Here is a 57,535-nt window from a genome sequence, read left to right as displayed (position 1 = left end):
GCTGGAGGAGATCGCCGAGGCCCCGGAGCGCACGGTGGCCCAGCTCGGTGAGCTGAGCACCGAGCACCGGCGCGAGGTGCTCACCGCCCACCAGGGCCCGCGGATCACCTTCGACGACCGTCCCGTGCACCAGCTGTTCGCCGAGCAGGCGGCGCGCACCCCGGAGGCCGTCGCCGTGGTCGGCGAGGACGGCCGGCTCACCTTCGCCGAGCTGGACACGGCCGCCAACCGGCTGGCGCACCACCTGGCCGAGCGGGGCGTCCGCTCCCAGACCCCGGTGGCGGTCCTCCTGGAGCGCGGCACCGACATGATCACGGCGCTGCTGGCGGTGCTCAAGGCCGGCGGCACCTACGTCCCCGTCGACGCGGCGGCGCCCGCCGAGCGGCTGTCGCTGCTCCTGGAGGACACCGCGACACCCGTGGTGGTGACCCACGGCCGGCTGCGCGAGCGGATCCCGCGGGACCGGGCCGTCGTCGTCGCCCTGGACGAGGAGCGCGAGCGGATCGCGGCCCGCCCCGGCACCGCGCCCGGGATCGTGGTCTCCCCCGACGCGGCGGCGTACATCATCCACACCTCCGGTTCGACCGGGCGTCCCAAGGGTGTGGTGGTCGAACACCGCAGTCTGGCCAACCTGTTCGACAGCCATCGGCGCACGGTGTTCGGCCCGGTCCGGGCCACCGCGGACGGCCGGCCGCTGCGGGTGGCGCACCTGGCCCCGGCGTCCTTCGACGCCTCGTGGAACCCGGTGCTGTGGATGGTCGACGGCAACGAGCTGCACATCGTCGACGACCGCACCCGCCGGGACGCCCAGGCCCTGGCCGACCACGTGGCCGACCAGGGCATCGAGTTCCTGCAGACCACGCCGTCGTACCTCCAGCAGCTGGCCGACACCGGGCTGCTGGAGCGTCCCGGGCTGCGGCTGCGCGGCCTGGCGCTGGGCGGCGAACCGGTGGGCCAGGAGCTGTGGGAGCGGCTGCGGGCCCTCCCGGAGCTGATGAGCTTCAACTTCTACGGCCCCACCGAGTGCACGGTGGACACCGTGATGACGCGGCTGGCCGACAGCGACCGCCCGGTGATCGGCCGCCCGGTGCAGAACACCCGGGCCTACGTCCTGGACGAGGCGCTGCGCGTCCTGCCGGTCGGCGCCCCCGGCGAGCTGTGCCTCTCCGGTGCCGGGCTGGCCCGGGAATACCTCGGCCAGCCCGAGCAGACCGCGCGTTCCTTCGTGGCCGCCCCGTTCGGCTCCGGTGAACGCCTCTACCGCACCGGGGACCGGGTGCGCCGGCTGCCCGACGGGACGCTGGAGTACCTGGGCCGCCTGGACCACCAGATCAAGCTGCGCGGCTACCGCATCGAGCCGGGCGAGATCGAGCACGCGCTGACCGGCCACCCGGACATCGCGGAGGCGGTGGTCATGGTGCGGGGCGACGCGGAGGCCCGGCGGCTGGTCGGCTACGTCCGGGTGGCCGAGCCGGACTCCTTCGACGCCACGGCGCTGACCGGCTACCTCGCGAACCGGCTGCCGGACTACATGGTGCCGCCCGCGCTGGTGCCGCTGGCGGAGTTCCCGCTGAACCCCAACGGCAAGGTGGACCGCGAGGCCCTGCCCGTGGAGGGGGCCCCGCGGGCCGCCGACGGCGGGTTCGTGGAGCCGCGGACCGACACCGAGAAGGCGCTCGCCAAGATCTGGGCCGATGTGCTGGAGGTGGACCGGGTCGGCGCCCACGACAACTTCTTCAACCTCGGCGGGCACTCGATCCTCAGCCTCAAGACCCTCTCCCAGATCAAGCGCGCCTTCGGCGTCCGGCCCTCGTTCCGGGAACTGCTCGGCACCCCCACCCTCTCCGGCTTCGCCGAGCTCATCGAAGAGGCGCTGGTACGGGAGCTGGAGCGGGCCGCGGCCGAGGAGACCGCGGCGGACGGCGCCGCCGGCGCGGAACGGAAGGCGTGAGGACATGTCCCCATCACTCGAGGACAGGATCGCCGCACTGCCGGCGCACCTGCGCGAGCAACTGCTGCGCCGCATGGCCGGAGCGTCCGCTCCGGGCGGGGACGGCGGCCCCGCCGAGGACGAGACGGCCACCGAACCGGCCATCGCCACCGTGCCCCGCACCGGGCCGCTGCCGATGTCCTTCTCCCAGCAACGCCTGTGGTTCCTGCACGAGTTGGAGCCCGAGGCGGTCGGCTACAACTCCTGCTTCGGACTGCGGCTGACCGGTGAGCTGGACGCCGGGGCCCTGCGGCGCGCCATCACCGGCGTGATGCGGCGGCACGAGTCCCTGCGCACCACCTTCGACACGGTCGACGGAACGCCGGTGCAGATTCCGCACGACACGTGCGACGTCCCCTTCGAACGCGTCGACCTGAGCGGCTTCGAGGCCCCCGAGCGGTCCGCGGAGCTGGACCGTGCGGTGGCGCGGGACGTGGCCCGGCCGTTCGACCTGCGCACCGGCCCGCTGCTGCGGGTGCTGCTGGTGCGCCTGGCGGAGCGCGAGCACATCCTCGTCCTGACGCTGCACCACATCAATCACGACGGCTGGTCGATGAGCGTCTTCACCCGCGAGTTCGGTGAGCTGTACCGGGCGGAGCGGGAGGGCCGCGAGGCCGCCCTGGCGCCGGTGCCGCTGCAGTACGCCGACTTCGCGGTGTGGCAGCGCGCGCAGCTGTCGCGGGACGCGCTGGCCCGGTCGCTGGAGTACTGGAAGGAGCGGCTGGCCGGCCTGACGCCGCTGGAGCTGCCGACCGACCGCCCCCGGCCGCCGGTGCGCACCTCGGCGGGCGACGTGGAGTCCTTCGACGTGGCGGCCGGCGTGGCGGACGCGCTGCGCGCGGTGTCACAGCGGTGCGGGGCCACCCTGTTCATGACGCTGACCACGGCGGTCCAGGCGCTGCTGGCCCGCTGGACCGGGCAGTCCGACGTCGCCGTCGCCACGCCGGTGGCCGGGCGCAAGCACCCCGGCCTGGAGGAGGTGGTCGGCTTCTTCCTGAACACCCTGGTGCTGCGCGCCCAGGTCGAGCCCGGCCTTACGTTCGCCGAGCTGCTGACGCGGGGCAGCGAGTCCGTCCTCGACGCCTTCGAGCACGAGGACGTGCCCTTCGAGCAGGTCGTGGACGCGGTGCAGCCCCAGCGGGACGCCGGGCGGATGCCCTTGGCGCAGGTCCTGGTCGTCCTGCAGAACGCCCCGGAGGCGCGGCTGGAGCTGAGCGGGCTGAACGTCGAACAGCACCGGCTCCCCCAGGCCAGCACGGGCTTCGACCTCGTCCTCGGCTTCGAGGAGCGGGCCGACGGATCGCTGGGCGTGGACGTGGAGTACAGCGGCGACCTGTTCGAAGCGGCCACGGTGCGGCGGCTGTGCGGACACCTCGTGACCCTGCTCGGCTCGATCGCGGCCACCCCCGACCGGCCCGTCGCGGAGCTGGCGCTGCTGACCGATGACGAGCACCGGCGGCTGACCACCGAGTGGTCGCGCACCCCCGCGCCCGACATCGACGACGTGTGCGTGCACGAACTGGTCGCCCGGCGCGCGGCCGAGCACCCCGGCGCGGTCGCCGTGGAGTGCGGCGGCCAGGCGCTGACGTACGGCGAACTCGACGCCAGGGCGGGCGAGTTGGCGGAGCGGCTGACGGGCCTGGGGGTCACCCCCGGTTCCGTGGTGGGTGTCTGTCTCGACCGTGGCCCGGACCTGGTGGTGGCCACCCTCGCCGCGCTCAAGGCGGGCGCCGCGTTCCTCCCGCTGAACGTGACCTCCCCGCCCGCCCGGCGTGCGCTGATGCTCGAGGAGACCGAGGCGCCGGTGGTGCTGACCCAGCGCTCCCTGCTGGGCGAGTTCGCGGACGCGGCGAGCCGTACGGTCGCCGTGGACGAGCCGTGGCCCGGCAGCGGGACCGGGGACGCCACCGGTGCGCCACGGGTGACGCCGGAGGCGCTGGCGTACGTCATCTACACCTCCGGGTCCACCGGCGTCCCCAAGGGCGTGCTGCTCGGACATCGCGGACTGGTCAACATGGTCACCGCGTGCGCCCGCCGGTTCCGGCTCGGCGTGGGCAGCCGGGTCCTCCAGCTGTCCTCGCTCAGCTTCGACGGCGCCGTATGGGAGACCTTCGTCGCCCTCACCTCCGGCGCCACCCTGTGCCTGCCCGAGAGCGGTGCCGACGCCATCGGCCCCGGGCTGGTCGCGGGCCTGGCCAAGGGCGGCCCGGTGCTGATGAGCCTGCCGCCCGCGGCCCTCGCGGCGCTGGAACCGGCCGACCTCGCCGCCGGCTCGACCGTGCTGGCGGTCGGCGACCGCTGCCCGGTCGAACTGGCCCGCGCCTGGTCGGCCCGGCACCGCTTCGTCAACGGCTACGGGCCCACCGAAGCGACCATCGGCGCCACCTTCTTCGAAGGCGAGATCCCCGCGGACGCGGTCCGGCTGCCCATCGGCAAGCCGATCGCGGGCGTGGAGGTGTACGTCCTGGACGAGGCGCTGCGGCCGGCGCCCGTCGGCGTGACCGGTGAGCTGTACATCGGCGGACGCGGCGTGGCCCAGGGCTACCTCGGCCGCCCCGACCTGACCGATCAGCGCTTCGTACCCCACCCCTTCACCGACGATCCCGCGGCCAGGCTGTACCGCACCGGCGACGTGGGCGCCTGGCTCCCCGGCGGGGACATCGACTTCCGGGGGCGCACCGACGACCAGGTCAAGATCCGGGGATTCAGGATCGAGCTGGGCGAGATCGAGACCGCGCTGGCGCGGGTGCCCGGTGTGGACCAGGCATGTGTCCTGGCGCTGGACCACGGGCGGCGCAAGCAGCTGGTCGGCTATGTGGTGCCCGCCGCGGGCACCGAGGCCGAACCCGGCCGCCTGCGCGACGAACTTGCCGCCGTGCTGCCGGGTTTCATGGTCCCCTCCGCCTTCGCCGTACTGGACCGGCTGCCGCTGACCACACACGGCAAGGTGGACCGGTCCGCCCTCGCCACGGTGCCGGTGACCGCGCGCCAGGAGCATGTGGCGCCGCGCACCGAGACGGAGAAGTCCCTGGCCGGGATCTTCCGCACGGTCCTGGGCGTGGAGCGCGTCGGCATGTACGACGGCTTCTTCGACCTCGGCGGCGACTCCATCCTGTCCACCCAGGTGGTCTCCCGCGCCCGGCGCGCCGGAATGGACCTGACCGTCAAGGAACTGTTCCAGCACAAGACGGTGGCCCAGCTCGCTGCGGTGGTGCGCCCCCTGGACGGCGCCGGGGCGGGCGAGGACGAGCGGCAGGAGACGGGGCCGGTGCCGCTGACCCCGGTGCAGCACTGGTTCTTCGGCACCCACACCGTCAATCCACACCACTTCAACCAGTCCGTCATGCTCGCGCTTTCGCCGGACACCGACGCCACCGCCCTGCGCGCCGCCCTGGAGGCCATCGTCGGCCACCACGACGCGCTGCGGCTGCGCTTCACCCGTGGCGACGGCGGATGGGCGCAGGAGGTCACCGCGTCCGCGGAGGGCCGCTGGCACTTCGCCCGGCTCGACCTGTTCGACCTCCCGGACGGGCAGGCGCGGGACCGCGTCGACGAGGCGGTGCTGGCCTGCCAGACGAGCCTGGACATCACCGACGGGCCGCTGCTGCGCGCCCTGCTGATCGACCCGGGCAAGGGCCGTCCGCCGCAGCTGTTCCTCACGGCGCATCACCTCGCCGTGGACGGTGTCTCCTGGCGCGTCCTGCTCGACGACCTGCGGATCGCCTACGGGCAGCTGGCGGCCGGGAAGCCGGCCGACCTCGGCCCGCGCAGCACCTCCTTCGCGCAGTGGGCGCGGCGGCTGAACGAGTTCACCGCGACGGGCGGCTTCGACGGCGAGGCCGACCACTGGCGGGCCGCCACCGCGCACACCGCCCCGGTTCCCGAGCCGGGCCCGGCGGGGAACGTGCGCACGGTGCGGGGGCAGTTGAGCACCGAGGACACCGACGCCTTGCTGCGCCGCGTTCCGGGTGTGTACCGCGCCCGTATCAACGATGTGCTGCTGGCCGCGCTCGGCCGCGCGCTGACCGCGTGGACCGGCCAGGAGCGCACCCTGATCGACCTGGAGGGCCACGGCCGGGAGGACCTCTTCGAGGGCGTCGACCTGTCCCGTACGGTCGGGTGGTTCACCGCCGCCCACCCGGTGGCGCTGGCCGTCCCGGGCGACGCGCCGATGCCCTCGGCGGTCCGCACGGTCAAGCGGCAGCTGCGCGCCGTACCCCGCAACGGCATCGGCTACGGCGCCCTGCGTCATCTCGGCGCCGACCGGCCCGGCGGCGCGCCGATGGAGCCGGTGCGGCCGCTGGTCGGCTTCAACTACCTGGGGCAGTGGGGGTCCGGCTTCACCGGCAACGAGCTGGTGACGGGCTACCTGCCGCACGGCGGACGGGAACACGAGCCCGCGGAGCGACGGGTGTACCCGCTGGACGTCGTGGGCTCCGTGGAGAACGGGCGGCTGGAGTTCGGCTGCGCCTACTCCCCCGGCCAGTACCCCGAGGAATCCATCACCGCCCTGCTGACCGGGATGCTGGACGGCTTGCGTGAGCTGGTGCGCGAGACCACCTGAGCGCCGCCCTTCCGCCCCGCCTTCGACACCGTTTCAGGAGAGACATGACGCACCGAGCCCAGCCCGCCGCCCCCGCCCGCGAGGCCCGTCGGCGCCGCTACCTGATGTGCCGGCCCACGCACTTCGATGTCACCTACCGCATCAACCCGTGGATGGACCCGGCCAAGCCCGTGGACACCGACCTCGCCATCGCCCAGTGGGAGAAGCTGCGGACGCTCTATCTGGAGCTGGGCCACCGGGTGGAGCTGATCGACCCGCTCCCGGGCTACCCCGACATGGTCTACGCGGCCAACGGCGCCACGGTGATCGACGGCAAGGTCCTGGGCGCCCGCTTCCGCAACACCGAACGGGCCGCCGAGGGACCGGCCTACCTCGCGTGGTTCCGGGACAACGGCTTCGCGGAACTGCTCGACCCCGCGCACGTCAACGAGGGCGAAGGCGACTTCCTGGTCACGGGGAGCCGGGTGCTGGCCGGGACCGGCTTCCGCAGCACGCCCCAGTCGCACGCCGAGGCCGAGGAGTTCTTCGGCCGCCCCGTCGTCAGCCTGGAGCTGATCGACGAGCGCTACTACCACCTGGACACCGCCCTGGCGGTGCTCTCCGACGACGAGGTGATGTACAACCCGGAGGCTTTCTCGCCCGGTAGCCGCGCCGTGCTGGAGCAACTGTTCCCCGGCGCGGTGCTCGCCTCCCCGGAGGACGCGGCGGTGTTCGGGCTCAACGCGGTCAGCGACGGGCGCCACGTGGTGCTGCCCGAGGCGGCCACCGGCTTGGCGCGCCAGTTGCGTGAGCGCGGCTTCGAGCCGATCGGCATGGACTTGAGCGAACTCCTCAAGGGGGGCGGCAGCGTCAAGTGCTGCACCCTCGAGGTCCGCGAGCCCACCGCCTGACCCTCCCCTCCTCTCCTTCACTTCCCGCCCGACCGGAGACCCTTCATGACCCAGCTCAACGCCGCACCCGACGCGGTGACGGCCCTCGCCGACGACCGGGTGGTAACAGCCCCCGTGAGCCCCGAGCCCTTCCTGCTGCGCATCGAGTCCACCGACCCGGGGCTGCGTCTGGACCAGTGGATCGGCGCCCATCACGCGGCCCTCACCGACGCGCTCCGGCGCCACGGCGCCCTGCTCTTCCGCGGCTTCGCGGTCGACAGCCCCGAGGCGTTCGGGAGCGCGGCCCGCGCGTACTCGCCCCATCTGCTGGACTATCTGGAACGGGCCGCGCCGCGCACCGAGATCGTCGACAAGGTCTTCACCTCCACCGAACTGGCCGCCGACCGGTGGATCGCCTTTCACCACGAGATGTCCTACTCCCACAACTGGCCCAGCACGCTGTACTTCTACGGCGACCGCCCCTCCGCGCACGGCGGCGCCACCCCGGTGGCCAGCGAGCGAGCGGTCTTCCCGAAGATCCCCGCCGAGATCCGCGAGCGCTTCCAGCGCCACGGCGTCGCGTACGTGCGCAACTACAACCCCGGACTGGACATCCCCTGGCAGGACGTCTTCCAGACCACGGACCGGGCGGAGGTGGAGGCGTACTGCCGTGCCTCGCACACCGAGTTCACCTGGGTCGGCGAGGACGGGCTGCGCACCCGCTCGGTGCGCCAGGCCGTGGCCCGGCATCCGCACACGGGCGAGACCGTGTGGTTCAACCACGCCCACCTGTGGCACATCTCCACCCTCCCCGACGAGGTGGCGGACTATCTGCTGGACGAATACGGCCCGGAGGGCGTGCCCCGCAACGCGTTCTACGGGGACGGCAGCCCCATCGAGGACGAAGCGGTGGAGCTGATCGGCAACCTCTACCAGGAGGCCGCGGTGTCGCTGCCGTGGCAGCGCGGGGACGTCCTCGTGGTCGACAACTTCCTGGCCACCCACGCCCGCGAGCCGTTCGGCGGCGACCGCCGCATCCTCGTGGCCATGTCCGACCTGTATGTGAACGAAGACCTCTGAGCCGTTCCCGGCGGCCCGTCGGCGGCCGCCGGACAGGGGCCCGTGGTGGCGTTTGCCCCGGCATCCCGTAGGGCACCTGGGGTCGGACGATTCCGTCCGACCCCGCGGCCCGGGAGGTGCCCCGTGAACCAGCACGAACAGCGTCATCCGGTGGAGCAGCATCCACAGCCGGAGTTCCCCCAGCAGGACCAGGCGCACCCCGGTGAGACCGAACCGATGGAGCCCAGGCCCGACCACGGGGAGGACAGCTACGAGGGCCACGGGCTGCTGGAGAACCGGCGCACGGTGATCACCGGGGGTGACTCGGGGATCGGGCGCGCGGTCGCCCTCGCGTTCGCCCGGGAGGGCGCGGATGTGCTCTTCAGCCATCTGCCCGAGGAGGAGAAGGACGCCGAGGAGACCGTGCGTCTCGTGGAGTCCGCCGGGCGCCGGGCGGTGCCGGTCTCCTGTGACATCCGCGAGGAAAGCGCGTGTCAAGGGCTGGTGGACCGGGCGGTCGAGGCCTTCGGCGGGATCGACGTCCTGGTCAACAACGCCGCGTACCAGATGGCCCGGCCCAAGGGGCTGGAGGAGATCCCCACCGAACAGTTCGACCGGGTGATGCGCACCAACCTCTACGCCATGTTCTGGCTGTGCAAGATGGCCCTTCCGCACATCCCGGAAGGCGGCAGCATCATCAACACCACCTCGGTCCAGGCGTACAAGCCCAGCTCCCACCTGCTGGACTACGCCACCACCAAGGGCGCGATCGTCACCTTCACCCAGGGGCTGGCCGGCAACCTCGCCGAGCGCGGTATCCGCGTCAACGCCGTCGCCCCGGGCCCCGTGTGGACCCCGCTGATCCCCGCCACGCTGCCGGACACCTCGGAGTTCGGCGCCCAGAGCCCCCTGAACCGCCCGGCGCAGCCCGCCGAGATGGCCCCCGCCTATGTGTTCCTGGCGTCGCAGCAGGCCGGCTACATCACGGCGGAGATCGTCAATGCCACCGGGGGCACTCCGCTGCCCTAGGGGGTGTTTCGAAAGTCCCGCCTGCCCCGCGACGCCTGGCACGCACGCTCGCTGCGTTGTCGGGATCGTCCGAGTAGGCCCGCCCCCAGACTCCGTCCGGGAGGTGCCCCCGCGAGGACGACCCTCCGCCTTGCGATCGCACGCACCAGACGCCGCGGGGCCCGCCCTCCGGGCGGACGGCGCTACTTTCGAAACACGCCCTAGTCCCGGGGCCCGCCTTCCGCCAAACGGGCGTCCCGGCGTGGTGCGGGATGCCGGGACGATGCGCAGTGTGTAGATCTTGGTACCGGGGCGCCGCGCTCCCCCGCGCGCCATGACGAGAGGAAGACTTGTGTCACTCAAAGTGTCCGACTACATCCTCCAGCGCCTGCGTGAGTGGGACGTCGAACATGTCTTCGCCTACGCGGGTGACGGCATCAACGGCCTGCTAGCCGCCTGGGAGCGGGCCGGCAACAAGCCCCAGTTCGTCCAGGCCCGGCACGAGGAAATGGCCGCCTTCGAGGCCGTCGGCTACGCCAAGTTCTCCGGACGCGTGGGGGTGTGCGCGGCGACGTCGGGCCCCGGCGCCATCCACCTGCTCAACGGCCTGTACGACGCCAAGCTCGACCACGTGCCGGTGGTGGCGATCGTCGGCCAGACCAACCGCAGCGCCATGGGCGGCTCCTACCAGCAGGAAGTCGACCTGCTGAACCTCTACAAGGACGTGGCCGCCGAATTCTGCGAGATGGTCACCGTCCCCGAGCAGCTCCCCAACGTCCTGGACCGCGCGATGCGCACGGCCCGCGCCAAGCGCACGGTGACCGCCGTCGTCATCCCGGCCGATGTGCAGGAGCTCGACTACTCCCCGCCGACCCACGCGTTCAAGATGGTGCCCTCCAGCCTGGGCATGGCCTCCTACGCGCCCATCCCGGCCGCCGCCGACCTGGACCGCGCCGCCGAGGTGCTCAACGCCGGGGAGAAGGTGGCGATCCTCATCGGCCAGGGCGCCCGCGGCGCCCGCGCCGAAGTCGAGGAGCTCGCCGATGTGCTCGGCGCCGGGGTGGCCAAGGCCCTCCTGGGCAAGGACGCCCTCCCCGACGACCTGCCGTATGTCACCGGTGCCATCGGCCTGCTGGGCACCCGGCCCTCCTATGAACTGATGCAGGAGTGCGACACCCTGCTCGTCATCGGCTCCAGCTTCCCCTACACCCAGTTCATGCCGGATCTCGACCAGGCCCGCGCCGTGCAGATCGACATCGACCCCTTCATGGTCGGCCTGCGGTACCCCTTCGAGGTCAACCTCGTCGGGGACTCCCGGGAGACGGTCAAGGCCCTGCTCCCGAAGCTGAAGCGCAAGAAGCACGGCTCGTGGCGCAAGAAGATCGAGAAGAACACCGCCCGCTGGTGGAAGGTCATGGAACGGCGCGCCGCCGTGGACGCCGACCCCATCAACCCCGAGTACGTCGTCCACGCGCTCGACGCCCTGCTCCCCCACGATGTGATCCTGGCCGCCGACTCCGGCTCGGCCGCCAACTGGTACGCACGCCACCTGCGCATCCGTGGGGACATGCGCGGCTCGCTGTCCGGCACGCTCGCCACCATGGGCCCCGGCGTCCCGTACGTCATCGGCGCCAAGTTCGCGCACCCCGGCCGGCCGACTCTGGCCATCGTGGGCGACGGCGCCATGCAGATGAACGGCATGGCCGAGCTGATCACCGCCGCCAAGTACTGGCCCGAGTGGCAGGACCCCCGGCTGATCGTCGCCGTGCTCAACAACCAGGACCTCAACCAGGTCACCTGGGAGATGCGCGCGATGTCCGGCGCTCCGCAGTTCCTGCCCTCCCAGGCGCTGCCCGACGTGCCGTACGCGGACTTCGCCCGCTCCATCGGCCTGGACGGGGTGCGGGTGGAGACTCCGGAGGGGGTGGAATCCGCCTGGCACAAGGCGCTGGGCGCCGACCGCCCCTTCGTCATCGACTTCCGCACCGATCCCGCCGTGCCCCCGATTCCCCCGCACGCCAGCCTCGACCAGATCGAGGCCGCGGCCTCGGCCATCGCCAAGGGCGACAGCGACCGCGCGGACATGGTCCGGCAGGGCGTCAAGGCCAAGATCCAGGAGTTCCTGCCGGGCAAGAGCCACCGTCAGGAGCGGAAGGACTGACCGGGGTCCTCGTCGGCGCCGAGACGCACCGCCGCCTCCAGCAGTTGGGCGTGGACGAACGCCTGGGGCAGGTTGCCGCGGAGCTGGCGCTGACGGACGTCGTACTCCTCGGCGAACAGCCCCGGCGGGCCGCAGGCGGCCCGGGTGCGTTCGAACCAGCGGAAGGCGCTGACGGGGTCGCACTGGCGGTGGGCGGCGAGCGCCATCATGAAGCCGCACAGCAGGAAGGCTCCCTCGGCCTCCTCCAGGGGCTGGTCGTCGTGGCGGAAACGGTAGAGATAGCCGTCCCTGGCCAGCCGCTCCTCGATGAACCGGCGGGTGCGCGGCCCGCTGGGGTCGTCCGCGGGGAGGCAGCCGCGGGCCAGCGGCAGCAGCAGGGCGGCCTCCGGCCCGTCGTCGCCCTCGGCCCGGGCCCAGTGGCCCGCGGGGCCCAGACAGCGGCGGCGGGTCTCGCGCAGGATCGCGTCGGCCAGGCCGTCCCAGTCCCGCGCGGCCCGGCCGCGCACGTCGCGCGCCACGGCGCGCAGTCCGGCCACCGCGCACAGCCGTGAGTGGGTCCACCAGCGCTCCTCCAGCTCCCACAGACCCGCGTCGGGACGCATCCAGTCGCGCTCGACGGCGGCGACGGCCACGTCCAGGGCGCGGCGGGCGTCCGTATCGAACCGGTCGAGCCGGGCCGCGGCGGCGTACAGCTGCAGCATCTCGCCGAAGGCGTCCAGCTGGAACTGCCGGCCGGCGCGGTTGCCCACCCGGTCGGTGCCGCCCGGGTAGCCCGGCAGCGGCAGGGAGCGTTCACCGGCCACCACGTCGCCGGTGACGGTGTACGCGGGACGCAGATCGCCGCCGTCGGCCAGCAGCCGCTCGGTCACGAAGCCCACGCCCGCGTCCAGGAGCGGGTGCGGGCCGTGCGCCGCCACGGCCAGCCCGGCGTAGCACTGGTCCCGGATCCATGCGTACCGGTAGTCGTAGTTGCGCTCGGTGTTGGCCCGCTCCGGGAGCGAGGTGGTGGCGGCGGCCACCATGGCGCCGGAGGCGCTGGTCAGCCCGTTGAGGAGGGCGTAGGCGTGGCGGGCGTCGCGCGGGGCGGCCAGCGCGGAGCAGTCCGGTACGGCGCGGGCCCAGTGGCGTGCGGTGGCCTCCCACAGCCGCTCCGGGTCCGGCTCCTCCGTCATCGCCCGGGTGCCGATTTCCAGGACGAGGTCGCGCGTCCGGCCGGAGGCCACCGTGAAGCGTGCCTCCAGCGACCCCCGCGGTCCGGGGGTGGCATCGGCCGCTCCGGTGAGGCGCAGACGCAGTCCACCGCCGTGGGCCGACCAGATTCCGCGCTCCTGCCGCAGGCCGGTCATCGTGTGCGCGCCGAAGCCGGGCCGGACCTCGAGCCTCAGCCGCATGCGGGCGTCGCCGCGCACCGCCCGGACGCGGCGCAGCAGGACCAGCCGGTCCGGGGCGGCGGGCACGGCCAGCGCCTCCCGGCATTCGAGCACGGCGTCGCCGGTGACCCAGCGGCCGACGTGGATGAGGGTGCCGTCGTCGTAGGAGCCGCCCCAGACGTTCCAGTGGTCCTCGGGGCCCAGAAGGAACTCCCCCGGGCCGCCGACCAGGGTGGAGAACACCGCGTCGCTGTGCCAGCGGGGTGCGCACAGCCACACCATCTCGCCGCGCGGCCCCACCAGGGCGCCGCGTTCGCCGTCGCCGAGGAAGGCGTACGCCTGGAGGGTCCACGGCGACGACGCGGGGGTGTCATTCATCCGCTTCCCTCGCCTTCCCGTGCGCGGCTTCCTCCCGTGCGGCGGCGGTGGCCGTCCGCCCACCGGCCCACGCGAGCAGGGCGGCGGCCGCGATCAGCAGGACCAGCCCGATGAGCATGCCGTACAGGGGCGGTCCCGGCCGGGCGATGCCGGAGGAGATCAGCAGGGCCGTGGCGGCGGCGGGCGGGTGCTGGGCCTCGATCAGTTCGAGCAGGAGGAGGGTCAGGCCGACGGCGAGGGCCTGGGCGCCGATCTGCGCCCAGGTGTCGTATTTCTGTTCGACCACCGACGGGTGCCGCCAGAGCCCGAAGACGGCCAGGCACGCGAGGCCGCAGGCGATGGCCACCAGGTGTCCCAGCGAGGAGTTGCGCAGCCGGGCCGCCTCGCTCTCGGGGTGGACGAGCAGGACGTACGCCGTCGGGCCGAGCGTGGCGGTCAGCGTCACCCAGCCGACGCCCCGACCGATCGCGCCCACGACGGCCAGCAGGGCCGCGGAGGTCAGGAAGAGGCGTCTGCCCGCCGCCCACCGCGTCTCGATCCGGGCCGGAACCGTGAGGGTACGGGGCATGCGGGCCATCGGCGCACCTCCTGCTCATCGCCTGCCGCCTCCGGGTACCCGGCCCCGCCGCGACAACCGGTGGACGCCGCGGCGCCCGCCCGGAGAAGCCGGCCCGGCCGTGGTGATTGGTCCCGCCCCTGGTGGCTACCCGGCGCTGAACGCCTCGGAAGGAGGTTCGTCATCATGACCACGCATGGTTCCCGCATCGAAGAGCATCCCGACCTGATGGAGCTCAGGGCCCGCTACGAGCGGGCGGCGACGACTCCGCAGGCCCGTGCGGTCGAGGGGCTGACCCTGCTGGCCGGACTGTACCTGGCCGTCTCCCCGTGGGTGCTGGGCTTCTTCGACACCGGGACGGGGCTGACCATCAACAACCTCATCACCGGGCTGGCGGTCGCGATCCTGGCGCTCGGCTTCGGCTCGGCCTACGAGCGCACCCACGGTCTGGGCTGGGTCGTGGCGGCGATCGGCGTCTGGACGATCATCACGCCCTGGGTGGTCTACGGGCCGTCGGCCACCACCACGGGCACGATGATCAGCAATGTGGTCACCGGCGCGGTGATCTTCGTCCTGGGGCTGGCCACCTCGGCTTTCGGGATGAGGGGCGACGCCCGAGCGCAGCAGCGGTGACCGGCACCGACCCGGACGGGAGGCCGGGACCCCACGGGCACCGAACCGTCGTCGTCACCGGCGCCAGCGCCGGCGTCGGCCGCGCGGCGGCGCACGCCTTCGCCGGGCGGGGCGCCCCACCACGGACTGCTGGCCGCCGCCGGCACGGCCGCCGGGGCCGCCGTGTGCGCCCTGACCGCACGGCGCGCGAGACGCGCCTCGGCGTGGCCGGGACATGGGTGACGAGCCGGTTTCGTGAGGTGGGGGCCGATGACCGCCCCTGACAACAACACGGACAGGCAGTCCGAAGGACCGCGGGGTCGACGGCCAGCGGCGGTCCGCCTCCCAGCAGCGCCGCCTCTTCGGCGGGCCGCTGGTGCCGGGCAGCCTGGTGCGGCCGGGGCTCGTGCCCGTCGTCCCGGATGTGCCCGGGCCGCGTTTCCAGGTGCTGCACACCGAGGACGCCGCGACGGCCTACCGGGCCGCGGCCGTCCGGGACGTACGCGGCGCGTTCAACATCGCGGCCGAACCGCCGGTGGACGCCGCGGCCCTCGCGGAGATCCTGGGCGCGTGGGTCTTCCGCCTGCCCCGGCCCTTGCTGCGCGGCGCGGTCGCGAGCGCCTGGAAGCTGCATCTGGCACCGGCCTCCCCGGAGCTTTTGGACGCGGTGCTGCGGAGTGATCCCCCTGATGGACACCGCAGGCGCCCGGCGGTGCCGATCGGTCGTTCACGTCCGATGGGGGTGTGGTTTCACCAGGCCGCTCTGGTAGGCGATGACGACGAGTTGCGCGCGGTCGCGGGCGTGCAGCTTGGTCATGGCGCGGTGGATGTGGCTCCGTACGGTCAGCGGGCTCAGCACGAGCTGGGCGGCGATGTCGGCGTTGGACTTGCCATGCGCGGCCAGGGCGGTGACTTCGCGTTCGCGGTCGGTGAGGGCCTTCACCGCGTCGGGGAGGGCGAGGAAACCGTCGGTGTCCGGGGTGGCCAGGAAGCGGGTGATGAGGGCCGCGGTGGCGGCGGGCGACAGCAGGGCCTCGCCCGCCGCGACCGTGCGGATGCCCGACAGGAGGACGTCGGGGCTGACGCCCTTGCCGAGGAAGCCGCTCGCGCCCGCGCGCAGGGCCTTGGCGACGTTCTCGTCGTTCTCGAAGGTGGTGAGGACGAGGATGTGGGTGTCCGCCAGTTCCGGCCGGGCGCAGATGGCGGCGGTGGCCGTCACTCCGTCGGCGTTCGGCATGCGGATGTCCATGATGACCACGTCGGGCCGGTGCGTCGCGGTGAGACCCACGGCTTCGTGTCCGTCGGCCGCCTCCGCGACCACGGTCATGTCCTCGGCCGAGTCGATGAGGATGCGGAAGGTGGCACGCAGCAAGGCCTGGTCGTCGGCGAGCAGGACACGGATGGTCATGTGGCGGGGCTTTCGTCCGGGCTGGTGACGCGGCTGTCGGTGTCGCTGTCGATGTGGCGGTCGAGTGGAAGGGTGCAGGCGACCTGGAAGCCGCCCTGCGGTCGGTGGCCGGCGTGGAGGGTGCCGCCCGCCGACGTGGCGCGCTCGCGCATGGTGAGCAGGCCGAAGCCGCCGTGGGAGCCGGGTGCCGCCACGGGGTGGCCGGTGGCGGTGTCGTTGGTGATGGTCAGGGTCAGGTAGTGGCGCGCGTACCCGAGCCGGACCTGTGCGGTGCGGGTGGCGGCGTGCTTGGTGACGTTGGTGAGCGCTTCCTGGACGATCCGGTAGGCCGTCAGGTCGAGTACCGGGGGCAGCGGGTGCTGCCGCCCCTCGACGGTGACGGTGACCTCCAGGCCCGCCGCCGAGCAGGAGTCCACCAGGTCGGGCAGTTGGCGCAGGCCCGGCGCGGGGGCCAGGTCGTCCGCCGGGTCGGTGTCCTGCCGCAGCAGTCCCACGGTGGCCTTGAGTTCGCGCAGTGCCGCGGCCGTGGTGTCGGGCAGCTTGTCGATGATCTCGAAGGCCTTGTCGGGGTGGGTCCGCGCGAGGTGCTTCGCGGCACCGGCCTGGGCGTCGGCCAGGGTCATGTGGTGGGCGACCACGTCGTGCAGTTCGCGGGCGATGCGCATGCGTTCCTGGATCACCCGGTGCCGTGCTTCTTCCTCCCGTCGGCGGTCGGCGTGCTCGGCGCGGGCCACGGCGTACTCGCGGCGTACCCGGATGTAGCTGCCGAAGGCCGCGAACAGCAGGATCCACGCCGCGGGATTGACCACCGCGATGATCAGCGAGTGGAGGAAGGAGGGGAGGAACACGCCGGTGAGGGCCACACATGTGGTGGCCGCCAGCGCGCTGTTCCAGGTGGTGCGGCGCGGGGTGCGTACGGCGGTGAAGTACTGCGCGGTCAGGAGCGGGGCCATCAGCAGGGGCGTCATGAAATAGCCCAGCGCGCCCTGGGCCGTGGTGCACAGCGCGGTCGCGGCCAGGACGTGCAGGGGCCTGCCCCGTTGCCAGTGCTGCGCGGCGCAGGCGACGGCGGCGAGCGCGACGCCGGGCCAGACGGGCGGCGGCTCGGGCGTCACCGCCCGGGCGAGGACGACACCGCCGACGGTGACGGCGAACAGCAGGCCGAGTGACGCGGCCTCGACGGCCTTCGGACGGGCCGCCGCCCGGCGCCGCAAGCTCGTGCTCATCACGCTCCGAGAGAAATCCAGGGACGAACATGCTCACACACCGCGGGTCACGGCGCCGTCGTTCTCGGCGCCGCGACCGGCGATACGGGCCTCGGGCCTCGGGCCTCAGATACGGGTCTCAGATACGGGCCGTCTCCCGCGGCACGGGCTCGCCGCCCGCCGGTGCGGCGCCCGGTCCCGGTGACGCGGCGAGCCCCGCTCCCTCGACATCGACGCGGGGCAGCAGCCGGTCGAGCCGGCGGGGCAGCCACCACGCCTTGTCGCCCAGCAGCGCCAGCACCGCGGGCACGAGCGCCATGCGGACGACGAAGGCGTCGAAGAGCACCGCGACGGCGAGGCCGAAACCGATGGTCTTGATCATCGACTCATCGGCGCCGACGAAGCCCGAGAACACCGCGATCATGATCACGGCAGCGGCGACGACCACCCGCGCGCTGTGCCGGAAACCGGTGACGACCGCCTGGGGTGCGCGGTCCCCGTGGACGTACGCCTCCCGCATGCGGGCCACGAGGAACACCTCGTAGTCCATCGCCAGGCCGAAGACGATGCCCACCAGGAAGATCGGCATCAGACTCATGATGGGACCGGCCTGCTCCACGCCGAGCAGTGCCGCGCCCCAGCCCCACTGGAAGACCGCCACGACCGCGCCGAGGGCGGCCAGCACCGACAGCAGGAACCCGAAGGCCGCCTTGACGGGCACGAGCACGGAACGGAAGACCACCAGCAACAGGATCAGTGCCAGCACCACGATGACGGCCAGATAGGGCACGAGCGCGTCCTGGAGGGCCTGCGCGACGTCGATGTCCATCGCGGTGCTGCCGGTGACCTCGAAGGTCGCCCCGGTGTCCCGTTCGAGATCCGCGCGCTCGGCGCGAATGGTCTGGACGAGGCCCTTGGTGCGCTCGTCGTTGGGGCCGGTGGCCGGGACGGCCGAGAAGAGCGCGGCGTCGCCGGCCGGGTTGAACCGCGCGGGCGAGACGGACACGATCCCGCGGGTCGCGCGGATCTCCTTGGCGATCGCGGCCACGGCCGCCTTGGGTTCCGCCGCGCCCTCGACGTCCGCCACGATCGTCAGCGGTCCGTTGAAGCCCGCGCCGAAGCCGTCCGCGAGGGCGTCGTAGGCGCGTCGTTCCGTCGAGGAGACCGGCTTGGACTCCGCCCCCGGCATGCCCATCTCCAGCTGGGCGGCGGGCAGCGCCAGGGCGCCCAGGCCCGCGACGCACACCACCAGGACGGCCACCGGGCGGCGCAGCACGAAACGCGCCCACCGGGAGCCGCCGTTGCCGGACGGCTGCGCCGCCGGGCCGCCCTTGCGCGTACGGCGGGACAGTACGGCCTCGGGCCACATGCCGAGCAGGGCCGGGACCAGCGTCAGGGCGATCAGGACGGCGACGACCACCGCGCCCGCCGCGCACAGGCCCATCTTGGTCAGCATCGGCACGCCGACCACCGCCAGACCGGCCAGCGCGATGACGACCGTGAGACCGGCGAAGACCACGGCGGAACCGGCCGTGCCGACCGCGAGACCGGTCGCCTCGCGCGGGGCGTGGCCGTTGGCGCGCTCCTCCCGGTAACGGGAGACCACGAACAGGGCGTAGTCGATGCCGACCGCGAGTCCGAGCATCGTGGCGAGCGTCCCGGTGGTCATGGAGAGACCGAAGACGCTGCCCAGGGCCATGATGGCGGCCATGCTGATCCCGATGCCGACGACGGCGGTGAGCAGGGGAAGACCGGCGGCGGCGAGGGATCCGAAGGTGATCAGCAGGACGACGGCGGCCAGCACGATGCCGATGGCCTCGGACGAGCCACCCGCCGCGGGCTGTTCGGCAAGGGCGTTGCCGCCGACCTCGACCGTGAGGCCCGCGGCGCGGGCCGCGCCGACGGCCTTCTCCAGGGCGGCCTTGTCCGCGTCCGTGAGGTCGCGGGCCTTCGCCCGGTAGTTGACCGTGGCGTAGGCGGTCGAGCCGTCCTTGCTCACCGCGCCCGCCGTGAACGGGTTCACGGCCCCGGCGACCTCGGGCGCGTCGGCGGCCCGCGTCACCAGTGCCTCGATGGCGGCGCGGTTGCCGGCCGCGGTCACCTTCTCCCCGTCGGGTGCGACGAACACGATCCGCGCGTTGGCACCGTTGGCGTCCGAGCCGGGGAAACGCTCTCCGATCAGGTCGAAGGCCTTCTGGGCCTCGATGCCGGGCAGGAAGGAGGTGCCGTCGTCGGAGGCGGCCGGGGCCTTGGCGGCACCGAGACCGACGGCGCCGAGGAGCACGGCCCACAACAACGTCACGAGCCAGCGCCGCCGGAAGGCGGTCCGGCCCAACCGATAGAGCGAGGTAGCCACGAGAAACGGATCTCCAGGTCTGGGTCGGGGGGTGGGTGACCAGCCTGGCCGGAGGGCCGTCCCGAGGCATCGTGCCGGTGCTGGCACTGCCGCCTGGTGCCGGCGCACCAGGGGCCGCGGCCCGGTCCTCCCCGAGGAGGAGTGCTCGCTCCCGCTTCAGGATGAGACCCGCGCGGCGCCGGGGCGCCTGCCGGGCCGGTGGTGCGCGCCGGGTCAGCGCGCCAGCCGCCCCAGCAGCGAGGAGGCCGCCGCGATACCGGCCGCCGCGGCCAGTACCAGGACGGTGTAGTCGAGCGCGAGGTGGTCCGCGGTGCCCAGCAGCAGTCCGCGCAACGCGTCGACCTGGTAGCTCAGCGGATTGGCGGTGCTGACGGCCTGGAGCCAGCCGGGCATGAGGGCCACCGGGTACAGCGCGTTGGAGCCGAAGAACAGCGGCATGGTGATGGCCTGGCCGATGCCCATCAGCCGGTCGCGGGTCAGCACGATCCCCGCGATGGTCATCGACAGGCAGGAGAAGAAGGCCGAGCCCAGGACCACCGCGAGGGCCACCCCGAGGAGCCGCAGCGGATTCCAGGTCAGCGCCACTCCGAGCGCCGCGGCGATGACGATCACCACGACCGCCTGGATCAGCGCCTTCACCCCCGCGGCGAAGGCCTTGCCGGTGATCAGGGCGGCTCTCGGGGTCGGGGTGACCAGCAGTTTGGTGAGGATGCCGGCGTCCCGCTCCCAGATGATCTGGATCCCGTAGAAGATGGCGATGAACATCGCGGACTGGGCGATGATGCCGGGCGCGAGATAGTCGATGTACGGCGTGCCGCCGGTCGGTATGGCCTTGAGCCGGGTGAACGTCTCGCCGAAGATCAGCAGCCACAGGGCGGGCTGGACGGCCCGCGTGTACAGCTCGGTGCGGTCGTGCCGCAGCTTCTGCAGCTCGACCACGCACATCGCGCCGACCCGCGCGGGCAGTATCCGCCAGCCGGCGCGGGCGCGCGGCGGGGTCAGCAGGGGGTCGGGCAGGCCGTCCGGCGTGAGCGCGGCGGCCTCAGCCGACCCGTGACGCGGTGCGACGGGTGCTTCGGACATCGCGGAAGTCTCCTCCCTGCTCGTCGAGGCCGCTGCCGGCGACGTCCCGGAAGACGTCCTCCAGGGTCGGCCTCGGGTCTTGCTCCCCCTCCTCCCGGCGGCGGTCGGCCAGCTCGGAGCGGAGCTGAGCGGGCGTTCCGAGGGCGTGGATCCGGCCTCGGTGCATCAGCGCGACACGGTCGCAGTACTGATCGGCCTCGTCCATGGAGTGCGTGGTGACCAGCACGGTCATCCCGGTGGTGGCCCGTACCGCGTTGATGTGCTCCCACACGCCGGTCCGGGCGATCGGGTCCAGGCCGATGGTCGGCTCGTCCAGCATCAGCAGCCGGGGCGCGCTGACCAGCGCCTGGGCCAGTTCGAGGCGGCGGATCATGCCGCCGGAGTACGTCTTGGCGAGCCGGTCGGCCGCCGGAGTGAGGCCGACCGCCTCCAGCACCCGCCCCACGCGCGCGGCCCGCTCCCGGCGGGTCACGTCGAAGACGCGGGCGAACAGCTCCACGTTCTCCCGGCCGGTGAGCCCGGCGTCGGCGGACAGCTGCTGCGGTACGTAGCCCAGCAGCCGGCGGACCGCCATCCGCTCCTTCGCCGCGTCGTGCCCGAACACCCGCACCATCCCGGCGGGGACCGGCAGCAGCGTGGTGATGCAGCGGATCGCGGTGGTCTTGCCCGCTCCGTTGGGTCCGAGCAGCCCGAAGACCTCGCCCGCCCGGACCGACAGCTCCAGGTCGTCGACCGCCTTGATCTCCCCGAACGCGTACGCCAGGCCGTCGCAGACGAGCGCGGCCGGAGCGGTGCTTGCCCCCGTGTCGGTCATGACCCTTCCACCTCCTCGTGCAGGTTCTCGGCCAGTCTGCGCAACGCCGGAACGGCCGCGGCCAGGCTCGCCCGGTCGCTCTCGGACAGCCGCGCCACCTGCTCGCGGACCAGCGCGCCGCGCCGTGCCTGCCACTCCCGCAGCCGGGCCACGGCGGCGGGAGTGGCCGTCAGCAGCGCGGACCGCCGGTCCTCGGGATCGGTCTCGCGGTGCAGATAGCCCGCCTTCACCAGCTGGTTGACCAGGGTGGAGACCGAGTTGCCCGCGAGGTAGAGCTCCTTGGCCGCGGCCGACACCCGGATCCCGGGTCGGGCCATGACCAGCCGCAACAGCTCCACCTGGGCGCCCCGCAGCCGCGGCTCCGCCATCCCGGCCCGCAGCCGCCGCCGGATCAGCCGCTGGACCCCGGCCAGCACATCGGCGAACGAGTCGGGGACCTGTTCCGTGGCCATGTCTCCACGTTACCTCTCAATAAGAGATAAATCCCCACCTACGGTACGGCGCTCCCGCTGGTGAGATGGGATACGGAAGACAGCGGTCGGCCTCGCTTGATGGGCACGCACGTGTCGGGAAAGCCACTGACGATCTCGGCGCCCATCGCGGCCACGCCGTCCAGGAACGCCGGCAGGCGGTCCATGGCTCCGGTGGCGACGTCGTGAAGGACCACGACGGCCCAGTCGGTGCGGGCCACGCCCTCCAGTGCCCGGTCCACCCAGCCCGTGGGGTCGTCCCAGTCGTGCGGCAGGGTGTTCCACAGCACGCACGTGTAGCGGTGCCGCTGGAGGTACCGTACGGCCGCCGGGCTGAACACCCGCTCGTCGAGGACGCCGCCGCCGGCGTACGGCCGGAACAGCCGTTCACCTCGGGTCTCGCCGGTTCCGGCCAACGCGTCGATGTCGGGCTCGATGGCGGTGATCTCCGCGGCCACCGCCGCCTCGGGATCCTCGGCGGCGCCGAGCTGCAGGGTGTGGGTGGCGGTGTGGTGCCCGATGCGGTGGCCCTCCGCCACCGCACGCGCCGCGAGGGCCCGGCCGCCGGCCCGTCGCAGCCGGGTGCCGACCACGAAGAACGTGGCGGTGGCGCGGCGATCCGCCAGCACATCCAGGACGTCCTCGGTGACGCCCGGGGTCGGCCCGTTGTCGAAAGTCAGCGTCACTCGCCTGCGCTGGGCGCCGGTACCGGACATGGACGACCTCCTTGCCGGCGGCGGTGCCGCCCTGTGGCGCATATGTTCTGTCGGCATGCCGCTGTGGTTCAAGTGCGCGCCGGGACCGGCTTTCTAGCCTTCGAGGGGAGGCACATGCCGCTTGTGCCCGGGCCCCCCGAGTCCCGCAGTCCGCTGTTCGATGGAGAACCACGTGCCCGACTTTCCCTTTCCGGGCCTGCGGGCGAAGTCTCCGGTGATCGTGGGGTCCGGGCGTCTGACGGGCCAGGAGCGCACCATCCGGAGGCTGCTGGCGCAGGGAGCGGGGGCCGTTGTCACGCCGACCATCCATCCCGCGCCTCCCGAAGCCCTGGACGAACGGATCCTGCGGCTGCCCGTCGGCATGCCGGGCGGCGCGGCCTGCTCCAAGCGCCCGGTCGACCACTGGCTGCGGATGCTGCGCTCCTTGGCCGACGCGTCCCTGCCGGTCATCGCCTCCGTGCACGCCGACTCACCGGCGGAGCTGGGCATGCTCGCGCGCGCGGTCGAGATCACCGGCTGCCCGGGGGTGGAACTCGGTATCTCGTGCGTCGATGAGGAATCGGACTCGGAGGACGACAGCCCCCAACGCGTCTACGACGACACGTACGAGACACGCTGCTGGGTCGAACTTCCCCTCTCCGTCAGGGTGGCCGTCGGTGAAGGCCTGGAGGACCGGGTACGCGCCGCGATCGCCGCCGGCGCGGACGCCGTCACCATCTGCCCCCGGACCGGTGGCCCGGAGCCGGGCGGGACGTCCGGCCACGACCGTGCCGGGCCCGGGGCCGGACCACCGGTGCTCGCGGCCGTCCGGCGGCTGCGCCGGCGGGGTTTCGGCCTGCCGATCGCGGCGCGCGGGGGCGTGGCCTCCGGCCGCGAGGTGGTGGACTACCTGCGGGCCGGGGCCGATGTCGTGCAGGTCGACACGGCGCCGCACACCGACGCGTACGGCGCTCTGCGATCCCTCGTCACCGGGACCGAACGCGTCCTGGCCGGCATCGGCACCGACACCGGTCCCTCCGCGGAAACCGCTCCCTGACCCCGGCTGACGAGATCACGCGCGGCCTTCACCCGCGCGGCGAACCTAATCGGCCGGAAGGACGGCCGCCGGCCGGGCGTATTCGGTGGGGGTCTGGCCGTAGCGCTTCTTGAAGGCCCGGTTGAAGTGGCTGCTGTCGGCGAACTGCCAGTGCGCGGCGAGTTCGGAGATGCTGAGGCCGGACGGCGCGGTGAGGGCGAGGCGGGCCTCTTCCAGCCGCCGGCGGCGGATGTAGGCGGTCACCGGCTCCCCCGTCGCGGCGAAGGCCCGCTGGAGGGTGCGCACCGAGACGTTCAGCTGACGCGCCAGCATCGTGGGAGACAGCTCCGGATCGGTGAGATGGCGGTCCGCGAAGTCCTTCGCGGCCTGGGCGAGCGCGGGGGCCAACAGGGGCTCCACATCGTCGAAGCGACGCATCGCCACCGCCTTGGCCAGCTCGATCAGCGTGCCGCGGACGGCCTGCACACCGGCCGGGCTCAGGTCGGCGACGGTGGAGTGGACCATGTTGGCGTGGGCCACCAGCAGCCGCACCTCGGCCCCATCCGCCGGCCCCTTGATGGTCCGGCCCCCGAGCAGCGGTTTGAGGGCCCCGCCGGGAAGGATGATGTTCTGCGCCACGGTGTGGGGCGCCGTCTCGTAATCCGCCAGCCGCCCTCCGTGCCGGAGCAGGAACTGCCCGCCGGACACGGTGTGCGCGCCGCTGCCGGACGAGCCGTCGATGATCCATGCGCCGCGGCGCACCAGGAACATCTGCACCCAGTCCTCGTCCCCGTTCGGAGCGGGCGCGGTGCGCAGGGGCGACGCGGTGCGGAAATCGGCGAGGACCACGTCGCGCAGCTTGACGATGCGGCCCTTGACCCGGAAGTCGTCCGTGGTGGCCGGGCTGAAGGCCGTCAGCGGCAGGCCATCACCGAGCCGTGCCCGCCACTCGCGGCTGAAGGCGTCGAATCCCCCGGGGGAGGCAGCCGGGCGGGTGGAGTCCCAGCGGAAGCTCACGCGCGACGCGTCAGCCGCCCCCGTGCCCCTGTCCATCGCCGACCGGTCCACCTCGTTCCCATCCGCTCCAACTTCACTATAGGGCACGGTTGTTCGAACCGAGGGGTCATCGCTTCAGCTCACGTCGATGCCGATGAGACAGGTGTCGTCGTCGGTGTCGGAGCGCGCGTGCGTCAGCAGGACGTCGAGGTGCTCGCCGAGTTCCCGGGTGGCGGCGCCGACGGTGGCCAGGAGCTGTTCGAGCGCCTTCTCCACGGAGCGGTCCCGGCGCTCGATCAGCCCGTCGGTGTACATCAGCAGCCGGTCGCCGGGCACCAGGGCGAGCCGGCGCTCCTCGTACGTCGCCTCGGCGACCGCGCCCAGCAGGATGCCGCCGGGCAGCGGCAGGGCGGCGGCGGTGCCCCCGTGGATCAGGACCGGCGGCGGGTGCCCGGCCCGCGCCCAGTCCAGCACCCGGGTCGGGGGATCGTAGATGCCGCAGACCACGGTGGCCGTGACCTGTTCGGTGAGGTGGTGGGCCACGGTGTTCAGCCAGCCCAGGAGCCGGGCCGGGCCCGCCCCCGTCGCGGCGAGACCGCGCAGCGCGTTGCGCAGGACCACCATGCTCGTCGCCGCCTCGATGCCGTGGCCCGCCACGTCGCCGACCGCCAGCAGCACCTTCTTCTGGGGCAGGACGACGACGTCGTACCAGTCGCCGCCCACCAGATGCCCCTCCTCGGCCGGGCGGTAGCGCACCGCCACGTGCAGGCCGGCGATGTCGACCGGCGCGGGGGACGAGGGCATGATGGCCCGCTGCAACTGGAGGGCCAGCCGGTTGCGTTCCGCGGCCTCCTGCTCGGTGTCGGCGAGCCGGTCCCGCGTGGCCGCGAGCGCCACCTCCGTCCAGTGCTGGCTGGAGAAGTCCTGGTAGGCCCCGCGCACCGCGAGCAGGTGCCCGGCCGGATCGGTGACCGGCTCGGCGACGACGCGGATGTGGCGGACGGCTCCGTCGGCCCGCTGCATGCGGAACGCGGTCGAGGCGGCGTGGCGGTGGTGCAGAAGGGTGCGCAGGAAGCGGCCGATGGCCACGGAGTCATCGGGATGCGCATGGCGGTGCAGCCGCTCCACCGGCACGGGGGGCGCGGTGGGCGGGAGGTCGAAGAGCGAGAACAGATGCCTGTTCCACAGGATCTCGCCGCTGACGGCGTCCTCCTGGAAACCGCCGATCCGGCCCAGCCGCTGGACGTGTTCGAGCAGGGCGGCCAGCCGCGCCGCCTCGTCCTCCAGCCGCCAGCTCAGCAGCACCGCGTCCCCGCAGCGGCCGATGCCCACGGTGATGAGCCCGGTCCGGGGCACATCGTCGGCCAGGAGGCGCAGGGACATCCGTTCCGCGCGGAACGGTTCGCCCGTCGCGTGGACCCGCCGCACCTGCTCGTACAGGCCGCCCTCACGAGCGGTGCGCGGGTACGCCTCCAGCAGCCGCATGCCCGTGATCGTGGCGCGCGGGCGGCCCGCCGGGTCGGTGAAGCGCTGGTTGGCACAGGCGATGACGAAGTCGGTCACCTGGTCGCGGTCATCGAGCACCGGCCGCAGGACCAGCACCGGATCGAGCAGGCTCTCGGCGAGATCCATGGCGGGGCCGACCGGGAGCGCCGGGTCCGCCGCGGCGTCGACCGCCGTCTCCTCGGTGCCGGGCAGCGCGTGGGCGCACAGGCCGGCCAGCGCGTTCAGCTGGCGGTGGACCGGGCCGGACAGCGGGGGCCGCGGATGGGGCCAGCACACCTCCAGCACACCGAGGACGCGGCCGTTGATCTCGGCCGGGACCACGGCACGGGCGCCGTCGCCACCCTGGCGCCTGCCGATGCCCGCCGCGCCGGCGGGCATCGCCGGGAACCAGTGCGCCCGCTGTTCGGTCAGGGCGCGCTGCGCGGGCGCCCCGAGGCCCGGCGGTACGTACCGCCACCGCTCGCCCTCGCCGCGCGGAAAGCCCGCGTGCCCGGCGAGGACCAGCGCGCCACCGGAGGCCACGGCCCACAGGGCCACCGCGCTCACCCCGAGAGGGGCGAGCGCCTGCTCCAGCAGCGTGTCCACCACCGTCTGGGCGTCGCCGGTGAGCGATCCGGCCTCGGCCGCCCGCAGCCGCAGGACCTCGGGCGCGTCGTGGCGTGGGCCCACGGACCCCCGCGGCGCGGCGGGCACGGCCCGGGCGACCGTGTCCCCGGCCGCCCCGTTGACCACGTCGGCGGCGAGTTCCGGAAGCGGTAGCCCGGCGGCCCTGGCCAGCTCCTCCAGATGGCGGGCGGCCTCCGTCGGGCCGCCGTGGCCGCGTTCGACCAGGATTCCGGTGGCGATGCCGATCAGGGCCGCCGCGTCCGCCGCCTCCCGCGCGGCGGTCAGTTCGCCGCGCAGCCGCTCCACCGTCGCCACCAGCGCGTCCAGGCTCGGTTCACGCCCGCTCACCGGTTCAGCCAGCGGCGCACACAGGCCACGAGCTCATCGGCGTCCAGCGGCTTGGTGATGTAATCACTGGCTCCGGCGGCCAGCGTCTGCTCCCGGTCGCCCGCCATGGCCTTGGCGGTCACCGCGATGATCGGCAGATCGGCGTACTCGGGCATGCCCCTGATCGCCGCGGTGGCGGCGTAACCGTCCATCTCGGGCATCATGATGTCCATCAGCAGCAGCTCGACCGCCTCGTGCCGGGACAGCATCTCCAGCCCCTTGCGCCCGTTCTCGGCGTGCAGGACGCGCATGCCGTACAGCTCCAGGATGCCGGTGAGCGCGTACACGTTACGGGTGTCGTCGTCCACGATCAGCACCACCCGCCCGGCCAGGTCGCTGTCCGCGCCCGTGTGCGCGGGGGCCGCCCGCGTGGCGGCGGCGGGCGGCACCAGGGGCAGGACATCGGCCGGCCGGTCGGCCTTCAGATGCAGGATGATGCGCTCGCGCAGCTCGTCCAGGCTCGGCAGCAGCTCCCACGGCGCGCCCTGGAAACGGTCCGTCAGCCGCCGGTTCCAGTGCGGGTCCAGCCGCCGGGTGTGGTGGGCCAGGACCGGCACGTGCCGGGCGGCCGGGACGCGGTCCAGCTCCTCGAGGAAGCGCAGGGCCGTCTCGTCGGGCATGTCGAGGCCGAGGACGACGCAGTGGCACGGCTCGTCGGTGAGCGCCGCCGCGACCTCCCCCGGATCGGCCACGGTCCGCATCCGCACCGCGCCGGTGGCCGCTCCGCCGTCCGCGAGCTCGGCCACCGCGCTCTCGGCCAGGAGCGCCAGCAGCCCGTGCGGCTGCTCCTCGACCACCAGCAGGTGGCGCTGGTCCACGGCACCGGCGGCCGACTGCGCCGCGGCGGGCTCCTGCTCGTCCTTGGCCCGCGGCTCCTGGTCGGGGCTGCCGACGGGCAGGTAGAAGGAGAAGGTGCTGCCCTCGCCCAGGGTGCTGGCGGCCTGTACCGCGCCGCCCAGCAGATGGGCGATCTCCCGGCTGATGGAAAGACCGAGGCCGGTGCCGCCGTACTTGCGGCTCGTGGTGCCGTCCGCCTGCTGGAACGCCCCGAAGATGGCCTCGAGGTGCGGCTCGGCGATTCCTATGCCGGTGTCCACGACCCGGAACGCCAGGACGGGCCCCTGACCGCGGGCCTCCTGGGGCAGATCGGATTCCGCGGCGGGCGCGATGCGCAGCTCCACGCAGCCGGACTCGGTGAACTTCACCGCGTTGGAGAGCAGGTTGCGCAGCACCTGACGCATCCGGGAGTCGTCCGTGAAGAGTTCGTCGGGGACGGCGGGCGAGACGCTGATGCGGAAGTCGAGGCCCTTCTGCACCGTCATCGGGCGGAAGGTGGCCTCCACGTAGTCGAGCAGCCGCTGCAGCGGCACCCGCTCGGGCTGGATGTCCATCTTGCCGGCCTCGACCTTGGACAGATCCAGGATGTCGTCGATGAGCTGCAGCAGGTCGGATCCCGCCGAGTGGATGACGCCCGCGTACTCGACCTGCTTGGGGGTGAGGTTCCGGGACGGGTTCTGCGCCAGGAGCTGGGCGAGGATCAGCAGGCTGTTGAGCGGGGTGCGCAGCTCATGGCTCATGTTGGCCAGGAACTCCGACTTGTACTTGGAGGCCAGCGTGAGCTGCCGGGCCCGCTCCTCCAGCTCCTGGCCGGCCTGTTCGATCTCCCGGGTCTTGGTCTCGATGTCGCGGTTCTGCGCGGCCAGCAGGGCGGCCTTCTCCTCCAGTTCGGCGTTGGAGTTCTGCAGCTCGTCCTGGCGCGCCTGCAGCTCCTGGGAGCGCGCCTGGAGTTCGGCGGTCAGCCGCTGGGACTCCTCCAGCAGCTCATCGGTCCTGGCGTTGGCCACGATGGTGTTGACGTTGACCCCGATGGTCTCCATGAGCTGGTCGAGGAAGTCCCGGTGGACCTGGGTGAACCGGCCGACCGAGGCCACCTCGATGACGCCGAGGACCTGCTCCTCGACCACGATGGGCAGGACGAGGAGGCTGGACGCCTCGGCCGCGCCGAGCCCCGAGGAGACGGTGACGTATCCGGGCGGAAGCTGCTCGACGGCGATGGTGCGGCGGCTGCGGGCCGCCTGTCCGACGAGCGACTCGCCGAGCCGGAACCCCACCGGCCGGTCCCCGGCGTCCGCGGCGTTCCCGGCCGGCAGTCCGTAGGAGCCGAGCAGCCGCAGTTCCACGCCCCGCGGGGTGTCGTGGGCGAGGTAGAAGCCGCCGTACTGGGCGCCGACCAGCGGGGTCAGCCGGTCCATGACCAGTTCGGCGACGACCGCCAGATCGCGCCGGCCCTGCATCAGCCCGGAGATGAGGGCGAGGTTGGTCTTGAGCCAGTCCTGCTCCTGGTTGGTGCGGGTGGTCTCGCGCAGGGACTCCACCATGGCGTTGATGTTGTCCTTGAGCTCGGCGACCTCGCCGGAGGCGTCCACCGTGATGGAGCGCGTCAGGTCCCCCTCGGCCACGGCGCTGGTGACCTCGGCGATGGCCCGGACCTGGCGGGTCAGGTTCCCGGCCAGCTCGTTGACGTTCTCGGTGAGCCGCTTCCAGGTCCCGGACACGCCCTCGACCTCGGCCTGGCCGCCGAGCCGCCCTTCGCTGCCCACCTCGCGGGCGACGCGCGTGACCTCGGCGGCGAACGAGGACAGCTGGTCCACCATCGTGTTGATGGTGGTCTTCAACTCCAGGATCTCGCCCCGCGCGTCGACGTCGATCTTGCGCGTGAGATCGCCCTGGGCCACCGCCGTGGTGACCTGCGCGATGTTGCGGACCTGATTGGTCAGGTTGTTCGCCATGGAGTTGACGTTGTCCGTCAAGTCCTTCCAGGTGCCCGCCACATGGGGCACCTGGGCCTGGCCGCCGAGCATGCCCTCGGTGCCGACCTCGCGGGCCACGCGCGTCACCTCGTCGGCGAACGCCGAGAGGGTGGTCACCATGGTATTGATCACCCCGGCGAGCGCGGCCACCTCGCCCTTGGCCTCGACGGTGATCTTCTGCGACAGATCGCCTCGGGCCACCGCCGTCGCCACCTGGGCGATGGACCGCACCTGGCTGGTGAGGTTGGACGCCATCACGTTGACGTTGTCGGTCAGGTCCTTCCAGGTGCCCGAGACGCCCCGGACGGTGGCCTGGCCGCCGAGGTTGCCCTCGGTGCCGACCTCGCGGGCCACCCGGGTCACCTCGTCGGCGAAGGCCGACAGCTGATCGACCATCGTGTTGATGGTCTCCTTCAGCTCCAGGATCTCGCCGCGCGCGTCCACCCGGATCTTCTGCGACAGATCGCCCTGCGCCACGGCGGTGGTGACCTGGGCGATGGAGCGCACCTGGGCGGTGAGGTTGTCGCCCATCACGTTGACCGACTCGGTGAGGTCCTTCCAGGTGCCGGAGACGCCCTGGACGTCGGCCTGGCCGCCGAGGCGGCCCTCGGTGCCGACATCTCGGGCGACGCGCGTGACCTCGGCGGCGAACGAGGACAGCTGGTCGACCATCGTGTTGATGGTGGTCTTCAACTCCAGGATCTCGCCGCGCGCGTCGACGTCGATCTTGCGCGTCAGGTCGCCCTGGGCCACCGCCGTGGCCACCCGGGCGATGGAGCGCACCTGGGCGGTGAGGTTGCCGGCCATGGAGTTGACCGAGTCGGTCAGGTCCCGCCAGGTGCCGCCGACACCCGGCACCTGGGCCTGGCCGCCGAGGATGCCCTCGGTGCCGACCTCGCGGGCCACCCGCGTCACCTCGTCCGCGAACGAGGACAGTTCGTCCACCATCGTGTTGATGGTGTTCTTCAACTCATGGATCTCGCCCCGGGCCACGACCGTGATCTTCTGCGAGAGATCGCCCTTGGCCACCGCCGTGGCGACCTGGGCGATGTCGCGCACCTGCGTGGTCAGGTTGCCGGCCATGGCGTTGACGGAGTCGGTGAGGTCCTTCCAGGTGCCGTCCACCCCGGGCACCGCGGCCTGGCCGCCGAGCCGGCCCTCGGTGCCCACCTCCCGGGCCACCCGGGTCACTTCGGAGGTGAACAGCGACAGCTGGTCGACCATGCCGTTGAAGACCGTGGCGATCTCCCCCAGGAGGCCGTCCCGGTCGGTCGGCAGATGCGTGCCGAAGTCGCCGTCCCTGACCGCCGTGAGGCCGACCAGCAACTGCCGCAACTCCGGCTCCGCGACCGTGCCGGCACCGCGGCCCGCTGCCGTACGCACCCCCGCGCGCTGCCCCGCGCCCGAACTCACCGCCATGGTTCTCCGCCCCTCGAGTAGCGGTCCCGCCCGCCGGATGCCCCCGGGTGAGGGGCCGGTGAGCCTTCGGCCCGGGAGTGATCAGGCGCTCCGAGCCGTCATACTGCCACAGTTGCCGCCCGGCAACTATTGACGGACGGGCCCACCCACCCGAAGGCTGGCACGTTCGAGCGCCACCGTGACAGCGATGAGCGAATGCCGGACAAATGTGGTACAGCACGGGCCCTCCCGGCACGCCCCACCCCTAACGGGCGATCAAGGCCGTGACGACGGGCACCCGCTCCGCGCGACCGGGACCCTGGAGATAATTGCCGTACGACAATTGTTGTCGCCATGGTGCATAGAATGCGCTCGCGGTGATCACGGACATCGCCGCGCCCCCGGCGCGTTTCGAGAAGCAGGACGATGTGGACAAAATTTCTACGGTCGAGCGGGCGCTGCGCACAGCCCCGCCTCACGCTCTGCTCGATGTCGTCACGGCCGCCCTGGCCGAGCAGTGCGGCGCCGAACAGGTGGAGCTCCTCATGGCGGACTACGCCATGCGGTCGCTCCAGGCTGTGAACCCGGGGCTCTACGGCGCCGAGCCGGTGCCCATCCAGGGCAGCCCCCAGGGCCGCGCCTTCGGGTCGCAGGAGCCGTGCGTCGTCCGCAACGGCCGGCACGGCCGGGGGGACGGCGGACACGACACGGTGACCGTGCACCTGCCGATGACCATCCGCGGCGACCGGATGGGGGTGCTGTCGTTGCGGCTGCCCTCCGAACGGGACGCCTGGGCCCGGATGCACTACCTCCAGGCGGTCTGCGAGGCCCTGGGCCATGAGATCCTCGTCGCCGAGCGCGATACCGACCTCTACCTCCTGGCCCGGCGCACCACCCGGCTGACCCTGGCCGCCGAGATGCAGTGGCAGTTGCTGCCCGGCCGCTCGTGCGCGCGTCCCGAGTTCTCGCTCGGGGCGCATCTGGAGCCGGCGTACGCCATCTTCGGCGACAACTTCGACTGGTCCGCCTCGGCCGACCATCTGACGCTCACCATCACCAACGGCATGGGGGAGGGCATCGAGGCGTCGCTGCTGACCAGCCTCGCCGTGAGCGCGCTGCGCAACGCGCGGCGCGCGGGTCTGGGCCTGTGCGATCAGGCGAGCCTGGCCGACCAGGCGGTCTACGCCCAGTACCGGGGGGAGGCCCATGTGTCGGCGCTGCTGCTGCGGTTCGGCTTCAGGACCGGGGACGTGGAGGTCGTGGACGCGGGCTCGCCGCGGATGTGGCGCCAGCGGGAGCGCTCGGTGGAGCCCGTACGGTTCGACGCGCAGTTGCCGCTCGGGATGTTCGAGGACACCGTCTACGTCGCCGAGCACTTCACCGCCCAGCCCGGCGACCGCTTCCTGTTCGGGAGCGACGGGGTGTACGAGGCGCTGTCCCCGTCGGGCGAGAGCTACGGGGAGCGGGCGCTGGCCCGCGCGCTGGGCAACACCCAGCTGCTGCCGCCGGCCCAGGTGCCCCAGGCGGTGCTGCGCCAGCTCGCCGACTTCCGCTTCGATACCCCGCTGGACGACGACGCCCTGGTGGTCTGCCTCGACTGGTACGGGCGGAGGGAACGGGGAGAATCCGGCGAAGGGGCACCGGAAGCGGAATCTCCGGAAATCGTTGCCATTTGACAACCATGCTCGGATGACAAGAATCTAGCCCGGATGCACCACTTCACGGAGGCCGCCGGGGTTCTGGGGCCCTCCTCCGGCACCCTCGGCGACGACAGCCGAAGACCGACCGCGGCGACGACAGACGGGGGACGGACCGTGGCACACGGGTCGATCAGGCATGCGGGCCCGGGCCCGGCGGAGGGTTCAGGCGAACCGCACCGCACCGTCCTCGGCGTCGCCCCGGCGGAGGATCGGCGCCGTCTCGTCCACGGCTTCCTGAAACCCCTTCAGCCCCTCCAGCAGCGCCTTGCGGGCGGTCGGGGTCATGGCGGCGATGGCGGTCAGCAGGGCCTCCTCGCGGCGGGCCCGCAGCTCCAGCAGATACGCCTTGCCGTGGCTGGTCAGCCGCAGTTCGAGCTCCCGGCGGCTGACCGGGCTGGGCGCGCGCTCCACGAATCCGAGCGCCTGCAGCCGGTCGCACAGACGGCTCACGGACGAGGGCGCCGAGCCCAGCAGCTCCCCGAGCGTGCGGAGGTTGATCCCCTCCTCGCGGTCCAGGCTGTACAGGACGCGCAGCTGTGACGCCGACACCGGGGACGAGGAGACGGCGTCGCGCCCCCGCTCCCACAGCACTTCGAGCAGTTCGATCACCTCGCACGCCATCCGAGCGGATTCGCGGGACCGGCGGTGAGAGGGTGCCGGATTCACGCCCATAACAGTGCACTCCGAATCAGCGTCTTCGGCCCCTTGGTGCCGACCTTGCGCCTTACTCCCGCTGCAACCTTATCCCCGGTCCGGCACGCGCCCCCTCTCGGACGTGCACACGGCCACGCCGGGCACTCCTTGGGTAGAGTGGGGCGGTCCTCAGACCACTCCCTCATCCGCTCGCCGGGGGCGGCCCGGGCCGGGTCCTGTCTTTGCGCGATCGGGGTGACGCCGTGGTGAGCACCGAAGCCGCCGCCGGCCCCTTCGTCCACCCGGCCCTGTTCTACCGGGACGACGAGGACTATCTGACCGGCACCCTGCCCTTCGTGCTCGACGGTCTGCGCGCCGCCGAGCCGGTGGCGGTGGCCGTCCCCGGCGCCAACCTCCGGCTCCTGCGCGGCGCGCTCGGACGGGATGGCGCGGAGGTGCGGTTCCTCGACATGACCGAGGCCGGGCGCAACCCCGGGCGGATCATCCCCGCGGTGCTGCGGGACTTCGCCGACCGGCACCCGGGCGGCCGGGTGCGGATCATCGGCGAACCCATCTGGGCCGGCCGCACCGCGGCCGAGTACGGTCCGTGCGTCCAGCACGAGGCGCTGATCAACTTGGCCTTCCGCGGCCGCGCGGTCACCATCCTGTGTCCGTACCACAGCCGACGGCTGGACGCCGGCGTGCTCGCCGACGCCTGGCTGACCCACCCGGTGGTCCTCGAGGACGGCCGGGAGCACCCGAGCCACGTCTACGACCCCGAGCGCGCCACCGCGGCGCACAACGACCCGCTGCCCCCGCCCGTCGGTGTCCCCGCCTTCTCCTTCGACGCCGAACGTCTGCCTCTCGCCCGCGAGTTCGCGGTCGCGGCCGGTGAGCGGCTCGGCCTCGCCGGGCAGCGCCTGGGCGATCTGGCCCTGGCGGTGTCCGAGCTGACCACCAACAGCGTGCTGCACGGCGCCGGTCGCGGCACGGTGCGGGTCTGGGAGTGGGCCGGGCAGGTGCTGTGCCAGGTCGAGGACGGCGGCCGCCTCAGCGATCCGCTCGCCGGCCGGCGGCCGGCCGCGCCGGGTCAGATCGGCGGACGGGGCCTGCTGCTGGTGCATCGGGTCACCGACCTGGTCCGGGTGCACACCGGTCCGGACGGCACCACGATCCGGTTCCACCTCGGCCGGTAGGCCCGGCCCGGCGGCAGAGCGACGGAGTGGGCGCGGCGGCCGCCACGAAGACCACGGCGGGAACGGCCCAGCCGCCGGCCGGCGCTCCGGGGACGAGGGTGGTGATCATTGCCGGTCCCCCGGTGGCCACCGCTCCTTCGGTGCTCGCCGAGAGCGGCGCGTGCGCGGACCAGGCCGCGGCGGCGAACAGCGGGCAGCAGGCCGCCAGGGCGGCGTAGTACGGGCCGGCCGTGCCGGTGGACAGCACCCAGGCGGCGGCGCCCGCGCCCGCGGCGCAGGTGATGTGCTGCACCACCCGGACCTGGGCCGGCACCGTCAGCCGCCGGTGGTCCGGCATCAGGAGGTACGCCAGGGTGACCTTCACGCCTCGTCCCGACGTCTCCGCGGCGGTGAACAGCGCCGCCGCGACCAGCAGGCTCCAGAAGCCGCTGGTGGTGAGGAAGAGCCAAGGAGAGCTGCTGCGGGACGAGACCCACGCCCTCCTGGACCGCATCCCCCTGCGCCCCGGGAGCCAGGCCTGGGGCACACGCCCGGCCGACGCCTGCCCCCGTGACCCGCGTTCACCGGCCCTGTTCGTGTCCGTTGAACGCGGTGATCAGGCTGTGGGGCGCGTCGTCGCCGAACATGAGCTCATGGAGCTCGGCGCCCTCGGCGGCGGCTGCGGCACCGCGCGGGAACATGGCCTGCTCGTACGCGGTGAGCGCGGTCTCGAGGTCGCCGGGGTGGGTGGCGAGGGCCTTGCCGAGTTCGGCGCCGTCGTACATGGCCAGGTTGGCGCCTTCACCGTTGGGGGCCGACAGATGGGCGGCGTCGCCGAGCAGGGTCACCCCCGGCACCCGCTCCCAACGGTGCCCGACCGGCAGCGCGTTGAGGGGACGCAGGACCGGTGCGGTGTCGCTGTCGGTGATCAGCGCGGTCAGCTCCGGCGCCCAGCCGTCGAACTCCTCCGCGATCCGCGCGGTGGCCGCGGCGGCGTCGGTGAAGTCGATGGCGGCGAACCAGTCCTGCGGCGCGGTGAGCGCCACGTAGGTGTGCAGGGTGCCGCCGCTCTCGCGGTGCGCCTGGATCCCCTTGCCCGGCGCGAGCGCGAGCAGCGACCCGCCGCCGACGGCTTTCGCGGCGGCAGGGTGCCGGGAGTCGCCGTCGAACAGGTAGGTCTCGACGAACGCCCGGCCGATGTACTCGGGCGCCGCGTCGGAGAGCAGCGGCCGGACCCGTGACCACGCGCCGTCCGCGCCGACCAGCAGGCTCGTGGCGGCGGTGGTGCCGTCCGCGAAGGTCACCTCGTGGCGGCCCTCGCCGAGCGTCTGGACGCCGCTGACCTTGTGGCCCCACCGGACGGTGCCGGCCGGGAGCGCGTCGAGCAGGATCCGTCGCAGCTCGCCGCGTTGGACCTCGGGGCGCCCGCCCGTTCCGTCGTCGGGCTGTTCGAACAGGGCGGCCCCGTTCCGGTCGAGGATCCGCATCGCCTGGCGGCCCTCCAGGATGAGGCCGCGGAACTCGTCCATCAGATCCGCCGCCTCGAGGGCGAGTTGGCCGTTATGGTCGTGGATGTCGAGCATCCCGCCCTGCGCGCGGGCGGTCGGCGACGGCTCCGCCTCGTAGACCGTGGCCGGGATGGCGTGGACGTGCAGGACGCGGGCGAGTGTCAGCCCGCCGAGTCCGGCGCCGATGATCGTGACGTCAGTCGTCATGGTGATTCCTTGCGTGTCGTACGCCCGCCGGGTCGGCACCCGGCGGGATCTCCGCAAAGCTCCCAGGCCCCGCCGACGAGCCGCCGACATCGGACCGACAGACGCCCGACGCCCCCTAGACGGCCACTTGGCGGTACTGCAGGGCCGCCGCCTTCGGCAGGCTCACCACGGCGGCGACGTTCCGGCCGATCGTCGAGTTGATCCGCTCGCCGCGCGCGCGGGCCGTCGCGGCATGGTCCGCTGCCTACAGGCGTCGCGTGTACACGCCGTCTTCGCCATCCGTTACTGGCTGATCCGGAAGGGGCGCGTCAACGTGCCCCGGCTCTACACCATGGACGCCTCCGGACCGTACCACTACACCCGGGGCTTCAACCCCCGCGCGATCGCCGCCTTCGTCCCCGCGGCCGTGCCGGCGGTCCTGCTCGCCCTCGTCCCGGCCTTCGCCCCGGCCGCGCCGTTCGCGTGGTTCATCGGCGCCGGCGTCGCCGCCGTCGCATACTTCCTGGTGTCCAACCGCAGGCAAGTCCACGAGGATGTTCCGGAGCCGAGATCGCCGTCCCGTGCGCGGACTGAGCCCGAACCACCCGTGACGCGAACACCCCCCGTCCGATGATCCACCCGGAGGCATCCGCATGCGCATCCTCGTCGTGAACGTGAACACCACCGAGTCCATGACCGAGGCGATCGCCGCCCGGGCGAGAACGGTGGCTTCGGCCGGCACGGAGATCGTCGGCCTGACGCCGCGCTTCGGGGCCGAGTCCGTGGAGGGGAATTTCGAGAGCTACCTCGCGGCGATCGCCGTGATGGACCGGGTCCAGTCGTATCCGGAGCCCTTCGACGCCGTCATCCAGGCGGGGTACGGCGAACACGGCAGGGAGGGCCTGCAGGAGCTCCTGGACGTACCGGTCGTCGACATCACCGAGGCGGCCGCCACCACGGCGATGTTCCTCGGACACCGCTATTCGGTCGTCACCACCCTGGACCGGACGCTCCCGCTGATCGAGGACCGGCTCACCCTGGCCGGTCTGCACACCCGGTGCGCCTCGGTCCGGGCCAGCGACATGGCCGTACTGGACCTCGAAGAGGACCCTGAAGCCGCCGTCGAAGCGATCGTGGCGCAGGCCGAGCGCGCCGTGCGCGAGGACAAGGCCGAGGTGATCTGCCTGGGCTGCGGCGGCATGGCGGGCCTGGACGAACGGATCAGGGAGCGCACCGGCGTCCCCGTCGTCGACGGTGTCAGCGCCGCCGTGACCATCGCGGAGTCGCTGGTCAGGCTCGGGCTGTCCACCTCCAAGGTGCGCACCTACGCGCCACCCCGGCCCAAGAAGGTGACCGGCTGGCCATACGCCCCGGGGGCGCACACGGGGCCGCGCCGATAATCGCGAAGGCCGCCCAACGGCTGCTTTCTCCAGCGCCTCCGCGAGGCCGGGGCCGGGATCGGCCGGGACCGGTTGCGATCCCGGCCGCCGACGTCATGGCGCGAGGACGGAGTACACGTGTTCCACCTGCGGCGGAGCCGCGAAGTACGGTCCGGCCAGGGCCCGCCAGCGGGTGAAGCCCTCGGAGCCGCGGAAGGTGACGGTGTGGTGCTCGACCGTCTCCCACCGGACCATCAGCCGGTAGCGCGAGGGGTGTTCGACGCTGCGCTGCAGGTCGACTCCGTCGCAGCCGTCGGCCTCGAGGAAGATGGGCAGGGCCTTGGTGACGGCCTCCTCGAACTCCTCTTCCTGGCCCGGGTGGATCTCGATCTGGGCGATCTCGGTGATCACGGTGGTGTCCCTGTTCTCGGGTCGCGGCGGTGGTCGGTCGCGGGTCTCGGCGGGCGTGGCGTGCTCGGCGTCGCCCCGCGCGGTGACACCCGTCTCGACGAGGGTACGCGTGGCGGCGACGGAAGCGTAGATCCACAGGACCCGCATGGCCATCCCACGATCACATGACGCGCGCAGCCGTCACGGTGTGCGGAACCCCCGAAAGGTCACCTGCTTGCGGGTGGTGAAGCCGAGGCGCTCATACAGGGCGATCGCGCCGGTATTCGCCTCGGCCACGTGCAGGAAGGGGCGTTCGCCGCGGGCCACGATCCGCGCGGCGAGCGCGTTGATCAGACGTGCCGCGTGGCCGCGACCGCGTGCCTCGGGAGCGGTGCAGACGGCGCTGATCTCGGTCCAGCCCGGTGGCCGCAGCCGCTCCCCCGCCATCGCCACCAACGTGCCGTTGTCGCGGATGCCGAGGTAGGCGCCGAGTTCGTGGGTGCGCGGCCGGAACGGCCCCGGCTCGGTCCGCGCGACGAGGTCGAGCATCTCGGCCACGCTGTCCGCGCCCAGGTCGACGACGCCCTCATCGGTCCCGGTCTCCGGGTGGACGTGCCGAGCACCGCCGGGCCCGATCATCTGGCGGCCCTGGAGGGAGAAGACCGGCTCCCAGTCCGGCGGCGGAGTGGCGGGACAGCTGAACATGTCGGCGAACACGCCCGGCCCGAGCAGCCCGGCCAGATCGGCCCATTCCGCCGGGCCCGGGTCGGCGGGCACCGCGGAGAAGGTCGCGACGTCCGGCGGATAGGTGGCGGCCCGGCCGAGCCGACGGGCGAGACGCGCGTGGTGACCGCCGAGTGATCGCCCCACCGGGTCGTCGAGTGCCGGGGCGTCGCGGTTCACCATGGTGCCGTACCTCTCCTGTCGGGCGCGGGTGCGATCATAGGCACACCCCCCGAAGGAGACGCGACGCGGCGGCATCCGACGCCCTGGGGCTCGATCGCGGTGGCCCGGGGACGGCCCGGACCCGCCTCATGACGGTGCGCTGTCCCGCCAGGTGCGCCGGTACGCCGACGGGGCGACCCCCGCCTCCGCCGCCAGGTGGCGCCGCAGCGAGGTGGCGGTGGCGAAGCCGACCTCGTGGGCGATCCGTTCCACCGGCAGGTCGCTGGACTCCAGCAGCCGCCGGGCCCGCCGCAACCGCTGCTGGGTCAGCCACCGCCCCGGGCTCAGACCGGTCTCCTCCCGGAAGCGCCGGGCGAAGGTACGGGTGCTCATCGCCGCGTGCGCGGCCCACTCGTCCAGCGACAGCGGCAGTTGCAGCCGCCCCAGCGCCCAGTCACGGGTCGGCCCGGTGCCGGTTCCGCCCGGCGTGCGTATCGTGTCCGTCGAAGGCGTCGCGGAGGAGGTACGACGCGTCAGCCTGGTCCGCAGGCCGGGCCTCCTCACGGCACCCACGGACGCGCTGGCACGCGCCCTGCGCCGACAGGCCGCCGACCTCACCGACTGATCACCGGACAAAACCGGTTGCCCGCGGGCGATGGTGCTGGATGCGATGTCCGGCATGATGGCCCAGGCGCGCCCGCCACGGCGGGAGGGGACGACGCCCACCGGGCCTCGCCACCCGGCGACCTGGGCTGGTCGCGAACGAATCGTCATACGGGAGCGGGAGACGCCTACGCATGCATACGCCACCATCGCCACCTGGGCCGGAGCGGGCGGACCGATCGACCGTCCGGATCGGCGCTCTCGTTCCGCTGACCCGGCCCGGCTGGGCCGGGGCGGGCCAAAGCCTGCTCAACGGAATGGAGTTGGCCGCTCATCATGTCAATGAGGCGGGCGGGATCGGGGGAAGACCACTGGAGCTGGTGGTCCGGGACACCGCGGCTGATCCGCGGAGGGCCGTGGCGGCCGTAGAGGAATGCGCCGGCCTGGGCGTGGCGGCCTTGGCCGGGGAGTATCACAGCGTCGTCGCTCGCGCCGCCGCCACCAGGGCCGACGCCCTCGGCCTGCCGTTCCTCTGCTCGTCGGCGGTTCTCGACGCGCTCACCGAACGGCCGACGGAGTGGGTCGCGCGCCTCTCCCCTCCGCAGTCCCGCGGCTGGCGGGTCTACGCGGACTTCCTCCTCGGCGCCGGCCACCGTCGCATCACCGTGGCAACCCAGCCGAGCGCCTACTGGGCGACCGGGACCCGCATTCTGCGGGACCACCTCGCCCCTCGCGGCGGCACCGTCACCGAACTCGACATGAGCGCGCTCACCCCCGCGGCCGTGTGCGACGCGCTCGTCGACCGTCGCGCGACAGCCCTCCTTCTTCTGGTCGGCCACCCGGATCCGGCGGTGCCGATCGTCGAGTCCGTACGCGGCGACCATCGCCTCGCCGAGATCCTGATCGGTGCTCCGGCCGGGCAGCCGGAGTTCGCCGAATGGGCGACGCCACTGGGCGCCGCGATCCCGTTCTTGCGCTACCTGCCCGAGCACCTCGGCCCACTCGGCGCACGAGTGGAGACGGCCCTCCGCGAGCGGCTGGGCCAAGCGCCGTCCTTCGTCGCCTTCGAGGGCTACGACACGGTCACCGTCCTCGCCGAGATGCTGCGTTCCCACGGCACGGACCGGACCCGCGTCGCCGCATCCTGGCCGCGCGTCGCGGTCGAAGGCACCCGTGGGCGAATCCGGTTCTCCCGCACGCCGGGCGTCAGCGTGTGGCAATGGGCCGGGCCGCCGGTCCAGGTCGTCGACCGGGACCCGGCGGAACCGGATCGCTTTCGGATCCTGCACACCGGCTGAGTCCGTGACGACCCCTCCGCGCTGGTGGGATGGGCCCTCGACCAGCTGCTCCGGGGGCGGTACAGCCGCGCGCCACGGCGTGAACGGCCCCTGAACGTGGCCGTCGGCTCCGCCTCGATCATCAGCACCACGCATCACCTGAACCGGTTCTCCACCGCACTGCTCGGCTATCACGCCTCGGCCGGTGTCGCCCGAGACGGGACCCGGAGGTGTGCACGTGAAACATTCCCTTAACAGGAATTTACTGGTGAGAAACGACACCTGCCGACGTTGGCGGCGGAAGGTAGCGGCCCGCCTCCGGAGAGGTAGATGGTTATCCCAGGCAACCGTTTGGGCTCCCGATCGAAAGGGTTGATCACCGTGTGTGGCATCACCGGCTGGGTCTCCTACCGCCGCGATCTGACCTCTCACCGACAGCTCCTCGACACCATGACGGAGACGATGGCGTGCCGCGGCCCGGACGCGGCGGGCACCTGGGTGACCGGCAAGGCTGCGCTCGGCCACCGCAGGCTGGCCGTCATCGACCTGCCCGGCGGGACCCAGCCCATGACCGTCGACACGGCCGACGGCCCCGTCACCATGGTGTACTCCGGCGAGGCGTACAACTTCACCGAGCTGCGCGACGAACTGCGCCGCAGGGGCCACGGCTTCACCACCGACTCCGACACCGAGGTCGTCCTGCGCGGCTATCTGGAGTGGGGCGAATCCCTCACCGAGAAGCTCAACGGCATGTACGCCTTCGCCATCTGGGACTCCCGCACCGAGAAGCTGGTGATGGTCCGGGACCGGATGGGCATCAAGCCGTTCTACTACTACGAGACCGACGACGGCGTGCTCTTCGGCTCCGAGCCCAAGGCCATCCTCGCCAACCCGCTCGCCGCCCCCGTGGTCGGCATCGACGGGCTGCGGGAGATCTTCTCGTTCGCCAAGACGCCGGGCGAGGCCATATGGAAGGGCATGAGGGAACTGCGCCCCGGCCATCTGGCCGTCGTCGACAGCAACGGGCTGCGCGAGCGGGCCTACTGGCGTCTCGAGGTGTCCGAACACACCGATGACCAGCGGGCGACCGTCGCCCATGTGCGGGAGCTGCTCGAGGACATCATCGCCCGCCAGCTCGTCGCCGACGTGCCCCGCTGCACCCTGCTCTCCGGCGGGCTCGACTCCTCCGCCATGACCTCGCTCGCCGCCCGCCGGCTCGCCGAGGACGGCGAGACCGTCCGCAGCTTCGCGGTCGACTTCCCCGACCAGGCGGAGAACTTCCGCGCGATCGACGTCGCGCCCAGCGTCGACACGCCGTATGTGCACGCGGTGGCCGACTATGTGAAGTGCGACCACCAGGACATCGTGCTCGACGGCTCCGCCCTGTCCGACCCGGCCGTCAGGCGGGCCGCCATTGCCGCCCGGGACCTGCCCATCGGACTCGGCGACCGGGACAACTCGCTCTACCTCCTGTTCAAGGCCGTCCGCGAACAGTCGACGGTGGCGCTGTCCGGCGAGTCGGCCGACGAGATCTTCGGCGGCTATCCGTGGTTCCACGACGAGCGGCGCGAGGCCGACACCTTCCCGTGGCTCGCCGGGGGGCCGATGCTCGGCGACACCCAGAGCCTGCTGCCCGACGACCTCGCCGACCGGCTCGACCTGGACACCTACCTCCGCGACCGCTACGTCACCGCGCTGAAGGAAGTCCCCCTCAAGGAGGGCGAGTCCGGCCTGGAGAAGCGCATGCGGCAGGTCTGCTACCTGCACCTCACCCGCATGGTCAACACGCTCCTGGACCGCAAGGACCGGATGAGCATGGCGGTCGGCCTGGAGGTCAGGGTGCCGTTCTGCGACCACCGGCTCGTGAGTTACGTCTTCAACACCCCCTGGTCGCTCAAGACGTTCGACGGGCGGGAGAAGAGCATCCTGCGCGAGGCCACCCGCGATGTGCTGCCCGAGTCGGTCGCGAACCGCAAGAAGAGCGGTTACCCCGGCAGCTTCGACCCCGCCTACCTCGCCGCCATCAAGCGGCAGGCGAGCGACCTCGTCTCCTCGGGACACCCGGCTCTCGAACTGTGCCGCCTCCAGACGCTGAACGAGGCCATCGCCGCACCGGGCGAGCACATCACCCCGCAGCAGCGCGCCGCCATCGAACGCGCCCTGGACCTGGCCACATGGCTGGACCTGCGCAAGCCCACCATCACGCTGGACTGAGCCGCCCCGCCGCCCGGACCGGAGTGAGGGCACGCGCCCCCGCCCCCGGTCCGGGCGGCCCCGTGAGTGGCACCAGCCGGTGGTGGCGGTGAAACGGCCGGCGCCCAGCACGGTGTCCGGGGCGAGCGGCGCCGGCCCCCGACCGCCCGGCCGCCCGGCCGACCGCCGGCCTCAACCCGACGCGGCACCGGGTGAGACCTGCTCGGCGCGCGACACCCCGCGCTCCTCCGCCTCCGGGCGGGGTGACTCCGCCTCCCGTGCGCCGTCGCCCCTCATGGCCCTCGTCTCGCTCTTGAGGATCCGCAGTGACTTCCCCAGCGAACGAGCGGTGTCCGGCAGCTTCTTCGAGCCGAACAGCACCATCATCACCACCGCCACGATCAGCAGATGCCAGGGTTCCAAGCCGTTGCGCAGCATCACCGCACCCCATTTCCTCGATCAACACTTGCTATATTGCGCAACTGTACAACCAGGGGTCGGTGCGACGTCTTCCCCCTGAGCCACGCGCGGACGAAGGAAACTGCATGACAGGCACCCACAGGGGCGTGACGGACCGCCGACCCGGGGGACGGGCGGACACGCGCCGGCGGAGCAAACGCAAGCCCCTCCGGGTCGCCCTGGCGATCGTGGCGTCGCTCGTCCTGTTGCTCGCCGCCGGGGCCTGCTGGGCCTACTTCGAGCTGAACGGGAACATTTCCACCTTCGGCGCGAACGGCCTCGCGCGCGACCGCCCCGGGGCGGCCACCGCCGGTCAGAACGTCCTGGTCATCGGCTCGGACTCGCGATCGGGCGACAACAGCGCGCTGGGCGGCGGAACCGGCGAGGTGGGCCGCTCGGACACCGCTTTCCTGCTGCACGTCTACGCCGACCGCGAGCACGCCATCGGAGTGTCGATACCCCGCGACGCCCTGGTCGACATCCCCCCGTGCAGGCTGCCCGACGGGTCCTGGACCAAGGGCCGCACGAACGCCATGTTCAACTCCGCGTTCTCGGTGGGCCAGGCCGCCGAGGGCAACCCGGCCTGCACCCAGAACACCGTCGAGAAGCTGACCGGGCTGCGCGTGGACCACACCGTCGTCGTCGACTTCGAGGGTTTCTCGCGGATGACGTCCGCCGTCGGTGGTGTGGAAGTGTGCCTGCCCAAGGACGTCTACCAGCGCGATCTCAGCCCCGACCGCAGCTCACGCGGCAAGCTCATCTTCGCCAAAGGCATCCAGAAGGTCTCCGGCCAAAGGGCGCTGGACTACGTGCGCATACGCCATGGCATAGGCGACGGCTCCGACATCGGACGCATGCAGCGGCAGCAGGCCTTCGTCGCCGGCCTGCTCAAGGAGGTGAAGAGCCAGGGGATGAACCCGACGACGCTCCTTCCGCTGGCGGACGCGGCCACCAAGTCCATGACCGTCGACCCCGGCCTGGGCTCGGTGAAGAAGATGACCGACTTCGCGATGTCGATGAAGAACATCGACCTGCACAACACCAAGTTCGTCACCGTCCCGTGGCGCTACCAGGGCGCCCGCGTCGCGATCGCCCAGCCCGACGCCGACGCGCTGTGGGCGGATCTCAAGGCCGACCGCACCATCGACGGCAAGAACGCCGGCGGAAAGTCCCCGTCTCCGAAGGCGTCTCCCAGCTCCACTCCCGCGGTGTCCGGGGAGGGCACCGGCGTCGCCGTGTACAACGGCACCGCCATCCCGGGGCTGGCCGCCCGCGCGGCGGACACCTTGGAGGCTCATGACTTCACCGTCACCGGCACCGCGAACGCCGCTTCCCAGGACCACGCCGCCACCCTCATCACCTACGGCCCGGATGAGCAGGAGCGCGCCCAGGCCCTCGCCCGCCTCTTCCCCGGCGCCGAGCTACGGCCCGCCACCAGCGCCGGTATCAGCGTCACCCTGGGCCGGACATACGCCACCGCACCGTCGCCCGGCGCCTCCGCGTCCGCCGCATCGCCCGGCGACGTCGCCGACCACGCCCGCTCGGCCGACGACAACCCCTGCTCGGATCTGTCCTACGGCTGAGCGGATACGGCGGTCCCCCAGCCACGTCGTTCGTAGCGCGCCCTGGCGGCCACCAGGCCGACCGCGTACAGCGTGAGGACGGCGGCGAGCAGGAGGTAGTACCACCCGGTCAGGGTCGTCATGCCCAGCACCGGGCCCAGGGGCGAGAACGGCAGGAGAACGCCTATCACGGCCAGCGAGGCGGCGGCCCAGCGGACCGGGCTCGGGGCACGGCCTTCGGCGGTGCCCCGCCCCGTGCGCAGGAGCAGCATCACCAGGGCCTGGGTGAGCAGGTTCTCGGTGAACCACCCGGAATGGAACGCCGCCGGGTCACCGGAGCCCGGGGAGGCGTGTGCCGCCCGCACCAGAATGGCGAAGGTGGCCAGGTCGGCGATGGCGTTGAGCACTCCGAAGCCGGCGATGAAGCGGAGGAAGTCACGGGGCCGCAGCACCGTGGGCCCCCGGAGCGGGGCGGGCTGGGGCCGGTCGTAGGCGAAGGCGAGCTGGGCCGCGTCGAAGCACAGGTTCTGCACCAGCACCTGGGACGGGAGCATGGGGAGGAAGGGCAGCAGAAGTCCCGCCGCGAGCATCGCGATGACGTTGCCGAGGTTGGAGGAGAGCGTGATCCGCAGATAGGTGGCGATGTTGCCGCTGCTGACCCGGCCGGCCCTGATCGCGTGGTCGATGGCCGTGAGGTCCTTCTCCGCGAGCACGACATCGGCACTCTCGCGGGCGACGTCGACGGCCCCTCGGGGACAGATGCCGACGTCGGCGGCGCGCAGCGCGGGCAGATCGTTGACCCCGTCGCCGAGGAAACCCGTGGTGTGCCGGTCGGTGCGCAGCGCGGCGACGATACGGGCCTTGTGCTCGGGCGTGCAGCGCGCGAAGACGGTGGTGCGGCGGGCGGTGTCGGCGAGTTCGCTGTCGCTCAGGCCGTCGATGCGGTCGGCGGTGAGCACATCGCCGGGGTGCAGGGCGAGGTCGTGGCAGGCCCGCGCGGCGGTGCCCGGGTGATCGCCGGTGAGGATCTTGACCGCGACACCGCGGTCCGCGAGGACGTCCAAGGCGTCCCCGGCGGTCGGAGCGAGCGCGTCGCGCAGCGCGACGAAGCCGAGGAAGGTCAGGCCGCGTTCGTCGGCCGGAGTGTAGTCGCGGTGGCGGGCCGGCCGTTCCGCGGAGGCGACCGCGAGCAGCCGCAGGCCGCTGTCCGCCTCGCGCTCGGCGAGCGCGAGCAACCGTGTCAGCTCGCCGTCCTCCAGCGCGCAGCGGCTCAGTACGTCTTCGGCGGCACCCTTGACCACGAGGGTGTGGGTGCCGAGGTGGCCGGGCCGGCGTACGACGGCGGTGGAGAGGCGGCGTACCGGGTCGAAGGGGACCGCGGCGAGGCCTTCGTATCGCAGGAGTTCGTCGTCGTCGACCGCGTCCAGAAGCGCCTCGTCCAGGGTGTCCGGGGCGGGCAGGTCCGCCAGTTGCAGCGTCCACCAGGCGTTGACGGCGGCCCAGTGCAACACCTCGGGGGCTTCCCTGCCGTCGGCGTCCAGCGCGCGGTCCACCACCGGCCGGTCCAGGGTGAGGGTGCCCGTCTTGTCCAGGCAGAGCACATCGACCGCGCCGAGATCGTGCAGCGCGGGGAGCCGTTTGACGATCACCCTGTGCTCACGGGCGAGGAGGGACGCCCCGCGGGCCAGCGCGGTGGTGACGATGACGGGCAGCATCTCCGGGGTGAGCCCGACCGCGACCGCCACGGCGAACGGCAGCGTCTCCAGACCACGCCCGCGCAGCGCCGCGTTGGCCATCAGCACCAGTGGCGGGGTCAGCAGCATGAACCGGATGAGAACCCAGGAGATCCCTTGCACCGACCGGTCGAAAGCACTCGCCGCACGGTGCCGTGTCCGTACGTGGCCCGCGGCGAACCGTGTGCGTGCCCCGGTGGCGACGACCACCGCGGTGCCACTGCCGGATGCCACGCTGCTGCCCTGGAAGCACAGCTGGGGCTGGTCGAACACGCCGCCGCTGGGCGGATCGGGTACCTCCACGGGATACTTGGCGACCGGCGCGGACTCGCCCGTCAGCGGCGCCTGGTGCACGCTCAGACCGCTCGCGCGCAACAGCCTCGCGTCAGCGGGGACCAGGTCGCCGGGGCCGAGGCGGATCACATCGCCCGGCACCAACTGGTCGACCGGGATCTCCCGGGCCCGGGGCGGGTCCGCCTCGTCGGCGCGCCGCAGCACGGTGGCCGTGGTGGTGACCAAGTCGCGCAGCGCGGCCATGGACCGGTCGGCCCGGTGTTCCCCGGACGAGCGCAGCACACAGCTCACCGAGACCAGCGACAGGATCACGCATGCGGTGCCCCAGGCGGCCACCGCGGCCGACACCAGCCCGAGGCCCAGCAGCACCGCGGTGAACGGATCCCGCAGACTGCGCGCGAACCGTTGCGGCCAGGACGCGGCGCGCCGGCCCGGCAGCGTGTTCTCACCGCATCGCGCCAAGCGCTCCTCGGCCCGCGTCTCCACCAGGCCCAGGGGCCCGCTGTCCAGGTGCCGCAGCACCTGGAGGGTGGTGTAGGCGGTGATGTGCTGTGCCGTGCCGTCCGGCGGTCCGTCCCCCGTGAGAGCGGCGGGACCGGCACCGGAGACGGCGGCCGTCTCAGGCACCGAGGCCGCGGGCGCGTCGTATCGGGGCGTGGGTCGCCCGGTCGGTCAACTGGCCGACCATCAGCCGCATCACGGTCACCATGTCCGGGTCGTCGATGAAGTAGATCTGCCGTCGGCCATCCCGTCGCGCCCGCACCAGACCGGCGAGCTTCAGCTTGGTCAGGTGCTGGCTGACGGCGGGCAGCGCGCCGCCGACCCGTTCGGCGAGCCCGGTCACATCGCATTCGCCCTGCGCCAGCACCCACATGATGTGCAGCCGCGCGGGCGAGGCCAGCAGCCCGAAGGCCCCTGCCGCCTCCGCCAGCACCTGGGCAGGAGGGTCCTCGAAGTCGCCGGCACCTGCCGTCACGGTCGCTCTCCCATCCGCCTGGGTCACCTCTGCGAACCCAACGCGCACCCAGTGTAGGTGTCGCGAACCGTGCCCTCGGGGCGCCGGGCGCTACGGCATTGTCCCGTTACGTCCGCAGGCGACCGGCACCGGTCAGGCCGGAACGCCTCGTCACCTGTACGCTTGCGCAACTGAGCAGGTAACTACGCCGACCGGGCCTTTCCTCCCGGCACACACAGACGAAGGAGACACGACGTGGGCATCATCGGCTGGATCATCCTGGGGCTGCTCGCCGGAGCCATCGCCAAGGTCCTTCTTCCCGGTCGCGACCCGGGCGGGCTGATCGGCACCACTCTCATCGGCATCGCGGGAGCGTTCGTCGGCGGCTGGATCTCCTCCCAGTTCTTCGACCGCCCCGTGGAGAAGCAGTTCTTCGACCTCACCACGTGGGGCGCGGCGATCGGCGGCTCCTTCGTCCTCCTCGTCCTGTACCGCATCCTGTTCGGCCATTCCCGGGATTGATCACGGGGCGGCGTCGAGATCCACTTCGAGGTCGCCGGTCTCGGTCCAGAATCCTTCGTCCGCCTCGTGCAGCCGGGACGCGGCGTGCTTCAGGTGGAGGAGCGCCGCGTCGCGTGCGGCCTCGGCGTCGCGGGCCTCGATGGCGGTCAGGATGGCGTGGTGCTCCTGCCGGACGGCTTCGAGGAAGTCACTGCTGCGCGCCTCGTTCGCACGCGTGACGCGGATTCCGCCGCGCAGCACCTCGCCGAGGTAGCGCACCGTCGAGACCATCACCGAGTTCCCGGTCGATTCGGCGATGGACCGGTGGAAGGCCAGGTCCTCGTCCACACCGTCGCCGCCGGCCGCGACCGCGGTGTCGATGGCCTCCAGGGCCTGACGCATCCGGGTGAGGTCGGCCGGGGTGGCCCGGGTGGCCGCGAGGTACGCCGCCTCGCCCTCGATGGGGCGGCGCACCTCCACGATCAGCCGCACCTTGGACTCGGTGTCCTGGGCGGTCTCGGCCTCGAGGTCGAGCGGCCGTATACGCCGTGGCATGACGAACACGCCGCGCCCCTGACGCGGCTCGACCAGGCCCGCGTTGCGGAGCCGGGAGACGGCCTCACGCACGACGGTGCGGCTGACGCCCAGTTGCTTGACCAGCTCCACCTCGGTCGGCAGCTTGTCGCCCTCGGCCAGCCGCCCGGACTCGATCTCCTCCGAGAGCATGGCGGCGACCCGGTCCGCGAGCCGTAGAGGACCGCTCACCTTGGAAAACATGGTCTTCAGTCTATCGGCATGGGCCGATCCGCCCGTGCGGCCGCCGCGTCGGCCACGACCGCGTCGGCGTGGTCGGCGACGTACTGGCGCACCACCGACGCGACATCCGGGTCGGGTTCCAGCCCGAGCGCGGTGGCGCGCGCGTTGTCGAAGTCGGCGGGCCACGAGCCGACGATGGCCTCGACGCCGGGGTCGGGTGCGATGGTCACCCGGTCGGCGACGGCGTCGCCGGCCACCCGCCGCAGGGTGTCCAGCATGTCGGCGACCGAGACCGTGAGCGCCGGGAGGTTGACCGGCAGCCCGCCGTCGAGGAAGCCAGGACCGGCGCCGCGCTCGGCCTCCGCGATGCGCAGGATTCCCTCGACGGTGCGCCGTGGCGAGGCCAGGGCCACCCGCAGATCGGGGCGGACCGGGCAGGTCGCCGGGAGGCCCGCGAGCGGTTCCCGGATGATGCCGGAGAGGAAGCCGGAGGCGGCCGCGTTCGGCTTGCCGGGCCGTACCGACACGGTCATCAGGCGGGCGACGCGTCCGTCGACGAAACCGCGGCGGGTGTAGTCCGCGATCAGCTGCTCGCAGACGAGCTTCTGGACCCCGTAGCTGGACCGCGGCGTGGGCAGGGTCGCCTCGCTGACCACCGGGGGCAGTGGCAGCGCGGGGTCCGAGCCGTAGACGGCGACGCTGCTGGAGAACAGCATGCGCGGCGTCGGTCCGCCGGCGGCCGACTGGGCCCTGGCGGCTTCGAGCACGGCGCGGGTCGTGTCCACGTTGGCGCTCATGCCGAGGTCGAAGTCGGCCTCGCACTCGGCCGAGACGGCGGAGGCGAGGTGGATCAGCACATCGACCGGCCGCGCGAACAGCTCATCGAGCCGGTCGATGACGTCACCCCGCACGATGTCCACGAGAGGGTCGGCCGCCGGCCGATCGGACGACGGGCCGGACGGCACGGCGCGGTCGGCGAGCACCAGCCGGCCGATCGGTGCGCCACGGAACGTCCGGGTCGTGAGCAGGGCGTCCGCGACCTGCCGGCCCAGAAAGCCGAAGCCGCCCGTGATGACGATCCTCATGCGTTGTCTCCTCGGTAGTCGTCGAGCCAGCCGAGCCCTTCGCTCGTGCCGGCCGCGGGGATGTACTCACAGCCGATCCACCCGTCGAAGCCGAGGTCGTCGACGACGCCGAAGAGGTGGCGGATGTCGAGTTCGCCCCGGTCGGGCTCGTGGCGGTCGGGTACGCCCGCGATCTGCAGATGGCCGACCCGGCCGGTGGTCAGGTCGCGGCGCAGGGTCGTGGTGAGATCTCCTTCGACGATCTGGCAGTGGTAGAGGTCGAGCTGGACCTTGAGGTTCGCCGCCGCCACCTCCCGTACCACGGCGTGTGCCTCGGCCTGCCGGTTCAGGAAGTAGCCGGGCATGTCACGGCCGTTGATCGGTTCGATCAGGATGTCGACGCTCATTCCGGCGGCCCGTTCCGCGGCCCGGGCGAGGTTGGCCAGATAGGTGTCGCGGTGGCGTGCGGACTCCGCGGGTGTCGCCTCCGGCGGTACGAGTCCGGCCATCACATGCACCTGGGCGCAGCCCAGTTCCGCGGCGTACTCCAGGGCCCGGTCGATCCCGGCGCGCGTCTCCGCCTCGCGTCCGGGCAGCGCCGCGATGCCGCGCTCCCCGGAGTCCCACGCACCGGGTGGCGCGTTGAAGAGCACCTGCCGCAGGCCGTGGTCGTCGAGCCGGCGGCGCAGTTCGGTGGCGTCGTACGCGTAGGGGAAGAGGTATTCGACGGCCTCGAAGTCGTCCGCCGACGCGGCGGCGAAGCGGTCGAGGAAATCGTGTTCGGTGTACATCATGGACAGGTTCGCGGCGAACCTCGGCATGCTGGCTCCTGTGGACGGGCCGGGATCGTCCCGGTCAGCGGTTGACGACCTGCCTCTTCATGGTGAGCACCGCGGCGGCGCCCACGACGAGGGCGAGTGCCAGGACATACATCGGGATCGACGCCGACCCGGTGGCGTCCTTGAGCGATCCGATCATGTACGGGCTGACGAATCCGGCCAGGTTGCCCACCGAGTTGATCAGTGCGAGCCCGGCGGCGGCCGCGGTGCCGCCCAGGAACGCGGTGGGGAGCGACCAGAACAGCGGAGCGCAGGTCAGCACCCCGGCCGCGGCGACGGACAGCGCGATCAGGGACAGTGCGGTCGACCCGCTCCAGACGGCGGCCAGCGAGAACCCGGCCGAGCCCATGAGGCTCGGGATGATCAGATGCCAGCGGCGCTCACGCCGCTTGTCCGCCGACCAGCCGAACAGGTTCATCGCGACGAGCGCGGCCAGGTACGGCACGGCACTGAGCACACCGATCGTGAGGTTGTCCTCGATGCCGGTGGACTCGACGAACGAGGGCATCCAGAACGTCAGCGCGTACTGGCCCATGACGAAGCAGAAGTAGATGAAGCACATCAGCCACACCTTGGGCTCGCGGAAGGCGTCCCGGACCCGGCCGTGCACGGTCCGGTGCGCGGTGTCCTCGGCCATCGCCCGCTCCACGACGGCCTTCTCCTCATCGGTGAGCCACTTCGCGCCGCGCACGTCGTCGTCGAGGTAGAACAGCGTGACCACACCGACGATGAGTGCCGGGATCGCCTCCAGCAGGAACATCCACTGCCAGCCCTGCCAGCCGCTCACCCCCTGGAACCGGTCCATGATCCAGCCGGAGAGCGGATTGCCGAAGACGCCCGCCACCGGGATGGCCGACATGAACATCGCGATCACCCGGGCACGGCGGTGCGAGGGGAACCAGTAGGTGCAGTACAGGATCACGCCCGGGTAGAACCCCGCCTCCGCGGCGCCGAGCAGGAACCTGAGCACATAGAACGACAGCTCGTTGGTGACGAACACGAACGCCGCCGAGACCAGCCCCCAGCTGATCATGATCCGGGCGATCCAGGTGCGGGCCCCGACGCGCTGCAGCATCAGGTTCGACGGCACCTCCAGGAGGAAGTAGCCGATGAAGAACAGCCCCGCCCCAAGTCCGTACGCCGCCTCGCTGAACCCGAGGTCGCCGGACATCTGCAGCTTCGCGAACCCGACGTTGACCCGGTCCAGGTAGGAGACGACGTAACAGAGGATGAGGAAGGGGACGATGCGCCGTACGACCTTGCGGAAAACGGCGTTCTCACGGACGAGGCCGGAGGCTTCGGCCGCCACTACGGGCAGGGGCATGGCGGATCCTTCGTGCGGCTCGGGAGTTCTCTGGCTGGGAGGGCGAGGTCACCACGCGGCGCCGAACGTGGCCCGCAGCTCTTCGATGGCGTCCGCGGTGAGCGGGCTGGGACGGCGGTCGGTCAGGAGCCACAACCGGGCCGTCTCCTCGAGTTCTTCGAGGACGGCGAGGGCGGTGGCCGCGTCGGGCCCCCAGACCACGGGGCCCAGCCGGTCCAGCAGCACGGCTCTGATCGGTGTGCGGCTCGCCAGGTGGCCGGTGATCCGGGCGGTCACCAGGTCGGCCACCCGCGGGTCGCCGGGCCGGTGGTACGGGATGAGCGGCACGTGCCCGACCTTCATCACGAAGTAGGGCGTGAGCGGCGGGAGCACATCGTCCTGGCTCCACACGCCGGCCAGGGTGAGCGCGACCAGATGGGTGGAGTGGGTGTGGAGGACGAATCGGGCCGTGGGGTCGGCTTCGTAGATGCGCCGATGGAGCGTCAGGGTCTTGCTCGCGCGGTCGCCCGCGAGCTGTTCGCCCCCGGCGTCGACCAGCGCGAGGCGGTGGCGCTCCAGGAAGCCCAGGGCGGCGTCGGTGGGGGTGATCAGATGGCCGTCGCCCACCCTGGCGCTGATGTTCCCGGCGCTGGCGTGGACGTAGCCCCGGTCGAACAGGCTCGTCCCCACCCGGACGATCTCGTCGCGCGCCTCGTCCACGGCGGTGTCGCGCGGCTCGGTCATCGGGCCTCCCGGTCCAGCAGGGCGAACGAGTCGGTGAAGAAGCCGGGGCCACCGAAGTTGCCGGACTTCAGCGCGATGTGGAGCGTGTCCCCGCCGGGAAGCGCCGCCGCGCACCAGGGGACTCCGGGATCGATCTGCGGTCCGATCCGCAGTCCGGTGATGCCGAGCGCCCGGACGACCGCGCCCGAGGTTTCCCCGCCGGCGACCACGATCCGGCGGACCCCGTGCGCCACCAGGCCCTGGGCCACACGGGCCAGGGCCCGCTCCACCAACGCGCCCGCCTCGACGGCGCCGAGCCGGCTCTGGACGGCGCGGACCGCCTCGGGGGTCTCGGTGGAGTGGAACAAGACAGGCCCGCCAGGCCCGCCGGGCCCGTCGGCGAGGTGCGCCGCGCCGAACGCCAGGGCCTCCCCCGCCACGTCCTCACCGGCCGCGATGCGCAGCGGATCCACGCTGAACGCGGGTCGGCCGCTCCGCAGGAACTCCGCGACCTGCTCGTTGGTGGCCGCGGAGACCGATCCGGAGATGATGGCGCGGTGGCCACTGGGCGGCGGCAGCTGTGCGGCGGCGCTCGACGGCGTGAACCCCCAGTTCGCGGGCAGCCCGATGGCCAGCCCGGAGCCGGCGGTCACCAGGGGCATGTCCCGGACCGCCGCCCCGAGGCGCAGCAGGTCGTCGTTGGAGACGGCGTCGGCGATGGCGATGCCGATGCCCTGTCGGCGCAGCTCGTCGATCCGGGCGCGGATGGCCTCGGAGCCGTGGGCCACGGCCGTGTGGTCGATGAGGCCGACCGCTCGGGTGGACTGCGCGCCGAGGACCGAGACGAGATGGGGGTCGGCCATCGGCGTGAGCGGGTGGTGGCGCATCCCGCTCTCGCTGAGCAGGACATCGCCGACGAAGAGGTGCCCCTTGAACACGGTGCGCCCGTTGTCGGGAAACGCGGGTGTCGCGATGGTGAAGTCGGTGTCCAGCGCGTCCATCAGGGCCTCGGTGACCGGCCCGATGTTGCCCGCCGGTGTGGAGTCGAACGTGGAGCAGTACTTGAAGTAGATCTGTTCGGCGCCCGCGGACCGCAGCCACGACAGGGCCCGGAGCGACGCCTCGACGGCGTCGGCGGCCGGAACGGTCCGCGACTTGAGCGCGATGACCACGGCGTCCGCGTCCACCGCCGCCTCGCCGCCGTCCGGCGGTACGTCGATCAGCTGGACCACGCGCATCCCCGCGCGCACCAGGTTGTTGGCCAGGTCCGTGGCGCCGGTGAAGTCGTCGGCGACGCAGCCGAGTCGGATCGCCACGTCAGGCCTCCACGGGCGCGGGCAGGTCGATCCCGGGGAAGATCTTGATGACCGCGCTGTCGTCCTCGGAGCCCAGACCGGACGCCGACGCCTGGAGGAACATCTGGTGGGCGGTGGAGGCGAGCGGGAGGGGAAACCGCTCCGGCCGCGCGGAGTCGAGCACCAGACCCAGGTCCTTGACGAAGATGTCGACCGCGGAGCGGGGTGTGTAGTCACCGGCGAGCACATGGGCCATGCGGTTCTCGAACATCCATGAGTTCCCGGCGCTGTGGGTGATGACCTCATAGAGCGTCTCGGCCGGGACACCGGACTTCAGCCCCAGCGCCATCGCCTCGGCGGCCGCGGCGATGTGCACCCCCGCGAGCAGCTGGTTGATGACCTTGACCTTGGAGCCGAGACCGGCCCGCTCGCCCAGGCGGTAGACCGTGCCGCTCATGGCCTCCAGCACGGGGTCGGTGACCGCGTAGGCGGCGGCGCAGCCCGACGTCATCATGGTCAGCTCACCGGTCGCCGCCCGCGCGGCACCGCCGGAGAGAGGGGCGTCCAGGTAGAGCACCCCCCGCTCGGCCAGGCGCCCCTCCAGCTCGGCGGACCAGCCGGGGTCGACCGTGGAGCACATCACGAAGACGGCCCCGGGGCGAAGCCGGTCGGCGGCCCCGCCGGCGCCGAACAGCACCGACTCGACCTGCGCCGCGTTGACCACCACACTGACCACGACGTCAACTGCGGCCGCCAGATCGCCGGCGGAAGCGAACGCGGTCCCGCCGTCGCGGGCGAAGTCCGCGGCCACCTCCGGCCGCAGGTCATGGACCGCCACCTCGTAGCCCGCCCTCCGCAGGCTGCGGGCCATTCCGAGCCCCATGGCCCCGAGGCCCACCACACCCACGCGCGGTCGTGCGCGCCTGTCCTGGTCGTTCATGCCCCTCCTCATGTGTGCTGCGGCGCGCCCGTTCGACGGCGCGAGCGCGCCCCGGCGCTGCGATGGTCAGGTCATATGATGACCTGACGACACGCCTCTCGCTACCGTGATGCGCGTCACATATACGGGAGGGGAGGTGAGCCGGTCCGGCGGCCGGTACGCGGGGGCCGCCGCCGGTCCACCACAGGTCCAGCCCGGGGTCGCCGCCGGTCAGCACCTCGTCACGAAGGCGGTACCCGCCGGGCGACGGGGGCGGCAGGTAACGCGCCCAGGGCCACCCTGCGGGGCCGGGGGTCGGCCTGGTGGGGGTTGCGCAGGTCGTGCACGGTGTAGACCAGGGGTTTGCCGTGGCGCCGCAGGGCCGCGACCAGCTCGCCGAGTGCGGCAGGGGCCTGGACGTCGAAGCCGAAGTGCAGGTAAAAGACATCGAACTCGTCATGATGGCTCGTCACCCACGCGGGGTCGAGCATCACCGGTGGCCACCAGCGCTCCGATGCGCTCGGCGATCCATTGGGCCGGGGATCGGCGAGCCGCGTGACCCGCGCACATGGCGCGATCCGGTGACATACCGCCACGGAGGCAAGCTGTGCCACGAGTTGTGACCGTGCGCCGACTCGCCGGTTGAAACACTCCCCCGGCGTGTGCCTCGCCGCCGCGGCGAAAGCCACGCTCATGTCACGGCGCCACCAGCGGCACCCGGGCCCTCGGGCCGGGGCGGCGGCCGCATCACGGCCGTTCGTCCGGGCTCCGATCCGCGGATTCTCCGGCGAGGCCCTCCTCGCCCACGACGTGAACAGCCGCTTCTTCGGCACCAGCGGCACCGGCGTCGATGCCGACGTCGGAAGCCCACAATTCCTTATCGGTGTCCGGGCCGACTCCCTCGTCCGGAGCCACCAGTCGGCCTGCCCGCTCCTCCCCGGCCTCGGGGTCCAGCGACTCTCCCTCGCCGCCGGGCAGGTCGCCGATACCGTCACCCTCCTCCGCCCCGACGTCCGGGGTCTCCTGGTCGAGCCTTTGGTCGAGGGATTCCCCCTCGTGCTGTTCCGCGGCCGTGGTGCCCACCTTGCTCACGCCCAGGGGCCTTTCCGGTGGCGAGTACCCCTCGTCCAGGATGTCGTCGTAGCCGCGTTCGTCCAGCGCGTCCTCCAGGTCCAAGGGCGCCGCGTCCTCCTGCTCCTCGTTGCCGCCGACGGGCTGATAGGCGTCGTCCGCCATGCTGTCGTCGCTCATGATCGCCTCCATGCTTCCGAGTCCTTGGACGTGATCGGCCGAGTACCCTTTCGCGGCCTGGTCAGCCTGCCCATCGGGCCGCGCTTGGCACACTTTTCTGCGTGACCGGCCCGCCTGCGCAGACGCGGGGCCCCGTCCCCGCCGACAGGGCCGTCAGGCAGACGGCCAGCTCCGCAGGGCCATGTCGGCCACCTGCTGCAGGTCATCACGCGTAGCGCCGCCGACGGCCTGGACGGCGATGCCGTTGGCCACGGTCATGAGGTAGCGGGCGAGCATTCCGGGATCCGTACCGGGGGGCAGGTCTCCTTCGTCGACGGCTTGCTCGAACCGGTCGCGGAGAAGGGAAATGGCGTCCTCGCGCCAGGCGATGAGGGCGTCGCGGGCGCTGCGTCCCGGGTCGCCGGCGGCGAGGGACCCTTGAACGCCCAGGCACCCGGCGGGGCAGCCGGGGCGCGTGGTGGCGCGAACGGAGCCGTTCAGGAACGCGGTGGCCACCTGCCGGGCGGTCGGCTCCCGCAGGGCCCGGGCCCCGTACGACGCGGGGCCTTCCGTATAGCGCTCCAGGGCCTTGCGGAACAGGTCCTCTTTGTTGCCGAAGGCCGCGTACATGCTGGT

General features: G+C 72.4%; 46 protein-coding genes and 2 pseudogenes (2 of these 48 cut by a window edge). 17 read left to right on the top strand and 31 right to left on the bottom strand.

The features are described 5' to 3' along the window. The 6 genes from ABZ562_RS01170 to ABZ562_RS01145 form a co-directional block, all read left to right on the top strand. Window positions 1–1,951, top strand: the 3' portion of a protein-coding gene (locus ABZ562_RS01170) for an amino acid adenylation domain-containing protein (RefSeq protein ID WP_361472166.1). Its footprint begins 10,538 nt before the window's first position; 1,951 of the gene's 12,489 nt are visible here — the last part of the coding sequence; its start codon lies off the left edge, out of view; it ends in the stop codon at window positions 1,949–1,951. Window positions 1,952–1,955: 4 nt separating this feature from the next. Further along, window positions 1,956–6,554 (top strand): amino acid adenylation domain-containing protein, encoded by a 4,599-nt coding sequence (locus ABZ562_RS01165; RefSeq protein WP_361472163.1) that lies wholly within the window; start codon window positions 1,956–1,958, stop codon window positions 6,552–6,554. Between the two features lie 44 nt (window positions 6,555–6,598). Then, on the top strand, window positions 6,599–7,444 hold the full coding sequence (ddaH, locus tag ABZ562_RS01160; protein ID WP_361472161.1) for a dimethylargininase: 846 nt from the start codon (window positions 6,599–6,601) through the stop codon (window positions 7,442–7,444). Between the two features lie 45 nt (window positions 7,445–7,489). Beyond that, entirely contained in the window at window positions 7,490–8,503 is a 1,014-nt protein-coding gene (locus ABZ562_RS01155; protein ID WP_361472158.1) for a TauD/TfdA family dioxygenase, read from the top strand. A gap of 123 nt (window positions 8,504–8,626) precedes the next feature. Then, window positions 8,627–9,511, top strand: a complete 885-nt coding sequence (locus ABZ562_RS01150) for an SDR family oxidoreductase (protein ID WP_361472155.1) — start codon at window positions 8,627–8,629, stop codon at window positions 9,509–9,511. Window positions 9,512–9,824: 313 nt separating this feature from the next. Next, window positions 9,825–11,651 (top strand): thiamine pyrophosphate-requiring protein, encoded by a 1,827-nt coding sequence (locus ABZ562_RS01145; RefSeq protein ID WP_361472152.1) that lies wholly within the window; start codon window positions 9,825–9,827, stop codon window positions 11,649–11,651. Here ABZ562_RS01145 and ABZ562_RS01140 read toward each other — a convergent pair. Both ABZ562_RS01140 and ABZ562_RS01135 read right to left on the bottom strand, forming a co-directional pair. Further along, the gene (locus tag ABZ562_RS01140) at window positions 11,633–13,399 is read right to left on the bottom strand and encodes a glycoside hydrolase family 15 protein (protein WP_361472149.1); all 1,767 of its coding nucleotides are present in this window, start codon (window positions 13,397–13,399) and stop codon (window positions 11,633–11,635) included. The genes ABZ562_RS01145 and ABZ562_RS01140 overlap by 19 nt on opposite strands. Further along, window positions 13,392–13,976 (bottom strand): HPP family protein, encoded by a 585-nt coding sequence (locus tag ABZ562_RS01135; RefSeq protein ID WP_361472146.1) that lies wholly within the window; start codon window positions 13,974–13,976, stop codon window positions 13,392–13,394. The genes ABZ562_RS01140 and ABZ562_RS01135 overlap by 8 nt, the downstream gene beginning before the upstream one ends. 165 nt (window positions 13,977–14,141) lie before the next feature. Here ABZ562_RS01135 and ABZ562_RS01130 point away from each other — a divergent pair, with 165 nt between their 5' ends. Both ABZ562_RS01130 and ABZ562_RS01125 read left to right on the top strand, forming a co-directional pair. Next, on the top strand, window positions 14,142–14,588 hold the full coding sequence (locus tag ABZ562_RS01130) for an SPW repeat protein (RefSeq protein ID WP_361472143.1): 447 nt from the start codon (window positions 14,142–14,144) through the stop codon (window positions 14,586–14,588). Between the two features lie 307 nt (window positions 14,589–14,895). After that, a pseudogene (locus ABZ562_RS01125) lies at window positions 14,896–15,337 on the top strand (hypothetical protein); the annotation flags it as partial. Here ABZ562_RS01125 and ABZ562_RS01120 read toward each other — a convergent pair. From ABZ562_RS01120 to ABZ562_RS01090, 7 genes are all read right to left on the bottom strand, one after another. Beyond that, window positions 15,295–15,975, bottom strand: coding sequence for a response regulator transcription factor (locus ABZ562_RS01120; RefSeq protein ID WP_361472141.1), 681 nt, complete (start codon window positions 15,973–15,975; stop codon window positions 15,295–15,297). The pseudogene ABZ562_RS01125 and the gene ABZ562_RS01120 overlap by 43 nt on opposite strands. Beyond that, window positions 15,972–17,201 carry a sensor histidine kinase gene (locus ABZ562_RS01115; RefSeq protein ID WP_361472138.1) on the bottom strand — a complete coding sequence of 410 codons (1,230 nt, stop codon included), beginning with the start codon at window positions 17,199–17,201 and terminating at the stop codon, window positions 15,972–15,974. The genes ABZ562_RS01120 and ABZ562_RS01115 overlap by 4 nt, the downstream gene beginning before the upstream one ends. A 118-nt stretch (window positions 17,202–17,319) precedes the next feature. Further along, entirely contained in the window at window positions 17,320–19,536 is a 2,217-nt protein-coding gene (locus tag ABZ562_RS01110; RefSeq protein ID WP_361472135.1) for an MMPL family transporter, read from the bottom strand. Between the two features lie 213 nt (window positions 19,537–19,749). After that, the gene (locus ABZ562_RS01105; protein WP_361472132.1) at window positions 19,750–20,619 is read right to left on the bottom strand and encodes an ABC transporter permease; all 870 of its coding nucleotides are present in this window, start codon (window positions 20,617–20,619) and stop codon (window positions 19,750–19,752) included. Continuing rightward, complete coding sequence (locus ABZ562_RS01100) at window positions 20,579–21,433, bottom strand: ATP-binding cassette domain-containing protein (RefSeq protein ID WP_361472129.1); 855 nt, start codon at window positions 21,431–21,433, stop codon at window positions 20,579–20,581. Before ABZ562_RS01100 ends, ABZ562_RS01105 begins: the two co-directional genes overlap by 41 nt. Continuing rightward, window positions 21,430–21,885, bottom strand: coding sequence for a MarR family transcriptional regulator (locus ABZ562_RS01095; RefSeq protein WP_361472126.1), 456 nt, complete (start codon window positions 21,883–21,885; stop codon window positions 21,430–21,432). The genes ABZ562_RS01100 and ABZ562_RS01095 overlap by 4 nt, the downstream gene beginning before the upstream one ends. Before the next feature lie 38 nt (window positions 21,886–21,923). Next, window positions 21,924–22,619, bottom strand: coding sequence for a polysaccharide deacetylase family protein (locus ABZ562_RS01090; protein WP_361472123.1), 696 nt, complete (start codon window positions 22,617–22,619; stop codon window positions 21,924–21,926). Between the two features lie 172 nt (window positions 22,620–22,791). Between ABZ562_RS01090 and ABZ562_RS01085 the strand changes: the two genes are divergently transcribed. Further along, window positions 22,792–23,655 carry a dihydroorotate dehydrogenase gene (locus ABZ562_RS01085; RefSeq protein ID WP_361472120.1) on the top strand — a complete coding sequence of 288 codons (864 nt, stop codon included), beginning with the start codon at window positions 22,792–22,794 and terminating at the stop codon, window positions 23,653–23,655. 45 nt (window positions 23,656–23,700) lie between these two features. Here the strand turns inward: ABZ562_RS01085 and ABZ562_RS01080 are convergent, their stop codons facing one another. From ABZ562_RS01080 to ABZ562_RS01070, 3 genes are all read right to left on the bottom strand, one after another. Next, the gene (locus ABZ562_RS01080) at window positions 23,701–24,687 is read right to left on the bottom strand and encodes a helix-turn-helix domain-containing protein (protein ID WP_361472117.1); all 987 of its coding nucleotides are present in this window, start codon (window positions 24,685–24,687) and stop codon (window positions 23,701–23,703) included. A 78-nt stretch (window positions 24,688–24,765) separates the two neighbouring features. Then, window positions 24,766–27,090 (bottom strand): SpoIIE family protein phosphatase, encoded by a 2,325-nt coding sequence (locus ABZ562_RS01075; RefSeq protein ID WP_361472114.1) that lies wholly within the window; start codon window positions 27,088–27,090, stop codon window positions 24,766–24,768. Then, window positions 27,087–31,358: a HAMP domain-containing protein gene (locus ABZ562_RS01070; protein WP_361472111.1), complete on the bottom strand. Its 4,272-nt coding sequence runs from the start codon at window positions 31,356–31,358 to the stop codon at window positions 27,087–27,089. The genes ABZ562_RS01075 and ABZ562_RS01070 overlap by 4 nt, the downstream gene beginning before the upstream one ends. A 407-nt stretch (window positions 31,359–31,765) precedes the next feature. On the opposite strand from ABZ562_RS01070, the gene ABZ562_RS01065 reads away from it, so the two are divergent. Next, the gene (locus ABZ562_RS01065) at window positions 31,766–33,013 is read left to right on the top strand and encodes a PP2C family protein-serine/threonine phosphatase (RefSeq protein WP_361472531.1); all 1,248 of its coding nucleotides are present in this window, start codon (window positions 31,766–31,768) and stop codon (window positions 33,011–33,013) included. A gap of 186 nt (window positions 33,014–33,199) precedes the next feature. Here the strand turns inward: ABZ562_RS01065 and ABZ562_RS01060 are convergent, their stop codons facing one another. Next, the gene (locus tag ABZ562_RS01060; protein ID WP_361472109.1) at window positions 33,200–33,709 is read right to left on the bottom strand and encodes a MarR family transcriptional regulator; all 510 of its coding nucleotides are present in this window, start codon (window positions 33,707–33,709) and stop codon (window positions 33,200–33,202) included. Window positions 33,710–33,936: 227 nt separating this feature from the next. Between ABZ562_RS01060 and ABZ562_RS01055 the strand changes: the two genes are divergently transcribed. Continuing rightward, window positions 33,937–34,866: an anti-sigma factor RsbA family regulatory protein gene (locus ABZ562_RS01055; protein ID WP_361472106.1), complete on the top strand. Its 930-nt coding sequence runs from the start codon at window positions 33,937–33,939 to the stop codon at window positions 34,864–34,866. On the opposite strand, the gene ABZ562_RS01050 is transcribed toward ABZ562_RS01055, so the two are convergent. Further along, window positions 34,799–35,359 (bottom strand): hypothetical protein, encoded by a 561-nt coding sequence (locus tag ABZ562_RS01050; protein ID WP_361472104.1) that lies wholly within the window; start codon window positions 35,357–35,359, stop codon window positions 34,799–34,801. The two genes, ABZ562_RS01055 and ABZ562_RS01050, sit on opposite strands and share 68 nt — an antisense overlap. A gap of 67 nt (window positions 35,360–35,426) precedes the next feature. After that, window positions 35,427–36,560, bottom strand: a complete 1,134-nt coding sequence (locus tag ABZ562_RS01045) for an NAD(P)/FAD-dependent oxidoreductase (protein WP_361472101.1) — start codon at window positions 36,558–36,560, stop codon at window positions 35,427–35,429. 127 nt (window positions 36,561–36,687) lie between these two features. On the opposite strand from ABZ562_RS01045, the gene ABZ562_RS01040 reads away from it, so the two are divergent. Continuing rightward, window positions 36,688–37,173, top strand: a complete 486-nt coding sequence (locus tag ABZ562_RS01040; protein ID WP_361472098.1) for a cytosine permease — start codon at window positions 36,688–36,690, stop codon at window positions 37,171–37,173. Window positions 37,174–37,192: 19 nt separating this feature from the next. Next, the gene (locus tag ABZ562_RS01035; protein WP_361472095.1) at window positions 37,193–37,939 is read left to right on the top strand and encodes an aspartate/glutamate racemase family protein; all 747 of its coding nucleotides are present in this window, start codon (window positions 37,193–37,195) and stop codon (window positions 37,937–37,939) included. Window positions 37,940–38,032: 93 nt separating this feature from the next. On the opposite strand, the gene ABZ562_RS01030 is transcribed toward ABZ562_RS01035, so the two are convergent. The 3 genes and pseudogenes from ABZ562_RS01030 to ABZ562_RS01020 all read right to left on the bottom strand — a co-directional run. After that, a complete protein-coding gene (locus ABZ562_RS01030) occupies window positions 38,033–38,482 on the bottom strand; it encodes an antibiotic biosynthesis monooxygenase family protein (RefSeq protein WP_361472092.1) in 450 nt (149 codons plus the stop codon). A 27-nt stretch (window positions 38,483–38,509) separates the two neighbouring features. Beyond that, complete coding sequence (locus tag ABZ562_RS01025; protein ID WP_361472089.1) at window positions 38,510–39,214, bottom strand: GNAT family N-acetyltransferase; 705 nt, start codon at window positions 39,212–39,214, stop codon at window positions 38,510–38,512. 126 nt (window positions 39,215–39,340) lie between these two features. Next, window positions 39,341–39,673, bottom strand: a pseudogene (locus ABZ562_RS01020) (helix-turn-helix domain-containing protein); the annotation flags it as partial. Window positions 39,674–39,990: 317 nt separating this feature from the next. On the opposite strand from ABZ562_RS01020, the gene ABZ562_RS01015 reads away from it, so the two are divergent. Continuing rightward, window positions 39,991–41,094, top strand: a complete 1,104-nt coding sequence (locus ABZ562_RS01015) for an ABC transporter substrate-binding protein (RefSeq protein WP_361472087.1) — start codon at window positions 39,991–39,993, stop codon at window positions 41,092–41,094. Window positions 41,095–41,454: 360 nt separating this feature from the next. After that, window positions 41,455–43,287, top strand: a complete 1,833-nt coding sequence (gene asnB / locus ABZ562_RS01010) for an asparagine synthase (glutamine-hydrolyzing) (protein ID WP_361472084.1) — start codon at window positions 41,455–41,457, stop codon at window positions 43,285–43,287. 171 nt (window positions 43,288–43,458) lie between these two features. Here the strand turns inward: asnB and tatA are convergent, their stop codons facing one another. After that, entirely contained in the window at window positions 43,459–43,704 is a 246-nt protein-coding gene (gene tatA, locus ABZ562_RS01005; protein WP_361472528.1) for a Sec-independent protein translocase subunit TatA, read from the bottom strand. Window positions 43,705–43,811: 107 nt separating this feature from the next. Between tatA and ABZ562_RS01000 the strand changes: the two genes are divergently transcribed. Continuing rightward, window positions 43,812–45,308, top strand: a complete 1,497-nt coding sequence (locus tag ABZ562_RS01000; RefSeq protein WP_361472081.1) for an LCP family protein — start codon at window positions 43,812–43,814, stop codon at window positions 45,306–45,308. Here ABZ562_RS01000 and mgtA read toward each other — a convergent pair. Together mgtA and ABZ562_RS00990 are read right to left on the bottom strand one after the other, a co-directional pair. Next, on the bottom strand, window positions 45,299–47,941 hold the full coding sequence (gene mgtA, locus ABZ562_RS00995; RefSeq protein WP_361472078.1) for a magnesium-translocating P-type ATPase: 2,643 nt from the start codon (window positions 47,939–47,941) through the stop codon (window positions 45,299–45,301). The two genes, ABZ562_RS01000 and mgtA, sit on opposite strands and share 10 nt — an antisense overlap. Further along, complete coding sequence (locus ABZ562_RS00990; RefSeq protein WP_361472076.1) at window positions 47,934–48,290, bottom strand: metalloregulator ArsR/SmtB family transcription factor; 357 nt, start codon at window positions 48,288–48,290, stop codon at window positions 47,934–47,936. The genes mgtA and ABZ562_RS00990 overlap by 8 nt, the downstream gene beginning before the upstream one ends. Before the next feature lie 234 nt (window positions 48,291–48,524). On the opposite strand from ABZ562_RS00990, the gene ABZ562_RS00985 reads away from it, so the two are divergent. Continuing rightward, entirely contained in the window at window positions 48,525–48,791 is a 267-nt protein-coding gene (locus ABZ562_RS00985; protein WP_361472074.1) for a GlsB/YeaQ/YmgE family stress response membrane protein, read from the top strand. On the opposite strand, the gene ABZ562_RS00980 is transcribed toward ABZ562_RS00985, so the two are convergent. The 10 genes from ABZ562_RS00980 to ABZ562_RS00935 all read right to left on the bottom strand — a co-directional run. After that, window positions 48,792–49,547, bottom strand: coding sequence for a FadR/GntR family transcriptional regulator (locus ABZ562_RS00980; protein ID WP_361472071.1), 756 nt, complete (start codon window positions 49,545–49,547; stop codon window positions 48,792–48,794). Window positions 49,548–49,552: 5 nt separating this feature from the next. Beyond that, window positions 49,553–50,611 (bottom strand): D-erythronate dehydrogenase, encoded by a 1,059-nt coding sequence (denD, locus tag ABZ562_RS00975; RefSeq protein WP_361472068.1) that lies wholly within the window; start codon window positions 50,609–50,611, stop codon window positions 49,553–49,555. Next, window positions 50,608–51,411 (bottom strand): 2-oxo-tetronate isomerase, encoded by an 804-nt coding sequence (otnI, locus tag ABZ562_RS00970; protein WP_361472065.1) that lies wholly within the window; start codon window positions 51,409–51,411, stop codon window positions 50,608–50,610. The genes denD and otnI overlap by 4 nt, the downstream gene beginning before the upstream one ends. Before the next feature lie 34 nt (window positions 51,412–51,445). Further along, a complete protein-coding gene (locus tag ABZ562_RS00965) occupies window positions 51,446–52,753 on the bottom strand; it encodes an MFS transporter (RefSeq protein ID WP_361472062.1) in 1,308 nt (435 codons plus the stop codon). Window positions 52,754–52,801: 48 nt separating this feature from the next. Further along, window positions 52,802–53,476: an aldolase gene (locus tag ABZ562_RS00960; protein ID WP_361472059.1), complete on the bottom strand. Its 675-nt coding sequence runs from the start codon at window positions 53,474–53,476 to the stop codon at window positions 52,802–52,804. Then, window positions 53,473–54,771: a 3-oxo-tetronate kinase gene (gene otnK, locus ABZ562_RS00955; RefSeq protein WP_361472056.1), complete on the bottom strand. Its 1,299-nt coding sequence runs from the start codon at window positions 54,769–54,771 to the stop codon at window positions 53,473–53,475. Before otnK ends, ABZ562_RS00960 begins: the two co-directional genes overlap by 4 nt. 1 nt (window position 54,772) lies before the next feature. Further along, window positions 54,773–55,690: an L-threonate dehydrogenase gene (gene ltnD / locus ABZ562_RS00950; protein WP_361472053.1), complete on the bottom strand. Its 918-nt coding sequence runs from the start codon at window positions 55,688–55,690 to the stop codon at window positions 54,773–54,775. A gap of 221 nt (window positions 55,691–55,911) precedes the next feature. Beyond that, complete coding sequence (locus ABZ562_RS00945) at window positions 55,912–56,142, bottom strand: hypothetical protein (protein ID WP_361472050.1); 231 nt, start codon at window positions 56,140–56,142, stop codon at window positions 55,912–55,914. Window positions 56,143–56,416: 274 nt separating this feature from the next. Beyond that, window positions 56,417–56,920 carry a DUF5709 domain-containing protein gene (locus ABZ562_RS00940; RefSeq protein ID WP_361472048.1) on the bottom strand — a complete coding sequence of 168 codons (504 nt, stop codon included), beginning with the start codon at window positions 56,918–56,920 and terminating at the stop codon, window positions 56,417–56,419. Between the two features lie 153 nt (window positions 56,921–57,073). After that, window positions 57,074–57,535 carry the 3' portion of a TetR/AcrR family transcriptional regulator gene (locus ABZ562_RS00935; RefSeq protein ID WP_361472045.1) on the bottom strand. 147 nt of this gene lie beyond the right edge of the window, so only the last 462 of its 609 coding nucleotides appear in the window; its start codon lies beyond the right edge, outside the window — the gene reads right to left on this strand; the stop codon is at window positions 57,074–57,076.

The organism is Streptomyces sp. NPDC019937 (assembly GCF_040631655.1).
Classification (GTDB): Bacteria; Actinomycetota; Actinomycetes; order Streptomycetales; family Streptomycetaceae; genus Streptomyces.
This window is presented reverse-complemented; position numbering and strand designations above follow the sequence as displayed.

What these genes read in the sequence shown, in the direction of transcription:
- ABZ562_RS01165 (WP_361472163.1), top strand. Translation starts at nt 1,956, where the DNA reads ATGTCCCCATCACTCGAGGACAGGATCGCCGCACTGCCGGCGCACCTG.
- ddaH (WP_361472161.1), top strand. Translation starts at nt 6,599, where the DNA reads ATGACGCACCGAGCCCAGCCCGCCGCCCCCGCCCGCGAGGCCCGTCGG.
- ABZ562_RS01155 (WP_361472158.1), top strand. Translation starts at nt 7,490, where the DNA reads ATGACCCAGCTCAACGCCGCACCCGACGCGGTGACGGCCCTCGCCGAC.
- ABZ562_RS01145 (WP_361472152.1), top strand. Translation starts at nt 9,825, where the DNA reads ATGACGAGAGGAAGACTTGTGTCACTCAAAGTGTCCGACTACATCCTC.
- ABZ562_RS01140 (WP_361472149.1), bottom strand. Translation starts at nt 13,399, where the DNA reads ATGAATGACACCCCCGCGTCGTCGCCGTGGACCCTCCAGGCGTACGCC.
- ABZ562_RS01135 (WP_361472146.1), bottom strand. Translation starts at nt 13,976, where the DNA reads ATGGCCCGCATGCCCCGTACCCTCACGGTTCCGGCCCGGATCGAGACG.
- ABZ562_RS01130 (WP_361472143.1), top strand. Translation starts at nt 14,142, where the DNA reads ATGACCACGCATGGTTCCCGCATCGAAGAGCATCCCGACCTGATGGAG.
- ABZ562_RS01120 (WP_361472141.1), bottom strand. Translation starts at nt 15,975, where the DNA reads ATGACCATCCGTGTCCTGCTCGCCGACGACCAGGCCTTGCTGCGTGCC.
- ABZ562_RS01115 (WP_361472138.1), bottom strand. Translation starts at nt 17,201, where the DNA reads ATGAGCACGAGCTTGCGGCGCCGGGCGGCGGCCCGTCCGAAGGCCGTC.
- ABZ562_RS01105 (WP_361472132.1), bottom strand. Translation starts at nt 20,619, where the DNA reads ATGTCCGAAGCACCCGTCGCACCGCGTCACGGGTCGGCTGAGGCCGCC.
- ABZ562_RS01100 (WP_361472129.1), bottom strand. Translation starts at nt 21,433, where the DNA reads ATGACCGACACGGGGGCAAGCACCGCTCCGGCCGCGCTCGTCTGCGAC.
- ABZ562_RS01095 (WP_361472126.1), bottom strand. Translation starts at nt 21,885, where the DNA reads ATGGCCACGGAACAGGTCCCCGACTCGTTCGCCGATGTGCTGGCCGGG.
- ABZ562_RS01090 (WP_361472123.1), bottom strand. Translation starts at nt 22,619, where the DNA reads ATGTCCGGTACCGGCGCCCAGCGCAGGCGAGTGACGCTGACTTTCGAC.
- ABZ562_RS01080 (WP_361472117.1), bottom strand. Translation starts at nt 24,687, where the DNA reads ATGGACAGGGGCACGGGGGCGGCTGACGCGTCGCGCGTGAGCTTCCGC.
- ABZ562_RS01070 (WP_361472111.1), bottom strand. Translation starts at nt 31,358, where the DNA reads ATGGCGGTGAGTTCGGGCGCGGGGCAGCGCGCGGGGGTGCGTACGGCA.
- ABZ562_RS01060 (WP_361472109.1), bottom strand. Translation starts at nt 33,709, where the DNA reads ATGGGCGTGAATCCGGCACCCTCTCACCGCCGGTCCCGCGAATCCGCT.
- ABZ562_RS01050 (WP_361472104.1), bottom strand. Translation starts at nt 35,359, where the DNA reads ATGCGGTCCAGGAGGGCGTGGGTCTCGTCCCGCAGCAGCTCTCCTTGG.
- ABZ562_RS01045 (WP_361472101.1), bottom strand. Translation starts at nt 36,560, where the DNA reads ATGACGACTGACGTCACGATCATCGGCGCCGGACTCGGCGGGCTGACA.
- ABZ562_RS01035 (WP_361472095.1), top strand. Translation starts at nt 37,193, where the DNA reads ATGCGCATCCTCGTCGTGAACGTGAACACCACCGAGTCCATGACCGAG.
- ABZ562_RS01030 (WP_361472092.1), bottom strand. Translation starts at nt 38,482, where the DNA reads ATGGCCATGCGGGTCCTGTGGATCTACGCTTCCGTCGCCGCCACGCGT.
- ABZ562_RS01025 (WP_361472089.1), bottom strand. Translation starts at nt 39,214, where the DNA reads ATGGTGAACCGCGACGCCCCGGCACTCGACGACCCGGTGGGGCGATCA.
- ABZ562_RS01015 (WP_361472087.1), top strand. Translation starts at nt 39,991, where the DNA reads ATGCATACGCCACCATCGCCACCTGGGCCGGAGCGGGCGGACCGATCG.
- tatA (WP_361472528.1), bottom strand. Translation starts at nt 43,704, where the DNA reads ATGCTGCGCAACGGCTTGGAACCCTGGCATCTGCTGATCGTGGCGGTG.
- ABZ562_RS01000 (WP_361472081.1), top strand. Translation starts at nt 43,812, where the DNA reads ATGACAGGCACCCACAGGGGCGTGACGGACCGCCGACCCGGGGGACGG.
- ABZ562_RS00980 (WP_361472071.1), bottom strand. Translation starts at nt 49,547, where the DNA reads ATGTTTTCCAAGGTGAGCGGTCCTCTACGGCTCGCGGACCGGGTCGCC.
- denD (WP_361472068.1), bottom strand. Translation starts at nt 50,611, where the DNA reads ATGAGGATCGTCATCACGGGCGGCTTCGGCTTTCTGGGCCGGCAGGTC.
- otnI (WP_361472065.1), bottom strand. Translation starts at nt 51,411, where the DNA reads ATGCCGAGGTTCGCCGCGAACCTGTCCATGATGTACACCGAACACGAT.
- ABZ562_RS00965 (WP_361472062.1), bottom strand. Translation starts at nt 52,753, where the DNA reads ATGCCCCTGCCCGTAGTGGCGGCCGAAGCCTCCGGCCTCGTCCGTGAG.
- ABZ562_RS00960 (WP_361472059.1), bottom strand. Translation starts at nt 53,476, where the DNA reads ATGACCGAGCCGCGCGACACCGCCGTGGACGAGGCGCGCGACGAGATC.
- ltnD (WP_361472053.1), bottom strand. Translation starts at nt 55,690, where the DNA reads ATGAACGACCAGGACAGGCGCGCACGACCGCGCGTGGGTGTGGTGGGC.
- ABZ562_RS00940 (WP_361472048.1), bottom strand. Translation starts at nt 56,920, where the DNA reads ATGAGCGACGACAGCATGGCGGACGACGCCTATCAGCCCGTCGGCGGC.